This window comes from Falsiroseomonas sp., from assembly GCF_051860665.1.
Lineage (GTDB): Bacteria > Pseudomonadota > Alphaproteobacteria > Acetobacterales > Acetobacteraceae > Falsiroseomonas.
Genome location: NZ_JBHYDM010000028.1, coordinates 1 through 54,157, shown reverse-complemented (window position 1 = coordinate 54,157; position 54,157 = coordinate 1). Strand labels below are relative to the sequence as shown.

At 71.0% G+C, this 54,157-nt stretch carries 52 protein-coding genes, 1 tRNA gene and 2 pseudogenes (1 of these 55 cut by a window edge); 17 read left to right on the top strand and 38 right to left on the bottom strand.

The genetic code is table 11. The features are described from left to right. A protein-coding gene (locus ACTIF1_RS21310; protein WP_439598476.1) for a superoxide dismutase crosses the window boundary here: on the bottom strand, positions 1–654 show its 5' portion. The gene continues 90 nt to the left of window position 1, outside the view; 654 of the gene's 744 nt are visible here — the first part of the coding sequence; it begins with the start codon at positions 652–654; its stop codon lies beyond the left edge, outside the window. A 99-nt stretch (positions 655–753) separates the two neighbouring features. After that, positions 754–1,818, bottom strand: coding sequence for an extracellular solute-binding protein (locus ACTIF1_RS21305; RefSeq protein ID WP_439598475.1), 1,065 nt, complete (start codon positions 1,816–1,818; stop codon positions 754–756). Positions 1,819–1,997: 179 nt separating this feature from the next. On the opposite strand from ACTIF1_RS21305, the gene ACTIF1_RS21300 reads away from it, so the two are divergent. Then, complete coding sequence (locus ACTIF1_RS21300; RefSeq protein ID WP_439598474.1) at positions 1,998–2,333, top strand: hypothetical protein; 336 nt, start codon at positions 1,998–2,000, stop codon at positions 2,331–2,333. Positions 2,334–2,348: 15 nt separating this feature from the next. Then, positions 2,349–2,783 carry a hypothetical protein gene (locus ACTIF1_RS21295; protein ID WP_439598473.1) on the top strand — a complete coding sequence of 145 codons (435 nt, stop codon included), beginning with the start codon at positions 2,349–2,351 and terminating at the stop codon, positions 2,781–2,783. A gap of 27 nt (positions 2,784–2,810) precedes the next feature. On the opposite strand, the gene ACTIF1_RS21290 is transcribed toward ACTIF1_RS21295, so the two are convergent. The 11 genes from ACTIF1_RS21290 to ACTIF1_RS21240 all read right to left on the bottom strand — a co-directional run bounded on the left by ACTIF1_RS21290 (position 2,811) and on the right by ACTIF1_RS21240 (position 14,018). Continuing rightward, the gene (locus ACTIF1_RS21290; RefSeq protein WP_439598472.1) at positions 2,811–4,775 is read right to left on the bottom strand and encodes a methyl-accepting chemotaxis protein; all 1,965 of its coding nucleotides are present in this window, start codon (positions 4,773–4,775) and stop codon (positions 2,811–2,813) included. Positions 4,776–4,845: 70 nt separating this feature from the next. Beyond that, on the bottom strand, positions 4,846–5,319 hold the full coding sequence (locus tag ACTIF1_RS21285; protein ID WP_439598486.1) for a GNAT family N-acetyltransferase: 474 nt from the start codon (positions 5,317–5,319) through the stop codon (positions 4,846–4,848). 58 nt (positions 5,320–5,377) lie between these two features. Beyond that, complete coding sequence (gene ettA / locus ACTIF1_RS21280; protein WP_439598471.1) at positions 5,378–7,057, bottom strand: energy-dependent translational throttle protein EttA; 1,680 nt, start codon at positions 7,055–7,057, stop codon at positions 5,378–5,380. A 114-nt stretch (positions 7,058–7,171) separates the two neighbouring features. Then, positions 7,172–7,876 (bottom strand): calcium-binding protein, encoded by a 705-nt coding sequence (locus tag ACTIF1_RS21275; RefSeq protein WP_439598470.1) that lies wholly within the window; start codon positions 7,874–7,876, stop codon positions 7,172–7,174. Positions 7,877–8,225: 349 nt separating this feature from the next. Next, positions 8,226–8,298, bottom strand: a tRNA-Ile gene (locus tag ACTIF1_RS21270). Between the two features lie 33 nt (positions 8,299–8,331). Then, positions 8,332–9,000: an RraA family protein gene (locus ACTIF1_RS21265; protein WP_439598469.1), complete on the bottom strand. Its 669-nt coding sequence runs from the start codon at positions 8,998–9,000 to the stop codon at positions 8,332–8,334. Between the two features lie 3 nt (positions 9,001–9,003). Next, entirely contained in the window at positions 9,004–9,792 is a 789-nt protein-coding gene (locus tag ACTIF1_RS21260; RefSeq protein WP_439598468.1) for an ABC transporter permease, read from the bottom strand. Next, the gene (locus tag ACTIF1_RS21255) at positions 9,789–10,622 is read right to left on the bottom strand and encodes an ABC transporter permease (protein WP_439598467.1); all 834 of its coding nucleotides are present in this window, start codon (positions 10,620–10,622) and stop codon (positions 9,789–9,791) included. The genes ACTIF1_RS21260 and ACTIF1_RS21255 overlap by 4 nt, the downstream gene beginning before the upstream one ends. Then, positions 10,619–11,671 carry an ABC transporter ATP-binding protein gene (locus ACTIF1_RS21250; protein WP_439598466.1) on the bottom strand — a complete coding sequence of 351 codons (1,053 nt, stop codon included), beginning with the start codon at positions 11,669–11,671 and terminating at the stop codon, positions 10,619–10,621. The genes ACTIF1_RS21255 and ACTIF1_RS21250 overlap by 4 nt, the downstream gene beginning before the upstream one ends. A 10-nt stretch (positions 11,672–11,681) precedes the next feature. Further along, entirely contained in the window at positions 11,682–12,725 is a 1,044-nt protein-coding gene (locus ACTIF1_RS21245; RefSeq protein ID WP_439598465.1) for an ABC transporter substrate-binding protein, read from the bottom strand. 99 nt (positions 12,726–12,824) lie between these two features. Next, positions 12,825–14,018, bottom strand: coding sequence for an E22 family MetX-like putative esterase (locus ACTIF1_RS21240; RefSeq protein WP_439598464.1), 1,194 nt, complete (start codon positions 14,016–14,018; stop codon positions 12,825–12,827). A gap of 154 nt (positions 14,019–14,172) precedes the next feature. Here ACTIF1_RS21240 and ppa point away from each other — a divergent pair, with 154 nt between their 5' ends. The 3 genes from ppa (at position 14,173) to ACTIF1_RS21225 (ending at position 17,483) form a co-directional block, all read left to right on the top strand. Continuing rightward, complete coding sequence (gene ppa / locus ACTIF1_RS21235) at positions 14,173–14,718, top strand: inorganic diphosphatase (RefSeq protein ID WP_439598463.1); 546 nt, start codon at positions 14,173–14,175, stop codon at positions 14,716–14,718. Positions 14,719–14,917: 199 nt separating this feature from the next. Beyond that, a complete protein-coding gene (locus ACTIF1_RS21230) occupies positions 14,918–17,050 on the top strand; it encodes a sodium-translocating pyrophosphatase (protein WP_439598462.1) in 2,133 nt (710 codons plus the stop codon). Positions 17,051–17,138: 88 nt separating this feature from the next. After that, on the top strand, positions 17,139–17,483 hold the full coding sequence (locus tag ACTIF1_RS21225) for an endonuclease domain-containing protein (protein WP_439598461.1): 345 nt from the start codon (positions 17,139–17,141) through the stop codon (positions 17,481–17,483). A 120-nt stretch (positions 17,484–17,603) separates the two neighbouring features. Here the strand turns inward: ACTIF1_RS21225 and ACTIF1_RS21220 are convergent, their stop codons facing one another. Beyond that, positions 17,604–18,488 carry an enoyl-CoA hydratase/isomerase family protein gene (locus ACTIF1_RS21220; RefSeq protein ID WP_439598460.1) on the bottom strand — a complete coding sequence of 295 codons (885 nt, stop codon included), beginning with the start codon at positions 18,486–18,488 and terminating at the stop codon, positions 17,604–17,606. Here ACTIF1_RS21220 and ACTIF1_RS21215 point away from each other — a divergent pair. Then, on the top strand, positions 18,487–19,002 hold the full coding sequence (locus ACTIF1_RS21215) for a pyridoxamine 5'-phosphate oxidase family protein (protein ID WP_439598459.1): 516 nt from the start codon (positions 18,487–18,489) through the stop codon (positions 19,000–19,002). The two genes, ACTIF1_RS21220 and ACTIF1_RS21215, sit on opposite strands and share 2 nt — an antisense overlap. Here ACTIF1_RS21215 and ACTIF1_RS21210 read toward each other — a convergent pair. From ACTIF1_RS21210 to ACTIF1_RS21175, 8 genes are all read right to left on the bottom strand, one after another. After that, positions 18,986–19,897 (bottom strand): NAD(P)-dependent oxidoreductase, encoded by a 912-nt coding sequence (locus ACTIF1_RS21210; RefSeq protein WP_439598458.1) that lies wholly within the window; start codon positions 19,895–19,897, stop codon positions 18,986–18,988. The two genes, ACTIF1_RS21215 and ACTIF1_RS21210, sit on opposite strands and share 17 nt — an antisense overlap. A 9-nt stretch (positions 19,898–19,906) precedes the next feature. Then, on the bottom strand, positions 19,907–20,866 hold the full coding sequence (locus ACTIF1_RS21205; RefSeq protein ID WP_439598457.1) for a Bug family tripartite tricarboxylate transporter substrate binding protein: 960 nt from the start codon (positions 20,864–20,866) through the stop codon (positions 19,907–19,909). A 93-nt stretch (positions 20,867–20,959) separates the two neighbouring features. After that, positions 20,960–21,718, bottom strand: a complete 759-nt coding sequence (locus ACTIF1_RS21200) for a potassium channel family protein (protein ID WP_439598456.1) — start codon at positions 21,716–21,718, stop codon at positions 20,960–20,962. A gap of 3 nt (positions 21,719–21,721) precedes the next feature. Continuing rightward, entirely contained in the window at positions 21,722–22,600 is an 879-nt protein-coding gene (locus ACTIF1_RS21195; protein ID WP_439598455.1) for a 3-hydroxybutyryl-CoA dehydrogenase, read from the bottom strand. Positions 22,601–22,769: 169 nt separating this feature from the next. Beyond that, positions 22,770–23,696 carry an electron transfer flavoprotein subunit alpha/FixB family protein gene (locus ACTIF1_RS21190; protein WP_439598454.1) on the bottom strand — a complete coding sequence of 309 codons (927 nt, stop codon included), beginning with the start codon at positions 23,694–23,696 and terminating at the stop codon, positions 22,770–22,772. A gap of 2 nt (positions 23,697–23,698) precedes the next feature. Further along, the gene (locus ACTIF1_RS21185; protein WP_439598453.1) at positions 23,699–24,448 is read right to left on the bottom strand and encodes an electron transfer flavoprotein subunit beta/FixA family protein; all 750 of its coding nucleotides are present in this window, start codon (positions 24,446–24,448) and stop codon (positions 23,699–23,701) included. A 143-nt stretch (positions 24,449–24,591) separates the two neighbouring features. Continuing rightward, positions 24,592–24,786, bottom strand: a complete 195-nt coding sequence (locus tag ACTIF1_RS21180; protein ID WP_439598452.1) for a twin transmembrane helix small protein — start codon at positions 24,784–24,786, stop codon at positions 24,592–24,594. A 66-nt stretch (positions 24,787–24,852) separates the two neighbouring features. Next, positions 24,853–26,052: an MFS transporter gene (locus ACTIF1_RS21175; protein ID WP_439598451.1), complete on the bottom strand. Its 1,200-nt coding sequence runs from the start codon at positions 26,050–26,052 to the stop codon at positions 24,853–24,855. Positions 26,053–26,146: 94 nt separating this feature from the next. Here ACTIF1_RS21175 and ACTIF1_RS21170 point away from each other — a divergent pair, with 94 nt between their 5' ends. From ACTIF1_RS21170 to ACTIF1_RS21160, 3 genes are all read left to right on the top strand, one after another. Beyond that, positions 26,147–28,495: a mechanosensitive ion channel domain-containing protein gene (locus ACTIF1_RS21170; protein ID WP_439598450.1), complete on the top strand. Its 2,349-nt coding sequence runs from the start codon at positions 26,147–26,149 to the stop codon at positions 28,493–28,495. Positions 28,496–28,635: 140 nt separating this feature from the next. After that, positions 28,636–28,938 (top strand): hypothetical protein, encoded by a 303-nt coding sequence (locus ACTIF1_RS21165; RefSeq protein WP_439598449.1) that lies wholly within the window; start codon positions 28,636–28,638, stop codon positions 28,936–28,938. A 42-nt stretch (positions 28,939–28,980) separates the two neighbouring features. Continuing rightward, positions 28,981–29,232: a hypothetical protein gene (locus tag ACTIF1_RS21160; RefSeq protein ID WP_439598448.1), complete on the top strand. Its 252-nt coding sequence runs from the start codon at positions 28,981–28,983 to the stop codon at positions 29,230–29,232. Between the two features lies 1 nt (position 29,233). Here ACTIF1_RS21160 and ACTIF1_RS21155 read toward each other — a convergent pair whose 3' ends face one another. Then, a complete protein-coding gene (locus ACTIF1_RS21155; protein ID WP_439598447.1) occupies positions 29,234–31,459 on the bottom strand; it encodes a primosomal protein N' in 2,226 nt (741 codons plus the stop codon). 98 nt (positions 31,460–31,557) lie between these two features. Between ACTIF1_RS21155 and fsa the strand changes: the two genes are divergently transcribed. Genes fsa through ACTIF1_RS21140 form a run of 3 tightly spaced genes read left to right on the top strand, consistent with a single transcriptional unit; the run spans position 31,558 to position 33,856 of the window. Beyond that, positions 31,558–32,214, top strand: coding sequence for a fructose-6-phosphate aldolase (gene fsa, locus ACTIF1_RS21150; RefSeq protein WP_439598446.1), 657 nt, complete (start codon positions 31,558–31,560; stop codon positions 32,212–32,214). Continuing rightward, the gene (locus ACTIF1_RS21145) at positions 32,211–32,921 is read left to right on the top strand and encodes a DUF484 family protein (protein ID WP_439598445.1); all 711 of its coding nucleotides are present in this window, start codon (positions 32,211–32,213) and stop codon (positions 32,919–32,921) included. The genes fsa and ACTIF1_RS21145 overlap by 4 nt, the downstream gene beginning before the upstream one ends. Before the next feature lie 2 nt (positions 32,922–32,923). Next, a complete protein-coding gene (locus tag ACTIF1_RS21140; RefSeq protein WP_439598444.1) occupies positions 32,924–33,856 on the top strand; it encodes a tyrosine recombinase XerC in 933 nt (310 codons plus the stop codon). Positions 33,857–33,908: 52 nt separating this feature from the next. On the opposite strand, the gene ACTIF1_RS21135 is transcribed toward ACTIF1_RS21140, so the two are convergent. The 4 genes from ACTIF1_RS21135 to lpdA all read right to left on the bottom strand — a co-directional run bounded on the left by ACTIF1_RS21135 (position 33,909) and on the right by lpdA (position 37,555). Then, positions 33,909–34,445 (bottom strand): DUF4142 domain-containing protein, encoded by a 537-nt coding sequence (locus tag ACTIF1_RS21135; RefSeq protein WP_439598443.1) that lies wholly within the window; start codon positions 34,443–34,445, stop codon positions 33,909–33,911. A gap of 95 nt (positions 34,446–34,540) precedes the next feature. Next, positions 34,541–34,831 (bottom strand): hypothetical protein, encoded by a 291-nt coding sequence (locus tag ACTIF1_RS21130; RefSeq protein WP_439598442.1) that lies wholly within the window; start codon positions 34,829–34,831, stop codon positions 34,541–34,543. A gap of 48 nt (positions 34,832–34,879) precedes the next feature. After that, positions 34,880–35,959 (bottom strand): DNA adenine methylase, encoded by a 1,080-nt coding sequence (locus tag ACTIF1_RS21125; protein WP_439598441.1) that lies wholly within the window; start codon positions 35,957–35,959, stop codon positions 34,880–34,882. Between the two features lie 171 nt (positions 35,960–36,130). Then, positions 36,131–37,555 carry a dihydrolipoyl dehydrogenase gene (lpdA, locus tag ACTIF1_RS21120; protein ID WP_439598440.1) on the bottom strand — a complete coding sequence of 475 codons (1,425 nt, stop codon included), beginning with the start codon at positions 37,553–37,555 and terminating at the stop codon, positions 36,131–36,133. A 90-nt stretch (positions 37,556–37,645) separates the two neighbouring features. On the opposite strand from lpdA, the gene ACTIF1_RS21115 reads away from it, so the two are divergent. Next, a complete protein-coding gene (locus ACTIF1_RS21115) occupies positions 37,646–38,524 on the top strand; it encodes an AraC family transcriptional regulator (RefSeq protein ID WP_439598439.1) in 879 nt (292 codons plus the stop codon). Further along, positions 38,521–39,636: a serine hydrolase domain-containing protein gene (locus ACTIF1_RS21110; RefSeq protein ID WP_439598438.1), complete on the top strand. Its 1,116-nt coding sequence runs from the start codon at positions 38,521–38,523 to the stop codon at positions 39,634–39,636. Before ACTIF1_RS21115 ends, ACTIF1_RS21110 begins: the two co-directional genes overlap by 4 nt. A 7-nt stretch (positions 39,637–39,643) precedes the next feature. Here the strand turns inward: ACTIF1_RS21110 and ACTIF1_RS21105 are convergent, their stop codons facing one another. Beyond that, positions 39,644–40,276: a hypothetical protein gene (locus tag ACTIF1_RS21105; protein ID WP_439598437.1), complete on the bottom strand. Its 633-nt coding sequence runs from the start codon at positions 40,274–40,276 to the stop codon at positions 39,644–39,646. Positions 40,277–40,419: 143 nt separating this feature from the next. Between ACTIF1_RS21105 and ACTIF1_RS21100 the strand changes: the two genes are divergently transcribed. Then, positions 40,420–41,100: a response regulator transcription factor gene (locus ACTIF1_RS21100; protein ID WP_439598436.1), complete on the top strand. Its 681-nt coding sequence runs from the start codon at positions 40,420–40,422 to the stop codon at positions 41,098–41,100. Beyond that, on the top strand, positions 41,097–42,431 hold the full coding sequence (locus ACTIF1_RS21095; RefSeq protein ID WP_439598435.1) for an ATP-binding protein: 1,335 nt from the start codon (positions 41,097–41,099) through the stop codon (positions 42,429–42,431). Before ACTIF1_RS21100 ends, ACTIF1_RS21095 begins: the two co-directional genes overlap by 4 nt. A gap of 3 nt (positions 42,432–42,434) precedes the next feature. Here the strand turns inward: ACTIF1_RS21095 and ACTIF1_RS21090 are convergent, their stop codons facing one another. After that, complete coding sequence (locus tag ACTIF1_RS21090) at positions 42,435–42,896, bottom strand: DUF3237 domain-containing protein (protein WP_439598434.1); 462 nt, start codon at positions 42,894–42,896, stop codon at positions 42,435–42,437. A 59-nt stretch (positions 42,897–42,955) separates the two neighbouring features. Here ACTIF1_RS21090 and ACTIF1_RS21085 point away from each other — a divergent pair, with 59 nt between their 5' ends. Beyond that, on the top strand, positions 42,956–43,936 hold the full coding sequence (locus ACTIF1_RS21085) for a Bug family tripartite tricarboxylate transporter substrate binding protein (RefSeq protein WP_439598433.1): 981 nt from the start codon (positions 42,956–42,958) through the stop codon (positions 43,934–43,936). Between the two features lie 60 nt (positions 43,937–43,996). Here the strand turns inward: ACTIF1_RS21085 and ACTIF1_RS21080 are convergent, their stop codons facing one another. From ACTIF1_RS21080 to ACTIF1_RS21040, 9 genes and pseudogenes are all read right to left on the bottom strand, one after another. Further along, a complete protein-coding gene (locus ACTIF1_RS21080) occupies positions 43,997–44,314 on the bottom strand; it encodes a hypothetical protein (protein ID WP_439598432.1) in 318 nt (105 codons plus the stop codon). 156 nt (positions 44,315–44,470) lie between these two features. Then, positions 44,471–45,694, bottom strand: coding sequence for a 2-oxoglutarate dehydrogenase complex dihydrolipoyllysine-residue succinyltransferase (gene odhB / locus ACTIF1_RS21075; protein ID WP_439598431.1), 1,224 nt, complete (start codon positions 45,692–45,694; stop codon positions 44,471–44,473). 28 nt (positions 45,695–45,722) lie between these two features. Continuing rightward, positions 45,723–48,623 carry a 2-oxoglutarate dehydrogenase E1 component gene (locus ACTIF1_RS21070; protein ID WP_439598430.1) on the bottom strand — a complete coding sequence of 967 codons (2,901 nt, stop codon included), beginning with the start codon at positions 48,621–48,623 and terminating at the stop codon, positions 45,723–45,725. Between the two features lie 120 nt (positions 48,624–48,743). Next, complete coding sequence (sucD, locus tag ACTIF1_RS21065) at positions 48,744–49,640, bottom strand: succinate--CoA ligase subunit alpha (RefSeq protein WP_439598429.1); 897 nt, start codon at positions 49,638–49,640, stop codon at positions 48,744–48,746. A gap of 5 nt (positions 49,641–49,645) precedes the next feature. Next, positions 49,646–50,842 (bottom strand): annotated as a pseudogene (gene sucC / locus ACTIF1_RS21060) (ADP-forming succinate--CoA ligase subunit beta); the annotation flags it as partial. A gap of 61 nt (positions 50,843–50,903) precedes the next feature. After that, entirely contained in the window at positions 50,904–51,857 is a 954-nt protein-coding gene (gene mdh, locus ACTIF1_RS21055) for a malate dehydrogenase (RefSeq protein WP_216833906.1), read from the bottom strand. Between the two features lie 156 nt (positions 51,858–52,013). Then, positions 52,014–52,748 (bottom strand): hypothetical protein, encoded by a 735-nt coding sequence (locus ACTIF1_RS21050; protein WP_439598428.1) that lies wholly within the window; start codon positions 52,746–52,748, stop codon positions 52,014–52,016. Then, entirely contained in the window at positions 52,748–53,734 is a 987-nt protein-coding gene (locus tag ACTIF1_RS21045; RefSeq protein ID WP_439598427.1) for a Bug family tripartite tricarboxylate transporter substrate binding protein, read from the bottom strand. The genes ACTIF1_RS21050 and ACTIF1_RS21045 overlap by 1 nt, the downstream gene beginning before the upstream one ends. Positions 53,735–53,871: 137 nt before the next feature. After that, positions 53,872–54,157: pseudogene (locus ACTIF1_RS21040) on the bottom strand (hypothetical protein); the annotation flags it as partial.

The following is a 54,157-nucleotide window of genomic DNA, read 5'->3' as shown; positions in this document are numbered from 1 at the left end:
GGCGCGGCGGTTCTGGTAGCGCAGGTAATAGGCGTGCTCCCAGACATCATTGCCCATCAGCACGCGCTGGCCGTCCATCAGCGGGCTGTCCTGGCCGCCCTTGGTGACCAGGGCGAGGCGCCCCTCGCGGTTGACGGTGACGAAGGCCCAGCCGCTGCCGAAGACGCCATTCGCCGCCGTGTTGAAGCGGCTGCGGAAGGTGGCGAAGTCGGTGAAGTCGCGGGCGATGGCCTCGGCCAGCTCGCCCTGCGGCTCGCCGCCCGACCCGCCCATGATCTCCCAGAACATGGTGTGGTTGGCATGGCCACCGCCATTGTTGCGCACGGCGGTGCGCACCGCCTCCGGCACCTCGCCCAGCCTGCCCAGCAGCTGGTCCAGCGGCAGGGCGGAAAGCTGGCCATGGTCGCGCAGCGCATTGTTCAGCCCGGCCACCTGGCCGCCATGGTGGAAGCGGTAGTGCAGCTCCATGGTCCGCGCATCGATCGCCGCCTCATTGGCGCCGAAGGCATAGGGCATCGGCGCCTGGGTATAGGGGCCGGCGGGCGCCGGCGCCTGGGCCAGGGCCGCGCGGGGCAGCGCCAGGGCCGGCAGCGCCATGGCGGCGGAAAGCGGGGCGAGGCCCCGGAGCAGGCTGCGGCGGCGGAGCAGGGTCATGGCGTGTCCTTCCGGAGGTTCAGGCTGCGGGGCAGCTGGGGGCCAACTGGGGGGCGGTGCGGGCACCGCCAAGGGCGCAAGCGAAGGATGGCAGGAAGTTCAGCCGCGCAGCCAGGCCGCGAAGCGGCGGTTCAGCGCATCGAGGTGGCGCAGCCAGAAGGCCTCGTCGATCCGCAGTGCCGCGGCGGCATGGGCCGGCGAGGTGGACAGCTGGGCCAGCAGCGGGGCCGGCAGCTCCGCCAGCGCGCCCAGGGCCGTGACGCCGCAGGGCATCACCCGCGGCAGCCGCGCCTGCACCGCCGGCTGGCCGGCGAAGCGCAGGAAATCCAGCGCCCGCTGCCGGTTCGGGCTGCCGCGCAGGATCACCCAGCTGTCCATCATCGCCAGGTTCTGCGCCCAGGCGATGCCGAAATCCCGCCCGTCGGTCGCATTGGCCAGGGCGATGCGGCCGTTATGGGCGCAGCTCAGCACCACCTCCCCGCTCGCCAGCCAGAGCGCCGGCTGCGACCCGCGGTCCCACCAGGCGAGCTGGGCGCGGATGCTGTCGAGCTTGCGGAAGGCGCGGTCCTGCCCGGCCTGGGTGGCGAGCAGCGCATAGACCTCCGAAGGCGCCACGCCATCGCCGAGCAGCGCGATCTCCAGCGTGGTCCGCGGGCGGCGGCGCAGCGCGCGGCGGCCGGGGAAGCGATCGGTGTCGAAGAAATCGGCCCAGCCCGCCGGCGCGCCGCGCAGCGTCGCGCGGTCCCAGGCCAGCACCATGGAATAGGCGATGGCACCGACGCCGCAATCCTGCACCGCCGCCGGCAGATAGGCCTCCCGCCCCCCGATGGCCTCCCAGTCCATCGGCTCGAACAGCTCCTCCCGGCAGCCGATCAGCAGCTGGTGGCCCTCCACCTGCACCAGGTCCCAGTTGTTGGTGCCGGAGCGGATGCGCTCGCGCAGCACATCCATGCCGCCGTCCCAGGTCTCCTCCAGCAGCCGCGCGTCGCGCGCCGTCATCCAGGGGCGGAAGAAGATGTCGCGCTGCACGTCCTGATAGGCGCCACCCCAGGAGACCACCGTCAGGTCGCGCGGGCCCTGGGCATGGCCGGGCAGGGTCATCGCCCAGGGAAGCGCCCATGGCAGCGCCGCCAATCCCCGCAGCCAAGGCCTGCGCCCGCGCATCGCTTGCTCCTTCACCCACTTCGGCGCAGGTTAGACCCGGGGCCGGTCGCTTCGGAAGGCGCCAGGCGATCCGGGACCGGCGCTGTTTCGCATCGCCGCAAAGACAGGCGGCGGCGGTTGGAACCGGACCGGGTTGCGCGGCGTTCCCCCGGCACCACGATCCCGAAAGGAATGCGACCATGTCTCAGCTGGGCAACGACATCCGAAACGTCCGCGACGAGGCCACCGCCGCCGGCGGCCGCCTGGCCGACGATGCGCGCGCCGAGCTCGCCCGCCTGCGCAGCCAGGTCGAGCGCCTGATGGAAGAGCGCGTGACCCCGGCCCTCGGCCAGGCCGCCGAGACGGTGGAGGACTATTCCCGCCGCGCCCGCCACAGCATCGAGGACAATGCCAATGCGGTGGCCGAGACGGTGCGCGCGCAGCCGCTGCTCTACGTCACGGCCGCGGCCTTCGGCGGCTATCTGATCGGCCGGCTGATGGGCACCCGCACCTACGTCTATCCGGACCGCAAGTAAGCGGCGGCCGGCAGCATGCGCCTGCTGAGCCTGGCTCGCGCCGCCTGGCAGGCGGAGGGGCTGTACCTGCGCCGCAGCGGCCGGGCCTATGCCATCCAGGCAGGGTTCGGCGCCGTTGCGGCGATCTTCGGGATCATGCTGCTGGTGATGCTGCATATCGCCGGCTTCGCCGCGCTGCTGCCGGACCAGGGCCCGGTCTGGGCGGCGCTGATCATCGCCTTCGCCGACCTGGTGCTGCTGGCGATCTTCGTCATGCTGGCCCGCAAGCCGCGCCGCGATCCGGTGGCGGAGGAGGCGCTGGCGCTGCGCAAGGCCGCCATGCGGCAGATGGGCGATACCGCGACGCAGGCACTGATCCTGGCCCCGCTGCTGCGGAGCCAGACCCTGAAGAAGGGCGCCATCGGCGCCGCCATCACCGCCGCCGTGGTGGGCTTCTTCAACCGGCGCTGAGGCCGAAGGCGGGTTCCACCCCCGCCTTCACGCCGCGCGCAGTTGCGTGACAAACCTCTCCATCTCCCGCCGCAGACCGCTGGATTGCGCGGCGACCTGGCCGGAAGCCTCCCGCACCATCTCGGCCGCATCGCCAGCGCCCTCCGCCCGCTGCTCCACCGCGCTGATCGCCCCCGCGACCGCCTCCGTGCTTGCCGCCGCCTGCGCGACATTGCGCGCGATCTCGGCGGTGGCGGAGCCCTGCTGCTCCACCGCCGCGGCGATGGAGGCCGCGATCTCATCGAGCTGCGCGATGGTCTGGCCGATGCGCGCCACGGCCTCCGCATTGCCGGCGGCCGCCTGGCGCATCTCCTCGATCTTCTGGCTGATCTCCTGCGTCGCCGTCGCGGTCTGGGCGGCGAGCTGCTTCACCTCGCTCGCCACCACGGCGAAGCCCTTGCCGGCCTCGCCCGCCCGCGCCGCCTCGATGGTCGCGTTCAGCGCCAGCAGGTTGGTCTGGCCGGCGATATCGGTGATCAGCCGCACCACGTCGCCGATGCGCGACGCGGCCTCGTTCAGCGCCTCCACCTGCCGGGCCGTGCCCGTCGCCTCCTCCCGCGCCCGGCGGGTCACCTGGGTGGTCTGGCTCATCTGCCGCGCGATCTCGGCGATCGAGCTGCTGAGCTCCTCCGTCGCCGCGGCGGCCGAGGCGGCATTGCGGCTGGCGCTGCCGCCGGCTTCCTGGGCGACGCCGCTTTCGCGCCGCGTCTCCGTCACCGCCTCCGCCATGCTGTCGGCCGCGCCGGTCAGCCCGCCGGCCGCCTTGGCGAGCGCCCCGGCGATCCCGCCGAGGCTGGCCTCGAATCCCTGCACCAGCGTGTCGCGCATCTTCTGGCGCTCGACCCGCGCCGCCTCCCGCGCCTCGGCCAGCTCGGCCTCCTGACGGCGCTGGCGCTGGCTGTTGCTGCGCAGCACCTCCAGCGCGCGGGCCATGACGCCGATCTCATCGCCCCGCGCGGTGCCGGGCACCGGCTGTTCCGCCTCGCCGCCCGCCAGGGCCTCGGTGCGCGCGATGAGGCCGCGGATCGGCCGGGCGATGCCACGCGCCAGCAGCAGGCTGGCGACCGCGGAGGCCAGCAGGGCCAGGCCGATGGCCCCCAGCAGCATCCACTGGTCGGCCTCGGCCCGCGCCACCTGCGCCGTCTGGTCCAGCAGCAGTTCCGCCGTGGCCACCGGCTGTCCGGCGAAATCCACCAGCGGCACGGCCATCACCATGTAGCTGCGCGCACCGTCGCGCAGCATCTCGGGCGGCGTCGCGCGCGCGAGTCCGGCCCGCAGCATCGCCGCCGACCCCAGCCCTTCCGGCCGGGTGCCGGAGATGCGCACCATCCGGTCGCCCTGCATGGCGTGGATCACGATCTGCGCGTTCACCGTCTCCGCGATCCGGCCCAGCAGGTCCGGGCCGATATTGGCCTGGACGGACACGGCGCCCAGCGTCCGCCCCTCCCGCAGCACCGGCACGATGGCGGCCGCCGTCAGGCCGGTGGCGCCGGAGGCGAGGCCCGCCACCGCGCGCCCTTCCCGCGTCGCCATCACGATGTCCGGGCGCCGCGCAGCGATATTCTCGGGCTGCGGCGTATGCGACAGGGACCGGTAGTGCAGCAGGGCCGGCGGGGTCATGACGGCGATATTGGTCAGCAGCCGTTCCGCCGTCAGCGCCGCATGGATCGGGGCGAGGACCGTGGCCATGCCGGCCTGTTCGGAGCGCGCCACCGCCTCCACCAGCCGCGGATCGGCCGTGATGCTGCGGCCGAGCGTCTCCAGCCGCGTCAGCTCCATCTCGAAGATTTCCTGCGTGGTGCGGCCGATGCGCTGGGCGGACAGCTCCGTCACCACCTCCTGCGTGGCACGCTGCTGCATCAGGCTGATGGTCAGGACCAGCGCCGCGACGGCGCCGGCCACCGCCATGAAGGCCAGGACGAGGCGGGCCTGGATGGATCGGAGACGGTGCATGGGGCGGGGTTTCTCGCGAGATTCCTGGCGGATTATCTCCCGGCGAGGTTCCCAGCCCCTTAACCGAATCTCAGCCCGCCGGTGCCAGCGCCTCGAAGACCAGCATGTGCCGGCCACGATGCTGGAAGGCGTCGCATTCCGCCATGCCGATATCGGCCAGCACCTGGCGGGAGGCGACATTCCCCTCCCAGGCCACGGCGATGATGCGCGCAAGGCCGCGCCGGAAGCCGAAGGCCAGCGCCGCCCGCGCCGCCTCGCGCGCAAAACCCTTGCCGCGGCAGGCGGGCCAGAGGGCATAGCGCAGCGCCACGCCGCGGCCATCCGGCCGTTCCATCAGCCCGGTGATGCCGAGGAACTCCCCGGTCTCGCGGAGAAAGACGGCCCAGGTGCCGTAGCCGCGGACCAGCCAGAACTCCATGTCGTCGTCCAGCTCCTCCCGCGCCCTTTCGGGCGTGCGGGTGCCGTGGAGCATGAGGCCGAAGGCGGCCTCGTCGCCCTTGAGGGCGATGAGGTCGGGCAGGTTCTCCGGCGCGACCGGGCGCAGCGAAAGGCGCGGCGTGGTGATGCCGTTGCCTTCCGCCAGGCGGGGGACGACCAGCTCTCTACCGAGCCAACGGCCGGTACTTGATGCGGTGCGGCTGGTCCGCCGCGGCGCCGAGTCGACGTCGCTTGTCCGCTTCGTAGGCCTCGAAGTTCCCCTCGAACCACTCCACGTGGCTGTCGCCCTCGAAGGCGAGGATGTGGGTGGCCAGCCGGTCGAGGAACCAGCGGTCGTGGCTGATCACCACGGCGCAGCCGGCGAACTCCTCCAGCGCATCTTCCAGCGCGCGCAGCGTGTCGATGTCGAGGTCGTTGGTCGGCTCGTCCAGCAGCAGGACGTTGTGTTCCCGCTTCAGCATCTTGGCCAGGTGCACCCGGTTCCGCTCACCGCCCGAAAGCACCCCCACCCGCTTCTGCTGGTCGGCGCCCTTGAAGTTGAAGGCGGCGACATAGGCGCGGGAGGGGATGGTGCGCTTGCCGATGGTGATCTGGTCCATCCCGTCGGAGATCTCCTGCCAGACGGTCTTGTCATCCGCCAGGCTGTCGCGGGACTGGTCCACATAGCCGAGCTTCACCGTGTCGCCGACGACGAGGCTGCCGCCATCGGGCGTCTCGATGCCCGTGATCATCTTGAACAGCGTGGACTTGCCGGCGCCGTTCGGGCCGATGATGCCGACGATGCCGCCGGGCGGCAGCTTGAAGTTCAGGTTGTCGATCAGCAGGCGGTTGCCATAGCCCTTGCGCAGCTGGTCGGCGACGATGACCGTATTGCCGAGCCGCGGCGCGGGGGGGATGACGATCTCGGCCTCGCCGCCGGCGCGGTCGTTCTGCTTGGCCAGCATCTCCTCATAGGCCGCGATGCGGGCCTTGGACTTGGCCTGGCGCGCCGCCGGGCTGCGGCCCATCCATTCCTGTTCCTTGGCGAGCTGCCGCTGCCGGGCGCTCTCCTCGCGCTCCTCCTGCTGCAGGCGCTTGCGCTTCTGGTCGAGATAGGCGGAGTAGTTGCCCTGGTAGGGGAAGCCCCGGCCGCGATCGACCTCGAGGATCCAGTTGGTGACATTGTCGAGGAAGTAGCGGTCGTGCGTGACGATCAGCACGGCGCCCTTGTAGTCCTTCAGCGTCTGCTCCAGCCAGGCGACCGATTCCGCGTCCAGGTGGTTGGTCGGCTCGTCCAGCAGCAGCAGGTCCGGCTTCTCCAGCAGCAGCTTGCAGAGCGCCACGCGCCGCCGCTCACCACCCGAGAGATGCGCCACGGGGCTGTCGAAGGGCGGGCAGCGCAGGGCATCGAGCGCGATCTCGATGCGCCGGTCGAGCTCCCAGCCCTCCGCGGCCTCGATCTTCTCCTGCAGCTCGGCCTGCTCGGCGAGCAGATCGTTCATCTGCTCCTCCGTCATCTCCTCGGCGAATTTTTCCGAAATTTCGTTGAAGCGGCGCAGCTGTGCCGTCAGCTCCGCGAAGGCCTCCATCACGTTCTCGCCGACCGTCTTGGTCTCATCGAGATGCGGCTCCTGCGGCAGGTAGCCGACGCGCGCCCCCTCCGCGGCCCAGGCCTCGCCGCCGAACTCCTTGTCCTGGCCGGCCATGATCTTCATCAGCGTGGATTTGCCGGCGCCGTTCGGGCCGAGCACGCCGATCTTCACATCGGGCAGGAAGGACAGGGTGATGCCCTTGAAGACCTCTCGCCCGCCCGGATAGGACTTGGTGAGGTCTTTCATGACGTAGACGTACTGCCAGGCGGGCATGAGCAGAGGATCCCAGCGCAGAGGATGAAGCGGCGGGTTCTACCGCGCCCCGCCCCCCCATGCCAACCGCCGCGCGCGGAAAGGGCGTGGCACCGGGCCGCGTCCGCCCGGCCCTCAGCTCGTCTCGGCATGCATCGCGTTATCCCAGGGCGGCGGCGGGCCGATCATCAGGCGCTCCATGTTCATCACGCGCAGCGTCTCGTTGCCGATCACGATCTCCCCCGCAAAGCCGCGCAGGTCGATATAGCCACCCGTCACGGTCGGCGTGGCGCTGCCCGGATAGGGCCGCAACGCGTCCAGCAGGGCGCCCAGGATGGTGGCGTCGGCGCCGCCCGACGGATAGGCCAGGCCGAACAAGCGATCCAGCTCCGCCGGAGTCAGCTCCAGGCACAGCGTGTCCTCGTCGGCGCCGCCATCGATCAGGTCGTCGCCGTCGCCCGGCCGCCACAGCACAAGGTCGTAGCCATGTCCGCCGGAGATGACATCCGCCCCGGTGCCGCCCACCAGCTTGTCGTCGTCCCGCTCGCCATTCAGTTCGTCGCTGCCCGCATTGCCGAAGAGCAGGTCCTGGCCGGAGCCGCCATAGATCACGTCATGGCCCGCGCCGCCCCGCGCATCGTCGTTGCCGTCGCCGGTCAGGATCACGTCATCGCCGCCCTGGCCGTCGACGCGGTCCCGCGCATTGTACGATTCGATCAGGTCGGCGCCTGCCCCGCCGGTCAGGCTGTCATTATTGGACGTGCCCTGGATCTGCTGGCCGGCGGTTCCGCCCACCACACGGGAGAGATCCTGGTCCGTGATAATATGTTTCTCCGTCATGGCTGCCTCCTTCGCGTGCCGGTCCGGCGAGGGAAGGCTTTTGCCAGGACGCAAAACATTTTTGAATGGCACCGATCCGATGGGGGCCAGTGGCGCAGCCTATGGCTGCCGCGCGCCGCTCCGCGGGCGTGAAAGCAGTACGCATCCGCGCTGCGCGCGGTGGCTCATGCCTCCGGCGGTTGTAGCGGCGCCGCAACCCCCGCTCGCGGGGCAGTGCCCCGCGCCGCTACGCGGGCGGCAAGCAGAAATATGGATCCGCGCTGCGCGCGGTGCCTCATGCCTCCGGCGGATTTCCGCCTCGCGCGGCAGCGCCGCGCGATTGGCCGCTTTGCGGCCAATTCGGCGGAAATGGGCCCGGAGGGACTCGAACCCCCAACCAAGCCGTTATGAGCGGCCCGCTCTAACCATTGAGCTACAGGCCCAGAGCCCCCGCCTGCATGGCAAGCGCCGCGGCTTCATGCAAGCCCGGCGAGCACCTTGGCCGTCGCGCCGCTGACATCGCCGAGCTTCACGCCGCCGGCCACCCGGCCCTGCGTCGCGAGACCCCGTTCCTGCCGGGCGATGGCGGCGCGGGCTTCCTCCTCCGCCTCGCCGGGCGGCAGGATCAGCACGCCGGATTCATCGGCCAGCACGGCGTCGCCCGGCATCACCACCACGCCACCGATCGAGACCGGCACGTTCATCCGCCCGCCCAGGTCGTAGATGCGCGTGGTGATGGGCGCGAGGCCGCGGCACCACAGCGGGAAATCGCTGGCCTCAACCTCCTCCACATCCGTGCAGGCGCCGTCCACGATGCCCGCCTTGGCGCCGGCCGCCTTGGCGGCCACGGTCACGCCGCCGCCCCAGCAGGCGTGGCGGTCGTCACCCAGCCGATCGACCACCAGGATATCGCCCGGACGCAGCAGGCCGAGGGCATGGTGCAGGATGGTGGAATCCGGCCCCGGGCATTGCACCGTCACCGCCGTGCCCGCCACGCGCCGGCGCAGCAGCCCCTGGATCCTGCGGTCCACGAAACCCCAGTGGCGCCAATGGCCGACGGTCGCGGTCTCGGTCTGCTCCAGCAGCGCCACCACCTCGGCGCTGATCTGTCCGGGCATCGGCTCGACGACGTAGCGAGCGGGCATTCCTCAATTCCTTCCAACGGCGCGGGTGAAGCCGACCAGGCGTTCCACCAGCAGGACAACGGCAAGGGCGACGCCGATCAGCGTCATGGCGAGGGCGGCGACCAGCGGGTCGGTGCGGTTCTCGGCATAGCGGAACATCTCGACCGGCAGGGTGGACAGGCGGGGGCCGACGAGGAACAGGCTGATCACCGTCTCGTCGAAGGACACCAGGAAGCACAGCGCCCCGGCCGCGATGGCGCCGGGGGCGGCCAGTGGCAGGGTCACCCGCAGCGCGGCCCGGAAGCGGGTGGCGCCGAGGGTCCAGGCGGCTTCCTCGAGGTCCTTCGGCACGCCGCCGAAGGCGGTGGTCATGATGCGCACGGCGAAGGGCACGGCGACCATGGCATGGGCCAGCATCAGCCCCGGCCAGGTCGCCGCCAGCCGCACCGGCTGCAGCGCCAGCAACAGGGCGAGGCCCAGCACCAGCGTCGGCAGCAGCAGCGGTGCCGCCAGGAAGCCGGCGAGCAGGCCGCGCCCCGGAAATTCCAGCCGTGCGATCGCATAGGCCGCCGGCAGCCCTGCGGCCAAGGCAATGGCGGCAACCCCCAGCGCCAGCAGCGCCGAATTGCGCAGCGCCGCCATCAACTGCCCATTGTCGATCAACGCCGCATACCAGCGCAGCGAAAACCCCGGCGGCGGGAAGTTGAGAAAATCCCCCGCCGAGAAGGAGATCACGAGCACCAGCATCGCCGGCGCCAGCAGCAGCGCATAGCCGCAGAGGGCGGCCAGACGCAGGAACCAGCCCGGCTTCATCGCGGCGCCTCCCGCCCCGCCGTCACGCCGCGCAGGATCATGGCCAGCACCAGCGCGCCCAGCAGCAGCATCGCCAGCGCCGCCGCGGCCGGCCAGTCCACCGTCTCCAGCGCCATGTCGAAGATCTCGGTCGCCACGACGAAGACGCGGCCGCCGCCCATCAGCCGCGGCGTGACGAAGGCGGAGACGCCGAGCACGAAGGCCAGCAGGAAGGCCGCCAGCAGCGCGGGCGCGGCGAGTGGCAGCGTCACCCGCAAAAAGGTGCGGCTGCGGGTCGCGCCGAGCGTCGCCGCCGCTTCCTCCAGTCGCGAATCCAGTCGCGACAGCCCGGCGATCAGCACCAGGCAGCAATAGGGCATCAGGCTTTCCGTCAAGCCGATCCGCACGCCGGTCAGATTGTTGATCAGGCGCACGGGGTCGCTGGTGATGCCGAGGCCGGTCAGCAGCGCGTTGATCATCCCCTGGTCGCCCAGGATCGCCATCCAGCCGACCACGCGCGCGGTGGAGGAGACCAGCAGCGGCGCCACCGCCATCAGCGCCAGCAGCCCGCGCCAACGCGGATCGGCGCTGCGGATCAGCAGCGTCACCGGCAAAGCGAGCGCCACCGCCGCCGCGGCGCAGCCGGCGGAGAGCGTCACGGTGTTCCAGGCCAGTTCCCAGGTGAAGTCGTCGGTGACGATCTTCTCGTAGGTCTCCAGGCTCCAGGCCGTCTCCATCGCGCCCATATCGGTGGTGCGGTTGAAGCTGATGCGGGCCAGCAGCAGCACCGGCCAGACGAAGCCGAGCCCCAGGATCAGCGCCGCCGGCAGGCAGAGCAGCAGGCCGATCACGCCGGGAAGACCCGCAGATCGGAAGGATCGACGGCCAGCCGCAGCGCATCCCCCGTCCGGGCCGCGGCGCCCGGCGTGCCGCCCGAAACCTCCACCAGCAGGCGGCCGGCGGGGCTTTCGCAGTCCAGGGTGATGATATCGCCGGTATAGACGCGGCGGATCACCCGCGCCTCCAGCAGATTGGCCGCCGGCACATCCGGTGCCACCGGCCGCAGGTGGTGCGGGCGGATGAAGATCTCGGCCAGGCCGGGCGGCGGCGTCTCCGCCGCGCGCAGCGTCATGGCGCCGGCGCGCAGCAGCCCGTCGCCGATCACCTCGGCCGGAAGAATCGTGGCGCGGCCAACGAAGGTGGCGACGAAGCGGGTGGCGGGGCGCGCGAAAATCTCCTCCGGCGTGGCCAGCTGCTCGATCCGGCCGCGGTTCATCACGGCCACCAGGTCGGCCATGGCCAGGGCCTCCGTCTGGTCGTGCGTGACGAAGACGGTGGTGGTGCCGAGGCGCTGCTGCACGGCGCGGATCTCGTCCCGCACCTCCTCCCGCAGCTTGGCGTCGAGGGCGGAGAGCGGCTCGTCCAGCAGCAGCAGGTCCGGCTGCGGCGCCAGCGCCCGGGCCAGCGCCACGCGCTGCTGCTGCCCGCCGGAAAGCTGCCGCGGCTTGCGGCCGGCCAGGTCCGCCAACCCAACAAGGGCCAGCGCATCCGCCACGCGCTTCGCCCGCTCGGCGCGGGCCACGCCGCGCATCTCCAGGCCGAAGGACACGTTCGCGGCGGCCGTCAGATGCGGGAACAGCGCATAGGACTGGAAGACCACGCCCATATTGCGCCGGTGCGGCGGCAGCGGCGTCACGTCCCGGCCCGCGACCAGGATGCGCCCGCCATCCGGTGCCTCCAGCCCCGCGATCATGCGCAGCGTCGTGGTCTTGCCGCAGCCGGAGGGGCCGAGGAGCGCCAGCAGCGCCCCCTGCGGCAGGTCGAGCGAGATTCCGTCCACCGCGGGAGTCGCGGCGCCGGGGAAGCGCCGTTCCAGGCGCTCCAGCCGAAGATGGCTCACGAGGCCGGGCTCAGCGGCTGCCGGCGGCGATCACTTCGCGGCGCCAGCGCTGGTTCCATCCATCGCGCAGGCGCACCATCTCGGACCAGTCCATCGGGATCACCCGGCTGCGGGATTCGGGGGCCAGGGCGGTGCGGCCGAGGGCAGCGGCGGAGACCTGGGCTCGGGTATTGGTCGGGCCGTAGAACATGCGTTCCGTGAAGGCGGCCTGTGCCTCGGGCGACAGGGCATGCGCCATGAAGGCCAGCGCCTGGGCGCGGTTCTTGGAATTCGCGACCAGGTTGATGGTGTTGATCTGGAACACCGTGCCTTCCTGCGGCAGCGTCACGCCGATGCGGCCCTGGGACTGGTCGCTGTAGAGCTGCGCGCGGGCGTTCCAGCCGGTGGCGAAGCGCACCTGGTCGTTCAGGATCAGCGTATAGCCATCCGGATTCGGGTCGAAGGTCTGCACACTTGGTGCCAGCTCCCGCAATCTCGGCATGGCGGCATTCAGGTTGCGCCAATTGCCGCCATTGGCATGGGCCAGGATGGCCGTCAGCGCCAGGCCCTGGATATTGGGCGGCGCGGAGAGGGCGACGCGGCCGCGATGCTCGGGGGCCCACATGGCGGCCAGGCTGGTCGGCGCCGGCGTCACCGCGCGGCTGTCATAGATCATCACCAGGTGGTCGTAGGTCACGGCCGGGCCGCATTCGCCGCCCGCCTGCCGCCCCTGCTCGTCCACATCGGCGATCACCGGCAGGGTGGCGGCATCGATCTTCTCCACCAGCCCCTCGGCACAGGCGATGGCGGCGGTGGTGACATCCATGATCACCACGTCGATCTGCGGATCGGCCCGCTGGGCGCGCAGCGCGCCGAGCATCTGGGCGGAGGTGCCGCCATCGAAATACTGCACGGCGGTGCCGCGCGCGGCGGTGAAGGGCGCCACCACCGTCTGGGTGTAGTTGTCCCGGAAGATGCCGGCATAGGCCTGCAGCGTGATCCGCCCGCCATCCTGCGCGAAGGCGGGGACGGCGAGGCCAAGTGTGGCGATGGCGGCGAGCAGGCTGCGGCGCATGAGGGAGCTCCCGATCTTGAACCTCTACAATGCCAAGCCGCGGCCAAGCTTGCCAAGCACCCCTTTACCCAAAACGGGCGACGCGGAGCATGAACTTGCCTAATTCGCGGCCAGGAAGGCGCGAATCCGCTCCGCCAGCGGCGCCATGCCCACCACGCCATTGAGGTGGCCGAGCGGTCCCGCCACCTCCGCCAGCTCCGCCGGCCGCCCCACCCGCTGCAGGGTGGCCAGCAATTCGCGGTTCGCCTCCATCAGGAAGACCCGGTCGGTGGGGGAGGCCACGACCAGCCAGCGCGCCTGGCTGCGGGCCAGCGCCGCCTCCGTGCTCGGATATTCGTTGAGGAACAGCTGGTTGGCGCGGGTCAGATAGAGGAAATGGTTGGCGTCCGACAGGCGGGCGCGGGCCATCGCCGCCTCGTCGATCGCGCGCTCGGCCTCGAAGCGGTCGGCCAGCCGGCGGGCGGGATCCTGGCCTTCGGGGATGGCGCGGCCGAAGCGGGCGAGCGCCGGCCGGTCCTGCGCATGGACGGTGACGATCTTCAGCGCGGCGGCGAGCCCCGCCAGCGGCGGCTCCCGCCCCTGCGCGTAGTAGTCGCCGCCGCGCCAGTTCGGGTCGAGGCGGATCGGCGCCTCCCAGATATCCAGCCAGTTCAGCATCCAGGGGTCGATCTCCCCGGCGCCGATCACCGGCATGACGCGGTCGATCATCTCCGGATAGGCGGCGGCCCATTCGATGGCCTGCAGCGCCCCCATCGAGGGGCCGGTGACCAGCGCCAGGCGCCGCACGCCGAGGCTGTCCAGCAGCTTCTTCTGCACCTCGATGAAGTCCCGCATCGAGACCACCGGGAAATCCGTGCCCCAGTGACGGCCGGTGGCGGGGTTCATGGAGACGGGGCCGGTGGTGACGGTGCGGCCGTCCCGCACATTCAGGTTCACCAGCGTGTCGGAGGAGACGATGAAATAGCGGTCCGTGTCGATCGCCCGCCCCGGGCCGATGATGGCATCCCAATAGCCGGGCGGCTGGTCCGCGGCATAGCGGCCGAAGGCGTGGCTATTGCCGGAGAAGAAATGTGCCACCAGCACGGCATTGTCGCCGGCGGCATTCAGCGTGCCGGCGGTCTGGTAGCCGATGCGCAGCGTGGGCAGGGTGGCGCCGTTGCGGAGCGTGTGGCCGGCCAGCTCGAAGCTGCGCTTCTCCACGACCTGGGTGGCGGAGGCGGGCGCCTGCGCCTCGGCCGAGGCGGTCCAGAGCGCGGCGGCCATCAGCCCGGCCAGCAACCAACGAAGACGCATTTTTGCCAATCCTCCCCTGGGATTCGCCGCAGGGTGGGCCTTGCGCCCGGCTCCGCGCAAGGTGCTTTCGGGGGCCTGGCCGCCCCCCGGTCGCCTCCCGCCGCGCGGCGCGCTAGACTGCGGCAGCAAACCGCAAGCCAAGGTCCTCCCCGACATGAACCTCGCCAAGATTCCGACCGGCAAGGCCCCGCCGCACGACATCAACGTGGTCGTGGAAATCCCCCAGGGCAGCCAGGTGAAGTACGAGCTGGACAAGGACAGCGGCGCGGTGGTGGTGGACCGCTTCCTGTTCACGCCCATGGCCTATCCGGCCGCCTATGGCTTCATCCCCGGGACCCTGGCCGATGACGGCGACCCGGCCGATGTGCTGGTGCTGACCCCCGCCCCCGTGGTGCCCGGCTGCGTCATCCGCGCGCGCCCCATCGGCGTGCTGCACATGGAGGATGAGGCGGGGTCCGACGAGAAGCTGGTCTGCGTGCCGCATGACAAGGTGCACCCGATGTTCGCCGGCATCACCAGCGCCGAGGAACTGCCCGAGATCACCCGCCGGTCCATCGAGCACTTCTTCGCCACCTACAAGGACCTGGAATCCGACAAGTGGGTGAAGGTGCGCGGCTGGGGCTCGGCCAGCGAGGCGGCGGATATCATCATGTCCTCCAAGGCCGCCTATGACGCCGAGGCGAAGAAGCCGGCCGAGTAACGACCGGCCGGCCCGGCGCCGGCTTCCGATCATTTTTCTTGGTCCTGCTTGACGGGCGGCGTGGACAGCGCATCCGCCGCCCGGCAAGCTTCCTCCGGCCCGCGGCGCGGGCCGGCGTGCTGGTGCGGCTCCCCCCGCACCTGGCCCCGGCCCGCCAACGGACCGGGGGGACCAAGAAAAGGGGGAGTCCGTCGCTTTGATGACGCTCGCATTATTGCTGATCATCGTCCTTGGCACGCTGTCCATCGCCTATGGCGTGATCACCGCGAAGGAGGTGCTGGCGCGGGATGCCGGCACCGACCGGATGCAGGAAATCGCCAAGGCCATCCAGGAAGGCGCCAATGCCTATCTGAAGCGCCAATACATCACCATCGCCGTGGTCGGCCTGGTGCTGTTCTTCGTCATCCTGGCCGCCTTCGGCTTCGGTGGGCATGCCTTCGCGGTGGCCATCGGCTTCCTGATCGGCGCGGTGCTGTCGGGGGCCGCCGGCTTCATCGGCATGAACGTCTCGGTCCGCGCCAATGTCCGCACCGCCCAGGCCGCGACGCAGTCACTCGCCGCCGGGCTGGACCTGGCCTTCAAATCGGGCGCCATCACCGGCATGCTGGTGGCCGGCCTCGCGCTGCTGGGCGTCGCCACCTATTTCCTGATCCTGGTGCCGATCGGCGGCCTCGCGCCCAATAGCCGGCTGGTGATCGATGCGCTGGTGGCGCTCGGCTTCGGCGCCTCCCTCATCTCCATCTTCGCACGCCTGGGCGGCGGCATCTTCACCAAGGGCGCCGATGTGGGCGGCGACATGGTCGGCAAGGTGGAAGCGGGCATCCCCGAGGATGACCCCCGCAACCCCGCCACCATCGCGGACAATGTGGGCGACAATGTCGGCGACTGCGCCGGCATGGCGGCGGACCTCTTCGAGACCTATGCGGTGACCATGGTGGCGACCATGGTGCTGGCCGCCATCTCCTTCACCGCGGAAGCGCGGGTCGCGGGCATGCTCTTCCCGCTGGCCATCGGCGCCGTCTGCGTCGTGACCTCCATCGCCGGCACCTACTTCGTCAAACTGCCGGCCAGCAACAACATCATGCACGCCATGTATCGCGGCTTCATCGTGACGGGCGCGCTGTCGCTCGCCGTGCTGCTGCCGCTCTCCTACCTCACCTTCGGCACCGGCACGGTGACGGCGGGCGGGCACAGTTTTGGCGCCTTCGCGCTGTTTCTGTGTGGCGCGGTGGGCCTCGTGGTGACCGCGGCCATCGTGGTGGTGACGGAATACTACACGGGCACGCAGTTCCGGCCGGTGCGCTCCATCGCGGAGGCCTCGCAGACCGGGCACGGCACGAACGTGATCCGCGGCCTGGCGGTTTCGATGGAAAGCACGGCGCTGCCGGCGCTGATCATCATCGCCGGCGTCCTTTCATCCTATGGCCTGGCGGGCCTCTATGGCATCGCCATCGCGACCACGACGATGCTGGCGCTGGCCGGCATGGTGGTGGCGCTGGATGCCTTCGGGCCGGTGACGGACAATGCCGGCGGCATCGCGGAAATGGCGGGCCTGCCGAGCGAGGTCCGCGTCGCCACCGATGCGCTGGACGCCGTGGGCAATACCACCAAGGCGGTGACCAAGGGCTATGCCATCGGCTCGGCGGGCCTCGGCGCGCTGGTGCTGTTCGCGGCCTATACCCAGGACCTGAACCACTTCATCGCCAATCCGGCCGAGTATCCCTATTTCGCCGGCCTCGGCGTGATGACCTTCAGCCTGTCCGATCCCTATGTCGTCGTCGGCCTGCTCTTCGGCGGGCTGCTGCCCTATCTCTTCGGCGGCATGTCGATGACGGCGGTGGGGCGCGCAGCGACCGCGGTGGTGGAGGAAGTGCGCCGCCAGTTCCGCGAACACCCGGGCATCATGACCGGCGCCGAGAAGCCCGATTACGGGCGGGCGGTGGACATGCTGACCAAGGCGGCGATCAAGGAGATGATTATTCCTTCATTGCTGCCGGTGCTGTCGCCGATCGTGGTGTTCTTCGTGATCCTGATGATCGGCGGCAAGGCGGCGGCCTTCTCGGCGCTCGGCGCCATGCTGCTCGGCGTCATCGTCACGGGCTTCTTCGTCGCGGTCAGCATGACCACCGGCGGCGGCGCCTGGGACAATGCGAAGAAATACATCGAGGAAGGCCACTTTGGCGGCAAGGGATCCGAGGCGCACAAGGCCGCGGTGACCGGCGACACGGTGGGCGATCCCTACAAGGACACCTCCGGCCCGGCGGTGAACCCGATGATCAAGATCACCAACATCGTGGCGCTGCTGCTGCTGGCGATCCTGGCGCATAGCTGAGCCAGACCTCTCCCTCCCCCGCGCTCGCGGGGGGTTGCGGCACTGCCGCAACGCCGGGGGCTGGTCGGGGTGGGGGGTCCCATACACCATGCGAGACCCCAAACTCCGCGACATCGCCCGCCGCCTGCGCCGCGACGCGACGGTCGAGGAACGACGTCTCTGGCGCTCCCTGCGGCAGAACGCGCTGGGTGCCGCCTTCCGCCGCCAACACCCCATCCCTCCGCATGTCGCGGACTTCGCCTGCCTGGAGGCCAGGCTTGTGGTCGAGGTGGATGGCGGGCAGCACGGCGGGGCGCGCGACACGGCGCGGGATGCGACGATGACAGCGGCGGGGTGGCGCGTGCTGCGCTACTGGAACAATGAAGTGCGGGAGAACCTGGACGGGGTGTTGGCGGATATTGCGCGGGTGCTGGGGGAGAGGCTGGGAAGGTAGGTTGCGCCTTGCGCCTTGCCCCCACCCTGACCCTCCCCCGCTTCGCAGGGGAGGGAGAGTGCTGCTCCCTCCCCCGCACTTGCGGGGGAGGGTCGGGGTGGGGGCCTCTGACGCCTCGCCCTACCGCCCCCTGAACACCGGCTTTCGCTTCTCCACAAAGGCCCGCGTCGCCTCCCGGAAATCCTCGGTGTACGGAAAGCTCCGGCTCGCCTCGTACTGGGCCTCAGTGATCGGCAGGGCCCCGCGCAGCTCCTGCAGCGCGCGCTTGTGGAAGCGGTTGGCCAGCGGCGCGCCCTCGGCGATCCGATGCGCCATGGCCAGCGCCTCCGCCTGCACCGCCTCATCCGGCACTAGGCGGGACAGCAGGCCCTTCTCATAGGCTTCCTGGCCGGTGAAGACGCGGCCTTCCACCAGCATCTCCATGGCCACCGCATAGCCCACCGACTGCAGGATCGGGTCCAGCTCGTCATAGGCATAGAAGATGTTCAGCTTGCGCGCCGGAATGCCGATCCGCGTCGCCGGGCCGCCGACCCGGAAGTCCGACAGCGTGGCCAGCCCCGCGCCGCCGCCCATGGTCCAGCCGCGGCAGGCCGCGACCACCGGGTGGCGGCAGCGGCGCAGGGACTGGAAGCTGCGGCCGATCTCCGCGGCATAGACCGCCTCCCGCTCCGGCGTGCCGCGCTCCGTCTCGAAGGCGGCGATATCGGCGCCGGCGCAGAAGGCTTCCTCCCCGGCGCCGCGCAACACGACGCAGCGCAGGTCGTCATCGGCGGAGCAGGCCTCCACCGCCTCCGCCAGGGCGATCCACATGGGCAGGTCCATCGCATTGCGCTTGGCCGGCCGGTCGATGGTGAGGATGGCGATGACGCCATCGCGCTCGAGCTTGATGAGGGGGTGCGACATGGCGCCGACCGTAACGCCGCGCGGCGCCGCCGGCCAGATGGCGTCACGCAACCGCAGGCCCGCCGCGCCGTTCTGCCCCCGACCCAGCAGGAGACTTGCCATGAACCAGACACGCACCGACCAGGAAGCCCGCGACAAGGTGTGGGAGCTGATCCGCGACATCGAGGTGGCGACCCTCGTCACCCTCGACGCCCAGGGCCATATGCGCGGCCGGCCCATGCGCGCGGTGGAGCTGCGGGAATTCGACGGCACGCTGTGGTTCTTCACCAGCGGCGGCTCGCCCAAGGCCGAGGAGATCCGCCAGGATGAGCGCGTGCTCCTCGCCTATGCCGAGCCCTCGGACCAGAACTATGTCTCCATCTCCGGCACCGCGCAGATCATCCGCGACGTGGCGAAGCAGAAGGAGATGTGGTCGGAGCCGCTGCGCACCTGGTTCCCGAACGGCCCTGAAGACCCCAACGCCGCGCTGCTGAAGGTGGTGGTGGAAGGCGCCGAATACTGGGACGCCCCCTCCTCCACCCTGCTGCACGCCTTCGGCTATGTGAAGGCGCGGATCACGGGTGAGCCGCCGAAGGCCGGCGAGAACGACAAGGTGTCCTTCAAGCGCCCGGCGTAACCCCGGACAGCTCGGCCACCAGCGCCCCCACCGAGGCGCTGTCCAGCCCGCCACGGCCGGAGGTGCAGAGCGCCTCCAGCATCTGCGCCGTCAGCGCCGTGGCGGGGGCGAAGACCGCATGGTCGCGCATGGCGGTGGCGGACAGGCGCAGATCCTTGCGCATTAGCTCCGCCCGGAAGCCGGGCGCGAAATTGCCCGCCAGCATGCGCGCGGCGTGGTTCTCCATGACGAAGCTGGCCGCGCTGCCGCCGCGCAGCGCCTGGCGCATCTTTTCGCCATCCAGCCCGGCCTTGGCGCCGAGCGCCAAGGCTTCGGCGACCGCCAGCATGGTGGTCGCCACGATCAGCTGGTTGGCCGACTTGCACACCTGGCCGGCGCCGGCCGGGCCGAGATGCGTCAGCGTCCTGCCCATGGCCCGGAAGCAGGGCTCGGCGCGGGCGAAGGCGGCTTCGTCGCCGCCCACCATGCAGGTCAGCGTGCCGTCCAGAGCCCCCTTCGGCCCGCCGGAGACCGGGCTGTCCAGCAGGATGGCGCCGGTCTCCGCCGCCAGCCTTGCCGCGAAGCCGGCCGCCGCGCTGGCGGAAATGGTCGAGAAATCCACCACCACCGTGCCCGGCGCCACGCCCTGCGCCACGCCGTCCGGGCCGAAGAGCACCGCCTCGACATCCGGCGTGTCGGGCAGGCACAGCGCGACGAAGGCGGCACCGCGCGTGGCCTCCGCCGGGGTTTCGGCCCAGCGTGCCCCGCCGGCCTCCAGCGCCGCCGCCTTGCCGCGGCTGCGGTTGGTGACCGTCAGGGTGAAGCCCGCCTTGGCCAGGTTGGCGGCCATGGCGGCGCCCATCACGCCCAGTCCGATGAAGGCGGCCGGGGCGGGCGGCTGGATCGTCTCGGTCATGCTGTCTCCTCAGGCTCGACGGATCGCGGCGCGGATGGCATCCAGCAGCGTGTCCATGTCGCGCTGGAAATCGGCGCCATTGGCGTAGCCATCCGCCTCCCCGGTGCTCTCCTGGAAGCGCTGCCAGCCGGGTGCCGCCATGGCCTGGCGGAAGCGGTCGTGCAGATAGCTCACCATCTCCGGCGTCATGCCCGCCGGCCCGACCCAGCCCTTCATATTGTCCGCCACCAGATCCACGCCGAGCTCCCGCAGCGTCGGCACCTGCGGGAAGGCCGGCATCCGCTGCGCGGAGGCACAGGCCAGCGGCAGGATGTCGCCGGAGGCCGCGAGGCCGCGCAGCTCGTCCGAGGCCTGCACCACCAGGTCCACCTGCCCCGCCAGAAGCGCCTGCTGCTGCGGCCCGCCGCCGGTATAGGGCACGTGCAGCAGCTCCGTCCCCGTCGCGCGGCCGAGCATGATGAAGATGGAATGCGACAGCGTGCCGACGCCCGCCGAGCCATGCGTCAGCGCCTCCGGCCGCGCCTTCGCCGCCTCGATCGCCTGCTGCATGGTGGTGAAGCGGCCGCCGCGGCCGCGGGCGCAGATGAAATGCGCGTTGCGCGTCAGGCGGATGACGGAGGTGAAGGACCGCTTCGGGTCATAGGGCAGGTCCCGATGCGCGGGCAGCGAGGTGCTCTCGGACCCGCCCGCCATCAGCAGGGTATGCCCATCCGGCGCCGCCCGGCTGACGAATTCGGCGGCGATGGCCCCGCCGGCGCCGGGCCGGTTCACCACCACCAGCGGCTGCGGGAAAAGCGGCGCCGCGGCTTCCGCGATGGTGCGCGCGATGATGTCGGAGCCGCCGCCGGGGGCGAAGCCGACGATCAGCTGGATCGGCCGGGTCGGCTGCCAGCCGGGCTGGGCGCGGGCCGCGCCGATGAAGGGCAAGGCGAGGGGGGCGGCCAGCAGGCCGCGGCGGCGGATGGTCAAGGCGTGTCTCCCGGTTCGGCCGTCTGCGCGGCTGGTGCGGGGAAGATGGCCATAGTGCCGACAGTCGGCAACCTCGCGGACCGGGCGCGGGGTTCAGTCGCCGTCGTCGGGGATGTTCAGCTGGATGCCGCAGGCCTTGCAGTGCACCGCATCCGTGTCGTGCCGGCCGAGGCCGCAGCTCGGGCAGCGGAAGTTCACCTTGATGGGCCGGAACAGCGCCTGGGCCAGCCGCAGGAACAGGGTGACGCCGGCCAGCATGATCAGCACGGTCAGCAGCCTTCCGCCCGTGCCCTCCAGCGTGATGTCGCCGAAGCCCGTGGTGGTCAGCGCGGCCACGGTGAAATAGAGGGCATCGGCCCAGTTCGCGATGTCCTGATTGTGGTTGTGCTGCGTCGCATGGACGATGCCGGTCATCACGGAGATGAAGACCAGCAGGTCGGCCGCCGCGATCGGTGCCTCCGGGTTGCGGCGGAACACCGGCAGGTCGCGGCGCAGCTTGGCCACCAGCCGGGCGGAGCGCAGCAGCCGCAGCGTGCGCAGGCTGCGCAGGAAACCCCAGCCGGGGGCGAAGGGCGCCAGCAGGAAGGCGGAGACGGCGAGCAGGTCGGCGATGCCGGCGGGATGCGTGATCTCGCGCCAAGGTCGCTCGCTGGCCCGCAGGCGCAGCACCAGTTCGCCGCCGAGCACCAGGCCGAAGGCGAAATCCACCAGCCGCAGCGCCGGGCCCTGGGGCAGGAAGGATTCGACGATCACCCAGGCCAGCGCGGCGAGATCGAGCGCCAGCAGCCCATAGCCGGCGCGGATGCCGACCCGGCCGGCGATCCTGTCGAAGGCGCCGACCTCGCCGGGCATGGGCTAGCGCGTCGGCTTCGGCGGCGTCGTGCCGTAGTCGTAGAAGCCGCGGCCCGACTTGCGGCCCAGCCAGCCGGCCTCGACATACTTTTGCAGCAAGGGGCTCGGGCGGTACTTCGGGTCGCCCATGCCTTCCTGCAGCACGCGCAGCACGGCGAGGCAGGTGTCGAGGCCGATATAGTCCGCCAGCTCCAGCGGCCCCATCGGATGGTTGCAGCCCAGCTTCATGCCGGCGTCGATGGAGGCGACATCGCCCACCCCCTCATGCAGGGCGAAGCAGGCCTCGTTGATCATCGGCAGCAGGATACGGTTGACGATGAAGGCCGGGTAGTCGGCGGCATAAGCCACCGTCTTGCCCATTTTTTCCGCCAATGCCGCCACCGCGGTGACCGTGGCATCGTCGGTCGCCAATCCCCGAATGACCTCGACCAGCTTCATCAGCGGCACGGGGTTGAAGAAATGCATGCCGACGAAGCGGCCCGGCCGGTCGGTGGCCGCCGCGAGGCGGGTGATGGGGATGGAGGAGGTGTTCGAGGCCACCAGCGCATCCGCCCGCAGATGCGGCGTCAGGGTGGCGAAAATCTTGTTCTTGATGTCCTCGCGCTCGGTCGCGGCCTCGATCACCAGGTCACAATCGGCGAAGGCGGCGTAGTCCGTGCTCGTGCTGATGCGGGCCAGCGCCGCGTCGCGGTCGGCCTGCGTCAGCGTGCCCTTCGAAACCTGGCGGTCCATGTTCTTGGCCAGCGTCGCCATGCCCTTGTCGAGCGCGGCCTGCGCCACGTCGAGCAGCACGACGGTCAGGCCGGACTGGGCGGCGACATGGGCGATGCCATTGCCCATCTGGCCGGCGCCGATGACGCCAAGTTTCTGGATCTGGCTCATCCTGGTCTCCGCATGGGCGCCCTCTCCCCCCAACGGGGGGAGAGGGTTGGGGTGAGGGGGGCCGCTGAGGACGGAGAGAGCCCGTCGGGCCGTTCTCGTGGAATGGCGCGGGTGGCAGAGCCCCCCTCACCCAACCCTCTCCCCCCGAACTGGGGGGAGAGGGCTTTGATTACTTCTTGTCGAGCGCGGCCTCGAGCTCCGGGATCACCTTGAAGACATCGCCAACGAGGCCGTAGTCGGCCACCGCGAAGATCGGCGCCTCCTCGTCCTTGTTGATGGCGACGATCACCTTGCTGTCCTTCATGCCGGCCAGGTGCTGGATGGCGCCCGAGATGCCGAAGGCCATGTAGAGTTCCGGCGCCACGATCTTGCCGGTCTGGCCGACCTGCATGTCGTTATGCGCATAGCCCGCATCGACCGCGGCGCGGGAGGCGCCAATCGCGGCGCCGAGCCGGTCCGCGACGCCATCCAGGATCTTGAAGTTCTCCAGCGAGCCCAGCGCACGTCCGCCGGAGACGACGACGCGCGCCGCCGTCAGCTCCGGCCGCTCCAGCTTCACCAGCTCGGAGCCGACGAAGCGGGAGATGCCGGGATCGTTCGCGGCCGGCGCGTCCTCGATCGGCGCATTGCCGCCCTCGGCAGGCGCCGGGTCGAAGCTGGCGGCCCGCACCGTCAGCACCTTGGTCGCATCCGCGCTCTTCACCGTGGCCAGCGCATTGCCGGCATAGATGAAGCGGCTGAAGGTGTCGGCGGATTCGACGCCGGCGATGTCGGAGATGATCTGCACGTCGAGCAGGGCGGCGACGCGCGGCATCACATTCTTGCCCGCGGTGCTGCCGGGGGCGACGAGGTGCGAATAGCCGGGGGCGAGCGCGACCAGCAGCGCCGCCAGCGGCTCCGCCAGGCCGTTCTCGGCGACCACGCCGCCGGCGACCAGAACCTTGGACACACCGGGCAGCGCGGCGGCGGCGGCGGCATCGTCGCGATGCATCACCAGCACATGGATCTCGCCGCCGATCTGCGTGGCGGCAGCGAGCGCGCTGCGGGTCGGCTGGGTCAGCGGATTGCCGCGATCGGCCAGAAGCAGGATGGACATGGTCAGATCACCTTCGCTTCGTTGCGCAGCTTGTCCACCAGCTCGGCCACGCTGGCCACCTTCACGCCGGCGCTGCGCTTCGGCGGCTCCACCACCTTCAACACGGTCAGGCGCGGCGCGGTGTCCACGCCGAGGTCGCCCGGCTTCACCGTCTCGATCGGCTTTTTCCGGGCCTTCATGATATTGGGCAGCGAGGCGTAGCGCGGCTCGTTCAGGCGCAGGTCGGCGGTGACGATGGCCGGCAGGGTGAGCGCCAGGGTCTCCAGGCCGCCATCGATCTCGCGGGTCACGTTGGCCGTGCCGTCCACAATCTCGACCTTGCTGGCATAGGTGCCCTGGGCCCAGCCCAGCAGCGCCGCCAGCATCTGGCCGGTGGCGTTCATGTCGTCGTCGATCGCCTGCTTGCCCATCAGGATGAGCTGCGGGCCCTCCTTCTCGACCAGCGCCTTGAGGATCTTGGCGACCGCCAGCGGCTCCACCGTGCCCTCGGCCTCCACCAGGATGCCGCGATCGGCGCCCATGGCCAGCGCGGTGCGGATCTGCTCCTGCGCCGCTGTCGGGCCGACGGAGACGGCGACGATCTCGGTGGCGGCGCCCTTTTCCTTCAGGCGCACCGCTTCCTCGACCGCGATCTCGTCGAAGGGGTTCATGGACATCTTGACGTTCGCCGTCTCGACGCCGGTGCCATCCGCCTTCACGCGGACCTTGACGTTGTAGTCGACCACCCGCTTGACGGGGACGAGGATTTTCATGGAGTGCCGTGTCCCTGGGTCCGGCGCTGGAAGGCGGCGCCGGGCGCATCGCGCAATTGCGAAAAATGGGGCGAAAACGGCGCCGACCATAGGGCGGGCGCTTCGCGCGGGCAAGGCGGGGCCGGCCTGGCGCCGGCCGGGCGTTACCCGCGCAGCATCAGAAGCAAAAGGAACAGCACCAGGGTCAGCCCCTGCAGCCCGACACGCCATCGCATCAGCTTGTTGGAGCGACCGCCGCCGGCCGTCTCATTCCGCGCCAGGCCCACCATGCCGGCGAGCATCACGCCGAGGGTGGCGAACATGGAAAGGCCCACCAGGACCGTCAGGAAGGTCGTCATGGGGGCAAGATGGCACGTCCCGCGGCCGGGGCAAGCCACCCGCCGGGCAGGCTGCCGCCAGTGGCGCTATCGCCTTGCCCCGGCGATCGCCACGGCCCCCACCGTGACCGCCACCACGCACATGCCGAAGCCGGCGGCATAGCTGCCGGTCAGGCCGATCAGGCCGGAAAAGGCCGGGGGTGCCACCAGCATGGTCATGCCGAAGGCGAAGGACAGCGCCGCGGTGGCGCCGCCGACCTGGCCGGGAGGCGCCAGCCGCGCCGCTTCCGCCAGCATCACGCCATTCCAGCCCACCGCCGTGGCGCCCATCACCATCCCGGCGCCGGCCACCAGCAGCATGGGCCAGCCGGGACCCGCGAGCGCCAGGGCCAGCCCGGCCAGCGCCGCCCCCACCCCGCAGGCCACCAGCACGCGGGTGGCGCCCAGCCGGTCCGCCAGCAGCGCCCAGAAGACCCGCCCCACCACGCCGGAGGCCTGGGCCAGGGCCAGGAACAGCCCGGCCTCGGCCAGGCTGGTGCCGAGGCTCGCCACCTGGAAGGCGACGAAGAAGGTGGAGAAGCAGAACTGCGCGATGCCATAGCCGCAGGCCATCACCGTCAGCCGCGCCAGGTCCTTGTCGGTCCGCAGCAGGCCGAGATGGGCGGCCGATTCGCGCAGCACCGCCAGCAGCCCGGTGCTGGCCCCCGGCCGGTCCCGCTCGATATCCAGCCCCGCCCGCAGCGGCTGGATGGCCAGCGCCACGGCGAAGGCGATGCAGGCGATGCACAGGATGCTGGCGCGCCAGCCGAACAGCAGCGCCAGCGCCGGCGCCAGGGCGGCGACCACCATGGCGCCCAGCGGCACGCCGGCCTGCTTCAGGCTGAAGACCAGGGCGCGCCTCCGCGCCGGCGTATGCGCCGCGATCAAATGGCTGCCACCCGGCGTCACCGGCCCATGCCCCATGCCGGCGATCAGCGCGGAGGCTGCGAGCGCCACCGGATGGCCGAGCGCCGCCAGGGCAATGCCGCAGCCCAGCACGCCCATGGCCACCTGCAGCATGCGCACGCCCCCCCAGCGGCGGATCAGTGGCCCCGTCAGCGGCCCGGTCACCAGGGCGCCTGCATAGACCAGCGCGGTATGCAGCCCGGCCAGGCTGGCGGGCACGCCGGTTTCGGCCGCCATGGCGGGGGCCAGCACGGGCACGGTCAGGAAGGCGCCCATCCCGGCCAGGTGCACGGCCATCAGGGCCAGCATGATGAGGGGCAGGGCGGGTGGGGCGGGGGTCACGCCCGCATCCTCGGCCCTGATGCGCTGCGCCGCAACATGCCGAGACCGTCTTCAGGGTTGACCCGGGGGAGGCGGAAGGGGGATCACCCCGCCCATGCGCGTCCTCCTCCACATCCTGCCCGTCCTGGCGCTGCTTCTGGGCGGCGCCGCCCTTGGCCAGACCGCCAGCCCCGCCCCCGCCTCGGCGCCCGCGCCGGCGGAGATGGAGCGGCTGCTGGCGACGCTGCGCAACGACGCCGCCCGGGCCGAGCTACTGCGCAACCTGGAGGCGCTGGTCGCCGCCCAGCGCAGCGCCCCCGCCGCCGCCACCGGCACCCCGGCCCCCGCAGCGCCGCCCGCCGCGCCGGCCACCACACCGTCCGCCACGCCTTCCGCCACGCCTTCCGCTGGGGCCGCCGCTCCCGCGGCGGCGGAGCCCGCGATCCTGGCGCCGAATACGCTGGGCGCGCAGCTGCTGACCGGCGCCTCCCAGCGCCTGCAGAGCTTCTCCGAAAGCCTGGTGGCGGCGGCGGAGGCGGCGACGGACCTGCCCTCCCTCGCCCGCTGGGCCTCCGACTTCGCGCGGGACCCGGTGACGCAGACCCGCGTCATCGATGCCGCCTGGAAGCTGCTGCTGCTGTTCGGCGCGGGCCTCTTCGCCGAATGGCTGACCCGGCGTGGCCTGCACCGCTGGTCCGACCGGCTGGACGCCATGGCGCCGGACAATGGCGGGGCCTGGACCTGGATGCGCCGCGTGCCGCTGGTGGTGGCGCGCTTCCTGCTGGACCTGGTGCCCCTGGCCGCCTTCGCCGTCATCTCCTACGGCATGATCAGCGCCGTGCGGCCGCTGCCGACGACGGAGCTGGTGCTGCTGCTGGCGAACAACGCCTATCTGGCGCTGCGCGCCATCATGGCGCTGTCGCGCATGGCCTTCTCCCCGGCCTCCAGCCATCTGCGCCTGGTGCCCTGCCAGGATGAGACGGCGGCCTATGTCACCGTCTGGGTGCGGCGCATCGTGGCGGTGGCCATCGCCGGCTTCGCGGTGGCCGAGGCCGGGCTGCAATTCGGCCTGCCCTGGGCTGCCTATGACGGAATCCTGCGGCTTTCGGCGCTGATCGTCTCCCTGCTGCTGATCATCGTCATCCTGCAGAACCGCACCGCCATGGCGGATCTTCTGCGCGCGCCGGAGCTGAAGCCGGGCGACCAGCCGGACCGCATGCGGCGCCTGCTGCGCAGCCTGCGCGACCGGCTGGCGGAAATCTGGCACCTGCTGGCGATCCTCTGGCTGATCGCGCTCTGGGGCGTCTGGGCGCTGGAGGTGCGGGACGGCTTCGAGCGGCTGCTGCGCGTCTCGCTCATCACGCTCGCCATCTTCGGCGTGGCCAAGCTGGTGGATGAGCTGGCGCGGCGGGCCATCACGCGCGGCTTCAGCATCGGCCCGGACCTCGCCCGCCGCTATCCGGGGCTGGAAGCGCGGGCCAATCGCTACGTGCCGGTGCTGAAGGGCATCGTCAGCGCGCTGATCCTGATCGTCACCCTGCTGTTCCTGCTGGAGGCCTGGGGCGTGGCCGCCTTCGCCTGGTTCGGCCGCGGCCAGCTGGGCGCGCGGCTGCTCGCCTCCCTCGTCTCGGTGGGGCTGACCGTGGCGGTGGCGATCACGGTCTGGGAAGTGGCGAATGCCGCCATCCAGCGCTACCTGGTGCGCCTGTCGCGCGATGCGCAGGCCGCGCGTTCGGCCCGCGTGCGCACCCTGCTGCCGATGCTGCGCACCCTGCTGTCCGGCACCATCCTGGTCTTCGTGGCGCTCAACGTGCTGACCGAGATCGGCGTCAACGTGGCGCCCCTGATCGCCGGCGCCGGTGTCATCGGCCTGGCGATCGGCTTCGGGTCGCAGACCCTGGTGCGCGACGTGATCACCGGCATCTTCCTGCTGTTCGAGGATGCGGTGGCGGTGGGCGACGTGGTCTCCGTCGGCGGGCTTTCGGGGGTGGTGGAGCAACTGTCCATCCGCTCCATCAAGCTGCGGGCGCAGGATGGGTCGATCCACATCATCCCCTTCAGCGCGGTCACCACGGTGACGAACATGACGCGCGACTTCTCCTTCGCCGTGCTCGATGTCAGCGTCGCCTATGGCGAGGACACCGACCGGGTGGTGGAGGTGATGCGGGAGGTGGCGGCCGATATCCGCGCCGATCCGAAGTTCAACCCGATCATCCGCGACGAGCTGGAGGTGCTGGGCGTCGAGCGGCTGGCCGATTCCGGCGTGCTGATCCGCGCCCGCATCAAGGGCGAGCCGATGGCGCGCTGGAGCATCGGCCGCGAGTTCAACCGCCGCATCAAGCAGCGCTTCGACCAGCTGGGCATCGAGATCCCCTATCCGCACCAGAAGCTGGTGATCGACCGCCAGCAGGCCCGGCACCCCGCGGAGGACTTCCCCGAGGGCCAGGAAGGCGCTAAGGCTTAGGGCGTGACGACCTTCCGGATCCTCACGGGCCGAATTACCGGCCCGGCCGCCTGACCCGATCCCCCCAAGGGGGGGATGGGCGCATGCGCGGCCGGGTGCCTTCACGGTTCTTCGCCAGCCCGATCCGGAGCCTTCTTCACATGTCCTTCTACGATCCCGAGCCGTTGTGTGCGGCACGTTTCACCGTCACGGCCGATGCCGAGCCCGGCCTGCTGCCGCGCATCCTGGAGCCCTTCGCCAAGCGCGACCTGATCCCCGATGTGGTGCGGGCCTCGCGGGAGGGGGAGCTGATCCGCGCGGAGGTGGCGCTGCAGGCCATGCCGCTCTGCATGGTGCATCTGGTGGCGGGCAATCTCGGCCAGATCGTCGGCGTGCGGCGGGTGGAGGCGATGGAAGGCCGCGTGGTGCGGCCGCCGACGCTCGAACTGGCAACGGCTGCGTGATCGGCTCCACCGATTGAACCGGCGGGGTGGCAGGGCGATATCATGGCCATCATGCAATATCTCCTCGCCCTGCTCGTCCCGCCGCTGGCCATCCTCTTCGCCGGCAAACCCTTCCAGGCCGTGTTCAACGGGCTGCTGTGGATCGGCGGCCTGCTGTTCATCCTGCTGCCCTTCGTCGCCGGCCAGGCGGCCTGGGGCATCGCGGTGATCTGGGCGCTGGCCGTGGTGCATGGCCGCCGCAGCGAGGCGCGCGACCGCCAGCTGGTGGAGGAGGCGCTGCGCCGGCGGGGGTGAGCTACATGAACCCCACCGGGTCCACATCCACCTGGACCCGCACGGAATTCGGCAGCACCACCCGTTCCAGCCACTCCCGGATCAGCGGCTGCACCTGCACGTCCTTCCGCGCCTTCAGCAGCAGCCGCCGCCGGTGACGGCCGCGCAGTAGCGCCAGCGGCGCCGGCGCCGGCCCCAGAACCTCCACCCCATCGCCGCGCGGCGCCGCCAGGCCCAGGTCGCGGGCGGCGCGGTCCGCCTCCCGCTCATCCTCCGAGCTCACCACCAGCGCCGCCAGCCGTCCGAAAGGCGGCCAGTGACCCGGCCGGCGCCCCTCGGCCTCGGCGCTCATAAATGCCTCAAAATCGCCCGAGACCAGCGCCTGCATCACCGGGTGGTCCGGATTGAAAGTCTGCATCAGCACGCGCCCCGGCGCCTCCGCCCGGCCGGCGCGGCCCGCCACCTGGTGCAGCAGTTGCAAGGTGCGTTCCGCCGCCCGCAGGTCGCCGCCGGCCAGGCCCAGGTCGGCATCCACCACGCCGACCAGCGTCAGCCCCGGAAAATGCCAGCCTTTCGCGACAATCTGCGTGCCGATGATGAGGTCCACCTGCCGGTCCGAGATCGCCGCCGCCGCCGCCGCCGCCGCCGCCGGGCCGGGGATGGTGTCGCTGGCCATGACGATGCGGCGCGCATCGGGGAACAGCGCGGTCGCTTCCTCCACCACCCGCTCCACCCCCGGCCCCACCGGGGTCAGCGTGCCGGGCGCGCTGCATTCGGGGCAGACGGGCGGGATCGGCTCGGCATGGCCGCAATGGTGGCACTGCAGGCGCTTCTGGGCGCGGTGCTCCACCAGCCAGGCGGTGCAGTTGGGGCAGCGCATGCGGTGGCCGCAGGCGCGGCACAGCGTCAGCGGCGCATAGCCGCGGCGGTTGAGGAAGAGCATTGCCTGCTCCCCCCGCGCCAGCGTCTTCTCGATGGCCTCGACCAGGACGGGCGAGAGGAAGCGGCCGCGCTCGGGCGGGGCGGCGCGCAGATCCAGCGCCTCCACCGCCGCCATGCCGGCGGCACCGTGGCGCTCGGGCAGGTCGAGGTGGCGGTAGCGGCCGGTCTCCACATTGGTCAGCGTCTCCAGCGAGGGCGTGGCGGAGACCAGCACGATGCTCGCCTGGGCGAGGCGCGCGCGCACCACGGCCATGTCGCGGGCGTGGTAGACCACCCCCTCCTCCTGCTTGAAGGCGGTCTCGTGCTCCTCATCCACCACGATCAGGCCGAGATCGGGGAAGGGCAGGAACAGCGCGGAGCGTGCGCCAACCAGCACCCCCACGCCCCCCTCCGCCACCGCCCGCCAGGTTTTTGCCCGCGTCTTGGCGCCCAGTTCGGAGTGCCAAAGCGCGGGGTCGACGCCGAACCGCTTGCGAAAGCGCTCCAGCCATTGCGCCGAGAGGGCAATCTCCGGCAGCAGCACCAGCGCCTGGCGGCCCTGGCGCAGGCACTCCGCCACCGCATCCAGATAGACCTCGGTCTTGCCGGAGCCGGTGACGCCGGTCAGCAGCGTCACGCCGAATTCGCGCGAGTCCACCTGCGCCCGCAGCGCGGCCGCCGCCGCGGCCTGCTCCGCGCCCAGAACCGGGCCGGGGTGGTCGGGGTCGGGCGGGGCGAAGGCGGGGCGCTCCGGCAGCAGGGCCGGCACCAGCATCCCGGCATCGGCCAGGCCGCGCACCACGCCGGGCGAGACGCCGGCGGCGGCGGCGATCTCGGCACCCGTCCGCACCTCCCCCGGCCGCAGCACCGCCAGCACCCGGGCCCGGCCGGGCGTCACGCGGGCCGGCAGTTCGGCATTGGAAAGCTGCCAGCCGGCGCGGGCGGGCGGCGGCTCCAGCCCGGCGGGCGCGCTCATCGCCATGCGCAGCACGGCACCGGGCGGGCTCAGCGTATAGGCGGCGACCCAGGTGACGAAGCGGCGCAGCGTCTCCGTCATCGGCGGCGCCTCCATCACGCCCAGCACGTCGCGCAGCTTCTTCTCCGGCAGGTCGGGGTCCGCCGCCCCGTCCCAGGCCACCCCCACCAGCTGCCGCCCGCCCAGCGGCACCACCACGAAATCGCCCGGCGCGACCGCCAGCCCCTCCGGAATCCGGTAGTCATAGGCGCCCGCCGCCAGGGGAAGCGGCAGCAGCACACGGATTCGTGGCCGCAAAGCCACGCCTCGGGGTTGGTTCGACTCCGACGACTTCCACCCGGGCGGGCGCATGCTATATGCTCCGAGACGAACGAAACCGAAACAAACTGTCGCGGAATGTGATTGCGAAGCCTGTTTCGCATGCACCGGCGGCAAGGGAACCGAGCCTGATGAAATTCTTCGTGGATACCGCCGATGTGGCCGAGATCCGGGCGCTGGCGGAATCCGGCCTGGTCGATGGCGTCACCACCAACCCGAGCCTGATCGCCAAGTCCGGACGCAAGATGTCGGAGGTGATCGCCGAGATCTGCGCCATCACCGATGGCCCGGTCAGCGCCGAGGTCACGGCCACCGATTTCGCCGGCATGCTGGCGGAGGGCAAGTACCTGCGCGACATCGCCAAGAACATCGCCGTGAAGGTGCCGCTGACGGAAGCCGGGCTGCGCACCTGCCGGGCCCTGTCGCAGGAAGGCACGCCGGTCAATGTCACGCTCTGCTTCTCCGCCGCCCAGGCCCTGCTCGCGGCAAAGGCCGGCGCCGCCTATATCTCGCCCTTCGTCGGCCGGCTGGACGATATCGCCCATGACGGCATGACGCTGATCGGCGACATCGTCCAGATCTACCGCAACTACCCGGCCATCAAGACCGAGGTGCTGGTCGCCTCCGTCCGCCACCCCATCCACTTGGTGCAATCCGCCAAGCTCGGCGCCCATGTGGCCACCCTGCCGCCGGCGGTGATCCGCCAGCTGCTGAAGCACCCGCTGACCGATAGCGGGCTGTCCGCCTTCCTCGCCGATTGGGCCAAGACGGGGCAAAGCATCCTGTGAGCCAGCACGCCGCGACCATCCTCGACTGTGGACTTGCTCCGACGGCCGAGGAGGTCGCGGCGTATCTGCGCGACCACCCGGATTTCCTGCTCCATCGGCCGGAGCTCTACCGCACCCTGCTGCCGCCGCGCCGCCTGCATGGCGACAACCTGACCGACCACATGGCGGCGATGATCCTGGCGGAGCGCGCCCGCACCCGGGCGCTGGAGGCCGAGGTGCAGGCCGCGATCGAGGATGGCCGCGCCGGCGCCACGCTGGTGATGCGCGTGCGCCTCGCCGTGCTGGCCCTGATGCGCGCCCGCGACGTGGTGGAGACGGTGGGCCAGGAACTGCCCGCCCTGATGCGGGTGGAAAGCTGCACGCTGCTGATGGAACCCGGCGCCGCCCCGCCCAGCCGGGCCGCCGACCGCAATTTCGGCGGTTTCCGGCGCGCCGGCATCCTTCCCCTGCCCGCCGGCGCCGTCTCCCGCCTCGTCGGCCGCGGGCGGGATGCGCGGGTGCGGACGGAGGTCACCGAGGCCCTGATGCTGCATGCGGAGGCCGCCGGCCTGGTGACCCGCGATGCCCTGGTGCGGGTGCCGCTGGCCTGCGGCACGCCCTGCCTGCTGGCGCTCGGCGCGCGCGATGCCGCGGCGCTGCCGACCCGGCAGACCACGACCACGCTGGCCTTCCTCGGCCGCACCGTGGCCGCGGCGCTGTCCCGCTGAACATGACGGGGGCCGAGGCCCTGGCTGGCTGGCTTGCCATGCTGGCCAGCGAGCGCCGGGCCAGCCCGCATACCGTGGAGGCCTACCAGGCCGACCTCTCCCTCTTCCTCGGCTTCCTGACCCGCCACCTGGGGGAGGAGCCGGATGTGACGGCGCTCGGCGCGCTGCGCCCGACCGATATCCGCGCCTTCCTCGCCCATCGGGCGAGGGAGGGGGATGGGAACACCACCCGCGCCCGGCGGCTGGCCGCGCTCCGCGGTTTCCTGCGGTACCTGGCGCGACGCCACGGCCAGCCGGTCACCGCCATCTCCGGCCTGCGCGGGCCGCGCGCCGCCAGGCCGGTGCCGCGGGCGCTCTCGGCGGCGGAAGCGCGGGAGGTCGCCTCCGGCATCGGCGCGGTGCATGACCCGGACCGGGCGCAGCAGCCGCGGATGCAGGCGGCGCGCGACGTGGCGCTGTTCACCCTGCTCTATGGCTGCGGATTGCGCATCGCGGAGGCGCTGGCGCTGGATGTGCGGGATGCGCCCCGCCCCGGCCAGCAGGGCGCGCTGCGCGTCACCGGCAAGGGCAGCAAGCAGCGGCTGGTGCCGGTGCTGCCGGCGGTGCGCCAGGCGATGGGCGACTGGCTGGCCGAGCATCCGGACCCGCAGCCGGAGGCACCGCTTTTCGTCGGCGCCCGCGGCGCGCGGCTGGATCCGGGGGTGGCGCAGCGGTCGGTGCGCAACTGGCGGCGCCTGGCAGGGCTGCCGGAGCATGCGACGCCGCATGCCCTGCGCCATTCCTTCGCCACCCATCTATTGGGCGGCGGGGCAGATCTGCGGGCGATCCAGGAACTGCTGGGCCATGCCAGCCTGTCCACCACGCAGCGCTATACGCGGGTGGACGCGGCCGCCCTGCTGGAGACCTGGCGCGCCGCCCATCCCCGAGCGGACTGAAGGGGCGGACTGAAGGCGGCCGATCGAGGGGGCCGAGGCCCCCTCGCCCGGATCACTCCGCGCGCGGCGCCTGCAGCGCCTGGGCCCGCTGCAGATGCAGGCGGATCGCCGGCAGGTGCTTGGCGGCAAAAGCCTTCAGCGCGGGAACCTCGCCGTTCTGCGCATAGGATTCGAACAACGTCGCGGCTTCCTGATGCGCCTCGACCTGCATCTGCACATACCAGCGGTTCAGCTCGTCGCCCTCATAGCCGCGCAGCGTCGCCAGCTTGGCCTGCATCCGGTCGTCGCCGGTGGCCGGCGTGCGGGTCGAGGCTTCCGGCAGGGCGCGCAGCTCGGCGGACATGGCGGTATGCGCCGTGATCATGTCCTGCGCGTACTGGCGGATCTGCGGATGGCTGCTCTTCTCCAGCAGGTACTGGCTGGACTGGATCTCGAAGTTGTCGTTGATCGTGGCGCGCTCGACGAAGACATTGGCGCCGACGCCGGTGCCGCTCAGCAGGTCCAGCACCGTGGTCGGGCGGTCCTGCGCCATCAGCGCGGTCGCGGGCAGCAGCATGGCGCCGGCAAGGAAAAGGCTGCGTCGGTTCATCGCGAATTCTCCTGGGTTGTTCGTTCGTGCCCAGGAAACGTGGCAGGCGCGGCCGGGTTGCGCCGGGGACGGTGACAGACTGCCGCCGCAGTCTCTCAGCGCCGCAGCAGGCGGCGGAAGCTGCTGCGCAGGCGCTGCGTCCAGCGCTCCCCGCGCAGGATCATCCGCGTCTCCATCACCTCCACCTTGGCCACCGCCTCCGGCCAGCGGGACCCCGCCCAGGCCAGGCCGCGATGCGCCCAGAAATACTGGTGCCGCAGGATGAACAGGCCGAGGGCGAAGAAGACCACGCCGGGCAGGATCGGCAGCAACCCGCCGAGCGGGCTGATCGCGATCAGCGACCAGCCAGCGCATTTGCGCCGGAGGGAGGGACGGTATTCCATCATGCCCGGCAGATGGTCCTGCCGCGGCGGCCGTGCAACGCCGCCCGGCCCTCAAACGGCTTCGGGCAGCCGGACGGGCACGGCGCGATAATCCTGGTCCCTCGGCAGGTCCAGCCGCCGGTCGCTGGCGACATAGAGCCGCTCCATGGTCCCGGCCGGGCCGGGCGTGCCCACCTTCTCGCCGCGGGCATTATGGATGCCGAGCCGGGTGCCGGCATAGCGGCGATGCGGCACCTCCAGCACATGCAGGAAGCCCCGCCCGGCCAGCATCCGTTCCAGCTCCGCCCTGGCGAGAAAGCCCTCGGCGCCGAAGGAGACCACCAGGGTGCGGGCGCGCAGGCTGCCGACCAGGCGGGCGAAGGCGGGGCCGATGCCGGCGCGGCTGTTGAAGGCGCTGCGATGGCTGCGGCAGTCCAGCCGCTTCCGGGCCCGGCCATAGACCTCCGGCCGGTCCCAGCGCACCAGCGTCTCCCACAGATGGTAGTTCGAGAGATAGGCATGCTGGTCATAGGGCGGGTCGAGATAGGCGACGTCGCAATCGATGGACCCCGCCAGCGCCAGCGCATCCTCCCCCAGCGCCAGGCAGGGGCCGGAGGCAGGCCGCGGCAGCAGTTCCGGCAGGCGCAGCGCCAGCGGCTTCAGCGCCCGCGGCGCCAGCTCCCGCATGAAGGCCATCTGGTGGCCGGCGCAGCTATCCACCCGGTCCGCCGCCTGGACCAGGGCGGTCAGCAGCACGGCGCGCAGCTCTGGCTCCGGGTCCAGCCGCTCCACCGCCTCCCGCATCGCCTCCAGCCGGGCGGCATTCACGGGGTGCAGGTAGCGGGCGGTCTCGGCATAGGTGGCGGTGAACCAGCCGGGGGCGGGCGGCAGGTGCGACAGCTCCGCCAGCAGCTTCTCGGCCCGCGCCGCCCAGTCCTCCGCATCCGCCTGCACCAGGCCGCAGGCCAGCGTGCGGGCGAATTCCAGCTCGTCATTCGCCAGCACCCGCCAGCCGGCCGCCTTCAGCGCATGGGCGACGCGGGCGGAGCCGGAAAACAGATCCGCCACCACGGCCCGATCCCCAGCCGCGGCGCCCACCCCCCGCAGGATCTGCGGCAACAAGCCGCGCTTCGACCCCAAGTATTTGATCATGCTGCCGCGGTTGGGCGAGCAGGAAAGCCCTCCCCCCCGGTCATGGGGGGTTGGACGCATGCGTCCAACGATGGGTGCGGGTGACCAGCATGAAGATGAACGCGCGCGATGCCCGCAGCCCCCCTCACCCCACCCTCTCCCCCCGTCAGGGGAAGAGGGCTTAACTGGGCCTCAGATATGCAAGGCCCGCCCAGCCACGGCCAGGGCGGCTTCCTTCACCGCCTCGTTCAGCGAGGGATGGGCATGGCTGGTGCGCGCCACATCCTCGGCGCTCGCGCCGAATTCCATGGCCACCGCGATCTCGGCGATCAGCGTGCCGGCATCGGCGCCCAGGATATGCGCGCCCAGGATCCGGTCCGTGGTCTTGTCCGCCAGGATCTTCACGAAGCCGTCCACATCGCCCATGGCGCGGGCCCGGCCATTCGCCGTGAAGGGGAACTTGCCGACGCTATAGGCGGCGCCGCGTTCCTTCAGCTGCTCCTCGGTCTCGCCGATGCTGGCCACTTCCGGCCAAGTGTAGACCACGCCCGGAATGGCATTGTAGTTCACATGGCCATGCTGGCCGGCCAGGATCTCGGCGGCCGCCACGCCCTCCTCCTCCGCCTTGTGCGCCAGCATGGCGCCGGCGATGGCGTCGCCGATGGCGTAGATGCCCGGGACATTGGTGGCGAAATGCGCGTCGGTGACGACGCGGCCGCGCGCATCCGTCGCGACGCCGATCTCGGCCAGGCCGAGGCCCGCGGTATAGGCGCGGCGGCCGATCGCCAGCAGCACGACATCGGCCTTCACCGTCTCCGCCGCCCCGCCGGCCGCGGGCTCGATGGTCAGGGTCACGCCGTCCTTGTCCTTCTTCGCGGCGGTGACCTTGGACTTCAGCTTGAACTTGATGCCCTGCTTGGCCAGCACACGCTCGAACTGCTTGCCCAGCTCGGCATCCATGGTCGGTACCAGGCGGTCGAGGAATTCCACCACCGTCACCTCGGCGCCGAGGCGGCGCCAGACGCTGCCGAGCTCCAGCCCGATGACGCCGCCGCCGATCACCGCCAGGTGACCCGGCACCTTCTCCAGCTCCAGCGCGCCGGTGGAGGTGACGATCTGCTTCTCATCCACCTCGACGCCGGCCAGCGGCATGCTCTCGCTGCCCGTGGCGATGACGATGTTCTTCGCCGCATAGATGGTCTCGCCCACCTTCACCTGGCCGGGGGCGGGGATGGAGGCCTCACCCTTCAGCCAGGTGACCTTGTTCTTCTTGAACAGGAATTCCACGCCCTTGACGTTGGCGGAGACGACCTCGCCCTTGCGCGCCTGCATGCGCGCCAGGTCGATCTTCACGCCTTCGACGATCACGCCATGGTCGGCCAGCTTGTGCTTGGTCTCCTCGAAATGCTCGGAGGAATGCAGCAGCGCCTTGGAGGGGATGCAGCCGACATTCAGGCAGGTGCCGCCCAGCGTCGCCCGCTTCTCGACGCAGGCGACCTTCATGCCGAGCTGCGCCGCGCGGATCGCGCAGACATAGCCGCCGGGGCCGGCGCCGATGACGATGAGGTCGAAGCTCTCGGACATGTAGAAGGATCCTGCGAATGCTGGCCGGACCATAGCCCGCGCCGCGCGGGGTGCAAGTTCGGCGAAGCCCGCAAGCGCGATCAAGCGGCGCCGGGGCAGGATGGTCGCACAGAGGAAACCCGCATGGCCGCAAAGCTTCTCACCCGGCAGGATTACGGACGCCGCATCGCCCGCGCCATCGCGCTGATCGCCGCCGACCCGGCGCGGCCGCCGAGCCTGGAGGCGATGGCCGAGGCCGCCGCCTTCAGCCCCTTCCACTTCCACCGCATCTACCGCGAGATCACCGGCGAGACCCCGGCCGAGACTTTGGCGCGGGAGCGGCTTTCGCGCGCCGCCGCAATGCTGGTGCGGGAGGGCATGGCCGTGGCGGCGGTGGCGAAGCGCTGCGGCTATGGCTCCGCCGCCGCCTTCACCCGCGCCTTCCGCGCTGGCTATGGTGTCGCGCCAGGGGCCTATCGTGATTCCGGCGGCATCGGGCAGCGCCTGCCCCAACCCCGGCTGGAGAACAGCGACATGTTCGAGATCGCCATCCGCGACGAGCCGCCGCTGCGCCTGGCCAGCGTGGCGCATCGCGGCGCCTATCAGGGCATCGGCACGGCCTTCGACCGGCTGAAGGCCTGGGCCCGGGCGCGCGGGCTTGAAACGCCCGGGACCCGCTGGATCGCGCTGTACCACGACGACCCCAGCAGCGTGGCGGAGCGTGACCTGCGTGCCGAGGCCGGCATCACGGTGCCGGAGGGGGTCGAGGCCTCGGAAGGCGTCACACTCCACACCCTGCCACCTACGCGGATGGCCGTGCTGGTCTTCCGCGGTCCCTATGCGGAGCTGGAGCGGGCCTATCGCTGGCTGTACCGGGACTGGCTGCCGGGCAGCGGCGAGGAGCCGGCGGACCAGCCGGCGCGAGAGGAATATCTGAACGACTGCCGCAGCCTGCCGCCCGCCGAATGGCAGACCGCCGTGATGCTGCCGCTGCGGCCGTCCCCTGGAGGAGCGGCGCCATGATGCGCCGCGGCCTGATCGCCGCCGCGCTGGCGACACCGGCCCTGGCCGCGCAGCCCTGGCCCCAAGCGGCGCCGGGCGAGGCAGGCTTCGCGCCGGACCTGGCCGAGCGGCTGGACTACGGCATCCGCTCCGGCCTGCTGCGCGGGCTGCATGGCGTGCTGCTGGCGCGCGAGGGCCGCATCCTGCTGGAGCGCTACGACGAGGGCCCGGACGAGGCATGGGGCCGGCCGCTCGGACAGGTCGCGATGGGGCCGGAGGTGCTGCACGACCTGCGTTCCGTCACGAAAAGCGTGGTCGGCCTGCTCTATGGCATCGCGCTGGGGCGCGGCCAGGTGCCGCCGCCAGAGGCGCCGCTTTACGCCCAGTTCCCCGCATACCCCGACCTGGCCGCCGATCCGGCCCGCGCCGGGCTGCGGGTGGAGCACGCGCTGTCCATGACCCTGGGGCTGCGCTGGGACGAAAGCGGGTCCTACCTCGAGGCTGCCAATAGCGAGATCGCGATGGAGGCGGCGCCGGACCGGCTGCGCTACGTGCTGGAACAGCCGGTGGTGGCGCCGCCGGGCGCGCGCTGGATCTACAGCGGCGGCGCCACCACGCTGCTCGGCGGGCTGATCACGCGCGGCAGCGGCCGGTCCCTGCCCGATTATGCGCGGGAGGTGCTGTTCGAACCCCTCGGCATCACCCGCTTCACCTGGCAGGGCCGCGCACCGGGCGAGGAATCGGCCGCCTCCGGCCTGCGGCTCACGCTGCGCGACCTGGCACGGATCGGGGAGCTGGTGCGGCTGGGCGGGGTGGCCGAGGGCCGCCAGGTCGTACCGGCCGCGTGGATCGCGGCGATGACCCGCCCGGCCATCCCGACCGGCGACGGGCTGCGCTACGGCTGGCACTGGTATCTGGGGCGGGAGGCCCTGGGCGGCGAACCGCGCCCCTGGTTCGGCGCCTTCGGCAATGGCGGGCAGCGGCTCTGGGTGCTGCCGGCGGCCGGGCTGACGCTGGCCATCTTCGCCGGACGCTACAACGCGCCGGATGCCTGGGCGGCTCCGACGCGGGTGTGGCGGGAGATCGTGCTGGCCCAGCTGCGGGACGGCGGGGTGCCGCCGCCCGCGCGCTGAGCGCGCCTCAGCTGGCCTGGCCCAGCGTCCGCAGCAGCTGGATCACCTCCCGCTGCGCGGCGCCGCGGTTGTTCATGGCGATCTGGGCGCGGGCGGCGGCGATGTCGCGCACCGGGACCACCTCGCCCCGCTCGCCCTCGGCGCGGGCATTCAGCAGCAGGGTCTCGGCCTGTTCCAGCTTGTTGCGCGCCAGCTCCATGCGGTTGGCGGCCAGCGCCTGGTCGGCCTGGGTCAGCAGCCCATGCAGCTGGGCGGGCACCGGTTCCGCCGGCGTGCTGGCCGGCGCGGCCATCGGGGCCGGGGTCACGGCGGCGGCGCGGGACGCGGCGTGCCGGGCGGGATGGGTATAGACGATGTCCGGCTGGCCGTTCGGCTCCTCCCCCACCACGGTGGGGATGCCGGCGCTGAGATTGCCATGCGCCCGGCCCTCATAGGTGAAGCGGTCGTGGTCGCCATCGCGGCCGGCATCCACGGCGACGCCGTTGGAGACCGCCGGGCTATGCGGCATGGCGGCCACCGCGGCCTCGGTCGTCGGGTCGTGGTCGGCCCGCGCCGGGGCCATGGCGCCGGCGGCGGCCATCCAGCCGGCCACCAGGGCCAGGGCGGCGGCGGAGGTGCGGAAGGTGGTGCGGTTGCTCATCTGGGTGGTTCCTTCTGGGCTTGGGGGCCGGCCTCTCCGGCATCCCCGACGCCCGGAAACCTGGGCCCGCGACCATGGAGGGTCCTGCTGCGCGACCGTGAAACATCTGTCAGAGTCGCCGCCCCCATGGAGACCCCGCCCGCATGCGCATCCTGGTGATCGAGGATGACCGCGCCACCGCCGACTACATCGCCAAGGGGCTGCGCGAGGCCGGCCATGTGGTGGAGCTGGCGCTGAACGGGAAGGACGGGCTGTTCCTGGCCCTCAGCGAGTCCTTCGACGCCATCGTCACCGACCGCATGCTGCCCGGCCCCGATGGCCTGACGATTCTGCGGGCGCTGCGTGCGGCGAAGAACGCGACGCCCGTGCTGATGCTGACCGCGCTGGCGGAGGTGGAGGCCCGCGTCGAGGGGCTGGACGCCGGCGCCGACGACTACCTGGCCAAACCCTTCGTGTTCAGCGAGCTGCGCGCGCGGTTGGATGCGCTGGCCCGGCGCCAGGGTCCGGCCAGCACGGAGCCCACCACGCTGCGCGTCGCGGATCTGGAGATGGACCTGCTGCAGCGCCGGGTGCGCCGCGGTGGCCGCCCTGTGGAGCTGCTGCCGACGGAATGGCGGCTGCTGGAATACATGATGCGCCACGAGGGCCGCGTGCTGACGCGGACCATGCTGCTGGAGCATGTCTGGGACTTCGCCTTCGACCCCACCACCAATGTGGTGGACGTGCATGTCAGCCGCCTGCGCCGCAAGATCGAGGCCGGCGCCGATACCCCGCTGCTGCACACCATCCGCGCCGCGGGCTATCTGCTCGGGAAGCGCGATTGAAGCCGCGCAGCCTGGCGCTGCGCATCGCCGGCGCGGTCGCCGGCCTGGTGCTGCTGGCCTCCCTCCTCGGCTTCGGCCTGGCCTATCTCGGCGCGGTGCGGATGCTGGAGGGGCAGCTCGACGCGGAACTCGTGGAACAGGGCGAGACGCTGGCCGAGGAGGCGCGGCTCTTCGGCGCGGCGGGGCTGCGCGCGGCGGTGGAGGCGCAGTCGCTGCGCGCCGGGCCGGACGGTTTCGCGCTGCGCCTTCTCCAGCCCGACGCCGAGCCGATCTTTGCCGGCCGCCCCTTCGTGGCGCCGGAGGGGCTGCGCGGCCTGGCGGAGCTGCCGCAGGCGGGGGGTGGCGCGCTGCGGGGTCTGGGGCTGGAACTGGCCGGCGGCAGCACGCTGGTGGTGGCGGCCGACCTCGCCAATCTGCAGGCGGCGGCGCGCGGCCTGGCCGGCTGGCTGCTGCTCGGCGGCACGCTGACGGCGGCAGCGGTGATCCTGGCCGGGCTGCTGCTGGCGCGCGGCGTGGAGCGGCGGCTCGCCCGGCTCTCCACTGCGGCGCAGGCGGTGATGCAGGGCGACCTGGCGCAGCGTCTGCCGCTGACCGGCGGCGGCGACGAGCTGGACCGGCTGGCGGCGACCATGAACGCCATGCTGGCGCGGATCGAGGCGCTGATGGCGGCGCTGCGCCAGGTGAGCAGCGACGTGGCGCACGACCTGCGCAGCCCGCTCTCCCGCCTTCGGATGCGGCTGGAAGGGCGGCTGGCGGCACCGCGCGACGGGGTGGAGGATGCGGCGGCGCTGGAAGACGCGCTGGCGGAGCTGGATACGGTGCTGGCCACCTTCGCCGCCCTGCTGCGCATCGCCCAGGCCGAGGGCGGCGGCCCCCGCGCCGCTTTTCGCCCGCTCGACCTTTCCACCCTCGTCGCCGGCCTCGCCGAGACCTATGGCGCCGTCGTGGAGGAAGCGGGGGGCCGGCTGGAGGCGGATGTGGCGCCTTCGCAGAACCTGTCCGGCGATGCGGCGCTGCTGCGGCAGATGCTGGCCAATCTGATCGAGAATGCGCTGACCCATGGCCGCCCCGGCGGCACCATCCGCCTTACGCTGCGGCCCGGCTGGCTGGAGGTGGCGGATGACGGGCCGGGCGTGCCGGCGGCCGAGCGCGGCCGCGTGCTGGACCGCTTCTATCGCCTGGACCGCAGCCGCCGGACCCCCGGCACGGGCCTTGGCCTGGCGCTGGTCGCCGCGGTGGCGCGGCTGCATGGGGGCGAGGTGGTGCTGGCCGATGCGCGGCCGGGCGCGGTGCCGCCGGGCCTCGCCGTGCGGGTCACCCTGCCCCGCTGACCTTCACACGGCAAAAATGCGGATCAGCACCGTGTCGGGGCGCCTTTCACCAAGGCCGACGAAGAGGCTGCGGGTGAGCCAGGCATGCGCCGGCGACGGCGTCTCGAAGACCGGGGCGGTGCGGAAATAGACGCGCTCCGGCGGCACCGGACGGCCGCGCAGCAGGCGGGCCATATCCTCCGGCGAGGCATGGCGCAGGCCGCGATTGGTGACCTGCACCAGCGCGCCATCCGTCAGGCGCAGCGTGTAGCGCGCCTCGATCTCCGCCACCCGGTCGGGGCGGATCAGTTGGAAATCGGCGCCGCCGGCCAGCACCTCCCCCTCCAGCCGCGGGCCGGTCACGGTGCCGCCGAGGATCGGCACGATACGCCGCTCCCCCAGCGGCCCGGCGCCGAGCGAAAGCGGCGGGCCCACCGCCACCTCCACCAGCCCGACGAATTCGGAAGCCAGCGCCACGCTTTCCATTGCCCGTCCACCCTCGCTCTTGCTTATTATACAGCATAACAATCAAGGGAGTCCCGTCCATGCGCTCATCGCACCCCGTCCGCCGTGCCCTGCTGGCCGGCGCCGCGCTGCTGCCCTTCGCCCCCCGGATGGCGCGCGCCGCCCTGCCGGACCGGCCGATCCGCCTGGTGCTGGGCTTCCCGCCCGGCAGCGGGCCGGATGTGGTGGGGCGCCTGCTGGCCGAGGCCCTGCGCGAGACCTGGCCCGCGGGCGTGGTGGTGGACAACAAGCCGGGTGCCGCCGGCGCCATCGCGGCGCAGGAGGTGGCGCGGGCGGCGCCGGATGGCACGACGCTGCTCTTCGGCGAGGTCGGCCAGCTCGCCATGGCGCCCAGCACCTATGCCCGCCTGCCCTATGACCCGGCCCGCGACTTCGCGGCGGTGGCGGAGGTCGCGGCGATCGACTTCGCCTTCGTCGTACCGGCCAGCCTGCCGGTGGCGGACCTCGACAGCTACGTCACCTGGGGCAAGACGCGGCCGCAGGTCTTCATGGGCACTTTCGGCGCCGGCACGCCCGGCCATTTCGGCGCGGCGATGCTGGCCGCCGAGGCCGGGCTGCGGGCGGAGGCGGTGCATTTCCGCGCCACCGGCGATGCGATGACCGCGATCCTCGGCGGCGATGTGCAGGGCATGTTCGGCACCATCGCCCTGGTGGCGCCGCAGGTGCAGGCCGGGCGGCTGAAGGCCCTGGCCGTCACCGGCCCGGCACGGGCGCCGCTGCTGCCGCAGGTGCCGACCATGGCGGAGCTGGGCCGGCCGGCGCTCGGCTTCCATGCCTGGTTCGGCCTGGTGGCCCCGGCGGCGACGCCGGCGGCCGTGCTGGCCTCGCTGGAGGAAGGGGTGCTGCGGGTGCTGGCCGCGCCGCCGCTGCGCGCCCGCCTGGCGGAAACCGGCTTCCGGCCCGCCGGCAATGGCCGGGTGGATTTCGCGCGGATGATGCAGGCCGAAACCACGCGATGGGCGGAGGTGGTGCGCGCCACCGGCTTCCGCGCGATCGAGTAGAGGCGTTGTCCTGGCGCATTTTCCGAGTCGCCTTGCGAAGCCGCAAGGCTTGAAAATGCTTCAGGCCAGCAGCGCCCCCGCCAGCAGGCCGAGGCCGAAGACGCCGGCGGCCATGGAGGTCAGGCCCCACCAGCGTTCAGGCGTAAAACCGCCGGCGAAGGCGAAGGCGGCACCGAGCAGATAGGCGCCGGCGCCGAGCGCCACGTCGATCCGGGCCATGACCACCAGGGGGCCGATGGTCGCGAGCAGCCCCGCCAGGGTGCCGAGACCGCGCCAGATCCGGTCCGTGCGGGGGTCTGGGCGCAAGGCGGGCTCGCCGCGGGCGCGGTATTCGAGGGCGGCGCAGAGGGCGAGGAAGCCGAAGGCGAGGATCAGCATGGGGGAGCCTCGGCGAGTTCAGGCGGGCCGCCGCCCCCACCCAACCCTCCCCCGTGAGCACGGGGGAGGGCTTTCTTCTCCCTCCCCTGCGGAGCAGGGGGGTTGCGGCACTGCCGCAACGCCGAAGGCTGGTCGGGGGTGGGGGCTAGGCGGCCGTCACAGGTCCAGCATCAGCCGGCGCGGATCCTCGATGCTTTCCTTCACGCGCACCAGGAAGCTCACCGCCTCCTTCCCGTCGACGATGCGGTGGTCGTAGCTCAGCGCGATGTACATCATCGGCCGGATCTCGACCTTGCCGCCGACGGCCATCGGGCGTTCCTGGATCTTGTGCATGCCCAGGATGCCGGACTGCGGCGGGTTCAGGATCGGCGTCGACATCAGGCTGCCGTAGATGCCGCCATTGGTGATGGTGAAGCTGCCGCCGGTCAGCTCGTCCAGCTTCAGCGCGCCGTCACGCGCCTTCTTGCCATAGGCGCCGATGGTCTTCTCGATCTCCGCGAAGCCCATCTGGTCCGCATTGCGCACCACCGGCACCACGAGGCCCGAGGGGCCGCCGACGGCGATGCCCATGTGGACGGCGTGCTTGTAGACGATCTCGTCGCCGTCGATCTCGGCGTTCACCGCCGGGAATTCCTTCAGCGCCGCGACGCAGGCCTTCACGAAGAAGGACATGAAGCCGAGCTTCACGCCGTGCTTCTTCTCGAAGACATCCTTGTATTCGGCCCGCAGCGCCATGGCCGCGCCCATGTCCACCTCGTTGAAGGTGGTCAGCATGGCCGCCGTGTTCTGGGCTTCCTTCAGGCGGCGCGCGATGGTCTGGCGCAGGCGGGTCATCTTCACCCGCTCCTCGCCGGATTCCAGGGCGCGGGGCGCCTTGGGGGCGGCGGCCGGCGCGGGCGCGGCGGCGGGCTTGGCCAGGAAGGCCAGCACATCGCCCTTGGTCACCCGCCCATCCTTGCCGGAGCCGGCGCCGACCTGCTCCGCCGTGATGCCGGCATCGGCCATGGCCTTGTTGGCGGCCGGGCCGTGGGAGGCACCTTCCGCCGGGCGCGCCACCGGGCCGGGGGCCGGGGTCGGCGCCTCGGCCTTGGGCTGCGCCGGGGCGGCGGGGGCCGGTGCCGGCTTGCTCGGCGTGGCGGCGGCGGCACCGGCCGCGATCACGCCCAGCACGGCGCCCGGGCCGACCTCGGCGCCTTCCTGGGCGGCGATGCTTTCGATCACGCCGGCGACGGCGGCATTGACCTCGACCGTGACCTTGTCGGTCTCCAGCTCCACCAACGGCTCATCCAGCGCCACGGCTTCCCCGGCCTTCTTGAGCCACCGCGCGATGGTCGCGGAGGAGACGCTTTCCCCGAGGGGGGGCACCACGATATCGGTCATCTGTCCTGCCTTCTGCCTGGGGGGACGCTCACGAAAGGCCGAGCGCCTCGCGCACCAGGGTTTCCTGCTGCTGCTGGTGAACCTTGGCGAGGCCGGTGGCCGGGCTCGCCGCCTCGATGCGGCCGACATAGCTCGGGCGCTTCGCCTTGATCTCGATGCTGTTCAGCACGCCCTCGATCTTGCGGTCGATATAGGTCCAGGCGCCCATGTTCTCGGGCTCCTCCTGGCACCAGACCACATCCGCGTTGCGATAGGGCGAAAGCAGCTTGGCGAGCGTCGTCTTGGCGAAGGGATAGAGCTGCTCGACGCGGAGAATCGCCACGTCCTTCACGCCCTTCTCCCGCCGCTCCGCCAGCAGGTCGTAATAGACCTTGCCGGTGCAGAGCACGACGCGCTTGATCTGGTCCGGCGCCACCAGGGTGTCGATCTCGGGGATGATGTACTGGAAGCTGCTGCCCGGCCCGAAATCGGCGAGCGGGGAGACCGCCAGCTTGTGCCGCAGCAGCGACTTCGGTGTCATCAGCACCAGCGGCTTGCGGTAGTTCGCCTTCAGCTGGCGGCGCAGCGCGTGGAAGTAGTTGGCCGGCGTGGTCAGGTTGCCGACCCGCATGTTGCGCTCGGCGCAGAGCTGCAGGTAGCGCTCCAGCCGCGCGGAGGAATGCTCCGGCCCCTGGCCCTCATAGCCATGCGGCAGCAGCATCACCAGGCCGGACATGCGCAGCCACTTGGTCTCGGCACTCGCGATGAACTGGTCGATGATGACCTGCGCGCCATTCGCGAAGTCGCCGAACTGCGCTTCCCACAGCACCAGGGTGCGCGGGTCCGCCAGGGTATAGCCGTATTCGAAGCCGAGCACGCCCATCTCGGAGAGCAGGCTGTTGAAGGCCTCGAACTTCGGCTGGCCGGCGCGGATATTGTTCAGCGGGACGTATTCGGCCTGGGTCTTCTGGTCCACCAGGTGGACATGGCGCTGGCTGAAGGTGCCGCGCTGCACATCCTCGCCGGACAGGCGCACGCGATGGCCTTCCAGCAGCAGGGTGCCGAAGGCCAGCGCCTCGCCGGTCGCCCAGTCGATGCCCTCGCCGGTCTCGATGGCGGTTTTCTTCGCCTCCAGCTGGCGCAGGATCTTCGGGTTCGCGCCGAAATCGGAGGGGACGCGGGCCAGCGCCGCGCCCACCTCGCGCAGCTCGTCCAGGCCGACCGCGGTCTCGTGCAGCCGCTCGACATCCTCGCCCACCGTCACGGCCTTCAGGCCGGACCAATGGCCTTCCAGCCAATCCGCCTTGTTCGGCTTGAAGCTGGCCGCCGCCTGGAAGGCTTCCTCCAGCTGGGCGTTGAAGGCATCCAGCACCGCCTTGGATTCCTCGGCCGGCACGCTGCCCTCGCGGGCCAGCTTCTCGGCATAGAGGGTGCGGGTGGTCTTCATCTCGCGGATGCGGCCGTACATGATCGGCTGCGTGAAGGCCGGCTCGTCCGTCTCGTTATGGCCGTGGCGGCGATAGCAGACGATGTCGAGCACGAAGTCCGCGCCGAACTGCATGCGGAACTCGGCCGCCATGCGGGCGCAGAAGACCACCGCCTCCGCATCGTCGCCGTTCACATGCAGGATCGGCACCTGGATGCTCTTCGCCACGTCGGTGCAGTACAGGCCCGAATAGGCATGCGCCGGGACGGTGGTGAAGCCGATCTGGTTGTTGGTGACGATATGGATGGTGCCGCCGGTGCGGTAGCCGATGAGCTGGCTCATCGCCAGCGTCTCATAGACCAGGCCCTGGCCGGCGAAGGCGGCGTCGCCATGCAGCAGGATGCCCATGACCGACTTTCTCGACTTGGTGTCGCCGGCCATGTCCTGCCGCGCGCGCACCTTGCCGACCACAACGGGATCGACCGCTTCGAGGTGGGAGGGGTTCGGCTGCAGGGAGAGGTGCACCATGCGCCCGGCCACCTCGATATCGGTCGAGGTGCCCAGGTGGTACTTCACGTCGCCGGAGCCCTGCACATCCTCGGGCGTCGCGGCATTGCCCTTGAACTCGGAGAAGACCGCCGAGAAGGGCTTCTTCACCACATTCACCAGCACGTTCAGCCGGCCGCGATGGGCCATGCCGATCGAGATCTCGTTCACGCCCTGGCCGGCGGCGACCTCGATGACGGACTGGATGGCGGGGATGGTGCTCTCACCGCCCTCCAGGCCGAAGCGCTTGGTGGTGGCGTATTTCTTGGCGCAGAAGGCCTCGAAACCCTCGGCCTCGGTCAGCTGCTGCAGGATCTGGCGCTTGGCGCCGGTATCGAAGGCCTTGACCCAGGGCGCACCCTCGATCCGCCGCTGGATCCAAGATTTCTGCTCGGGATCCTGGATGTGCATGAACTCGGTGCCGATCGAGCCGCAATAGCTGGCGCGGCAGATCGCCAGGATCTCCCGCAGCGTCGCGTATTCGCGGCCGAGCACCATGTCGAGGAAGATCGGCCGGTCCATGTCGGATTCGGCAAAACCGTAGGTCTTGGGGTCCAGCTCCGGATGCGGCTTCGGCACCTGAAGGCCGAGCGGATCGAGCTGCGCTTCCAGATGGCCGCGCACGCGGTAGCTGCGGATCAGCATCAGGGCGCGGATGGAATCCAGCACCGCGCGCTGGGCGGCCGCCTTGTCCACGGTATTCGCCGCGGCGGCCGGGGCGGCCTTGTCGCCCTTGCCCTTGGGGGCGGCGGGCGGGGCCTCGGGATCCGGGCCGAAGGCGCCGCGGATGCGGGGCGCCCAGCTGGCGCCCGTGGCATCCGTCAGCACCGCGCGGGCCTCGTCGTTCAGCGCCCCGAAGAGCTCGGCGAAGGAGGGATCGACGCTGTCCGGCTTCTCCGCCCAGCGGGCATAGAGGTCGGCGAGGTAGGCGGCATTCGCGCCCGACATCGCACTCGCGAGGACATCCACTCCGGCCATTTCCGTCTCCGTTGCGCACGCCGCGGTTCTGGCGGCGCGCCGCAGCTATAGATAGGTCACCGGGGTCGCCCACGTCAGGCCCCCAGCCAGGAGCCTGACGCGACCCTGGTGACCGTTACGTTACTTCCTGAGCGCCTTCACCATGGTGGACCCCAGGGCGGAGGGGCTGTCGGCGACATGGATGCCGGCCTTGGCCATCGCTTCCATCTTCGCCGCCGCCGTGTCGTTGCCGCCCGAGATCACCGCGCCGGCATGGCCCATGCGGCGGCCCGGAGGGGCCGTGGCGCCGGCGATGAAGCCGACCACCGGCTTGTTCGGCTTGCCCGGTCCGAAATTGTGCTCGGCGAGATACTCGGCGCCGATCACCTCGGACTGGCCGCCGATCTCGCCGATCATGATGATGGACTGGGTCTCGTCATCGGCCAGGAACAGCTTCAGGACATCGATGAAGTCCATGCCCTTCACCGGGTCGCCGCCGATGCCGACGCAGGTGGACTGGCCGAGGCCGGCCGCCGTGGTCTGCGCGACGGCCTCATAGGTCAGGGTGCCGGAGCGGCTGACGATGCCGACCGAACCGCGGCGGTGGATATGGCCCGGCATGATGCCGATCTTGCAGGCATCCGGCGTGATCACGCCCGGGCAGTTCGGCCCGACCAGGATGGACTTGGAGCCGGCGAGCGCGCGCTTCACCTTCACCATGTCGAGCACCGGAATGCCCTCCGTGATGCAGATGATCAGCGGCATCTCGGCGTCGATGGCTTCCAGGATGGCATCGGCCGCGAAGGGGGCGGGCACGTAGATCACGGTCGCATTCGCGCCCGTCGCGTCCCGGCATTCCACCACGGTGTTGAACACCGGCAGGTTCAGCTCCGGGTGCATGGTGCCGCCCTTGCCCGGCGTGGTGCCGCCGACATAGGTGCTGCCATAGGCAATGCCCTGGGAGGCATGGAAGGTGCCCTGGGCCCCCGTGAAACCCTGGGTCATGACGCGGGTCTTGGCGTCGATCAGAACGGCCATTTTCGTCAGTTCCCCTTCACCGCGGCGACAACCTTCTGGGCCGCATCGGCCAGGTTGTCGGCGGGGATGATAGCCAGGCCGGATTCAGCCAAAATCTTCTTGCCGAGGTCGACGTTCGTACCTTCGAGCCGCACCACCAGCGGGACGCTGAGGGAGAGGTTCTTGGAGGCTTCCACGATGCCGGTCGCGATCATGTCGCACTTGGCGATGCCGCCGAAGATATTGACCAGGATCGCCTTGACGTTGGCGTCGGAGGTGATGATCCGGAACGCCTCCGTCACGCGTGCCGCATTCGCAGTGCCGCCGACGTCGAGGAAGTTGGCGGGGGAGGAACCGTAGAGCTTGATGATGTCCATGGTCGCCATGGCCAGGCCCGCGCCATTCACCATGCAGCCGATCTCGCCGTCGAGCGCCACGTAGTTCAGGTCGTTCTTGACCGCGTCGAGTTCCTTCGGGTCCATCTCGCTGTCATCGCGCAGGGCCTCGAGGTCCTTGTGGCGGAACAGCGCGCTCTCGTCGAAGGACACCTTGGCGTCCAGCGCCACGATGTCGCCCTTGCCGGTGACGACCAGCGGGTTGATCTCGACGATGGCGCAGTCGAGCTCCAGGAACGCGCCGTAGAGCGCCAGCACGAACTTCGTGAAGGCGGCGACCTGCTTGCCTTCCAGGCCCAGGCCGAAGGCCAGCTTGCGGGCATGGAAGCCGGAAATCCCCGAGGCCGGGTCGATGGCAACTTTCAAAATCTTCTCGGGGTGGTTGTGCGCCACCTCCTCGATCTCCATGCCCCCTTCGGTCGAGGCCATGATGGTCACGCGGCTGGTCTCGCGGTCGACCAGCAGGCCGAGATACAGCTCCCGCTTGATGTCGCAGCCGTCTTCCACGAAGACGCGGGAGACCAGCTTGCCCTGCTCGCCGGTCTGCTTGGTGACCAGGACCTTGCCGATCATCGCCTCGGCCGCCTCGCGCACCGCCTCGATCGACTTGACGACGCGGACGCCGCCCTTGCCGTTCGGGTCATTGGCGAAGCGGCCGGCGCCGCGGCCGCCGGCATGGATCTGCGACTTCACGACATAGACGGGGCCGGGCAGCTTCTTCGCCGCTTCCACAGCCTCATCCGCCGTCCAGGCCACATGGCCCTCGAGCACCGCCACGCCGTAGCGGCGCAGCAATTCCTTGGCCTGGTATTCGTGGATGTTCATCCGATGTCTCCGGCAAGCAGGGCGCCAAGAAAGCCGGGGGCCTGCATGCCCCCGGCGGGCGGTATCAGACGCCGAGCGCCTTGAAGTCCGCGATCAGCTTCTTCACCGCGTCGCAGGACTTGTCGAAGGCGGCCTTCTCCTCGGCCGTGAACTGCACTTCCATGATCTTCTCGACGCCGCCGGCGCCGATCACCACGGGCACGCCCACATAGAAGTCGTTCTGGCCGTATTCGCCGTTCAGCAGCACGGCGCAGGGCAGCACGCGCTTCTTGTCCAGCAGGTAGCTCTCCGCCATGGCGATGGCCGAGGCCGCCGGCGCATAGAAGGCCGAGCCCTTCTCCAGCAGTTTTACGATTTCACCACCGCCGTTCGCCGTGCGGGCGACGATGGCGTCGATCTTCTCCTGCGTGGTCCAGCCCATCTTGATCAGGTCGGGCACGGGGACGCCGGCGACAGTCGAATAGCGCGTCAGCGGCACCATGGTATCGCCATGGCCGCCGAGGACGAAGGCGGTCACGTCCTCAACGCTGACACCGAACTCCTGGGCCAGGAACAGCCGAAAACGGCTGGAATCCAGCACGCCGGCCATGCCCACCACCTTCTCCGCCGGCAGGCCGGAGCGCTGCTGCAGCACCCAGACCATGACATCGAGCGGGTTGGTGATGCAGATGACGAAGGCGTTCGGGGCATACTGCTTGATGCCCTCGGCCACCTGGCCGATGACGCCGGCATTCTTCGTCAGCAGGTCGTCGCGGCTCATGCCCGGCATGCGCGGGAAGCCTGCCGTGACGATGACGACATCGGCGCCCTCGATGGCGCTGTAGTCGCCCGTGCCGGACATGGCACTATCAAAACCGTCCACGGGGCCGGACTGCATGATGTCCAGCGCCTTGCCGGCGGCCACCCCCGGGAAGACGTCGAACATGACGACGTCGCCCAGCTCCTTCAGGCCGATCAGATGGGCGAGCGTGCCGCCGATGTTGCCGGCGCCAATGAGCGCGATCTTCTTGCGGGCCATGCAGCGGTCCTTGCCTGGGTGGAGTTCGCAGGGATTTTCGGGCCGCGCCCCGAAGGTCGCGCCCTGCGGGGCTTCCTACTCCCGCCCCGCAAGCCGGGCAAGGCGTTGGCTAACGCAGCCTAAGCTGGCAGGGGCCGACCCAGGTCCGCCGAAGGGTCAGGCGTACTGCCGCTGCGCCTCCCGCAGATGGCCCGAGGGCAGTGCCTCCAGCCCCGGATCGGCCGGCAGCTCCACCCCGAAATGCCGCTGCAGCACATCGGCGATGACCTCGTAGCAGGATCCGATGCGCACCACCTCCATGCTGCGGAAGTCGATCATGGTGGAGCTGCGGCGGTAGCGGTGGAATTTCTGCAGGCCGTAATCGACGATCACCTCCGCCACCGCCCGGATTTCCGGCTGCACATCGGTGGCGCGGAAGCGGGTGCCGGTGCCGGTCAGGTTGGCGGAGCTGCCGAACAGCGGCTGGCCCGCGGCGGTCGCCTGGCGGGTCACCTCGGCCAGGAAATTCCCGGCATTCAGCAGCATGGCCAGCGTGCCGCCATCCGTGCTGGCGGCCAGCGCCTCCTCCCCCAGCGCGCGCAGCAGCGGGTGCTGGTCCCGGAAGCCGGCCACCACGGCCATCGGCAGGTCGTAGTCCTGCACCAGGCAGCGCACCATGTCCCGGCCCCGGGCGTCCAGCAGGTGCAGCTCGTCATGCAGGTCGAGATTGCCCAGCATGGCATTGCGCTTGTGGGCGCCGCGGCCCTTGGCCTGGAAGAAGCGCATCAGCGCCGCCTGGCAGCCGCCGATGCCAGCATAGCCGACATCCATCGGGATCAGCGCCACCCCGCCCGCCCGCACCGCCTGCACCACCCGGGCGGCATCGCCGGGGATATCGAGTCGCGTCGCCATCAGTCGAGCCTCAGATTCATGGAAGGAAGGATCGCGGCCCAGCGGTCGTGCTCGGCGCGCAGCATGGCCAGCGCCTCATCCGGCCCGTTGGGGGTGATCTCGAAGCCGGTGCGGGTCAGCTGCTCGCGCAGCGCGGGGTCCGCCAGGCTTTCGCGATTGGCCGCCTCCAGCGCCGCCACGATCTCCCGCGGCGTATTGGCGGGGGCGAAGACCAGGAAGCGCAGCGCATTCACCGCGCCGGGCAGGCCTTCCTCCGCCGTGGTCGGCACATCCGGCGCGGCGGCGGATCGACGGGCGGAGAGCAATGCATAGGGCCGCAGCGTGCCGGCGGCGAAATGCTGGGTGACGGAGCCCAGGCTGAAGACGCCGAGATGGACATGCCCGGCCAGCACATCGTTCATCGCCGGCCCGCCGCCCCGGTATTCGGCCTGCACCAGCCTGATGCCCGCCTCCCGCGCCAGCAGCTCGAAGCCCATGTGGTGGGGCGAGCCGATGGAGGGATTGGCAAAGGTGTATTTCTCGGGATTGGCGCGGCAGAGCGCGACGAATTCCCGCAGCGTGCGCGCCGGCACATTGGGGTTCGCCGCCACCACCAGCGGCGTCTCCGCCAGATAGCCGATCGGGGCGAAGTCCCGGAACAGCTGATAGGGCATGCGGCTGTAGAGATAGGGAAAATAGGCGATGTTGTCGGCGTTCATCACCAGGGTGTAGCCATCCGGCGCGGCGCGGGCGGCGGCCTCCATGCCGATATTGGTGGCGGCGCCGCCGCGGTTTTCCACCACCAGCGGCTGGCCCAGCTTCTGGCGCATGCGCTCCACCCAGGGGCGGGCCAGGGTGTCCGTGCCGCCGCCGGGCGGATAGGGGATGATCAGCCGGATCGGGCGTGCGGGCCAGGCCTGGGCACGGGCCGGACGTGCGCCGAGGGTGGTGCCGCATAGGGGGGCCGCCAGCGCCCCCATCGCCGCCAGCAGATGGCGTCTTTGCATCTTGGTGTTCCTCCGCAGCGCAGTCTGGTGCGGGGAAGCGCGGCGGGGCAAGGCATTCGTCCGGACAATTCGCAACCGGACAAACAAAAAGGGCGCCGGAAGGCGCCCCCTGACCGATGCCCGCGGCTAGGGGCAGTTCAGAGCGGCATGCAGCGGACGATGTCGTCATGGCCGCGGGCCAGGATGGCGAAGGTGCCGACCGGGCAGTCCCGCTGCGCCATGGTCACGGCGGGCAGGCCGGACTGCCAGCCGGCAATGCTGCTGCGGCTGGAAATGGTGGCCGCCGCCGCGCCGCGCACCACGACGCCGCGGCGCTGCGTGCGCACATCGCCCCGCCGCACCAGCACCTGGCGGGCGGCAGCGGCATTGCGCGGCGCGCTGCGGGCGGCGCTGCGGCTGCTGGCGGCCGGGCGCGCTGCGGTG

What these genes read in the sequence shown, in the direction of transcription:
- ACTIF1_RS21300 (WP_439598474.1), top strand. Translation starts at nt 1,998, where the DNA reads ATGTCTCAGCTGGGCAACGACATCCGAAACGTCCGCGACGAGGCCACC.
- ACTIF1_RS21080 (WP_439598432.1), bottom strand. Translation starts at nt 44,314, where the DNA reads ATGCTGATCCTCGCCTTCGGCTTCCTCGCCCTCTGCGCCGCCCTCGAA.
- ACTIF1_RS21085 (WP_439598433.1), top strand. Translation starts at nt 42,956, where the DNA reads ATGCGCTCATCGCACCCCGTCCGCCGTGCCCTGCTGGCCGGCGCCGCG.
- ACTIF1_RS21185 (WP_439598453.1), bottom strand. Translation starts at nt 24,448, where the DNA reads ATGAAAATCCTCGTCCCCGTCAAGCGGGTGGTCGACTACAACGTCAAG.
- ACTIF1_RS21050 (WP_439598428.1), bottom strand. Translation starts at nt 52,748, where the DNA reads ATGGCGACGCGACTCGATATCCCCGGCGATGCCGCCCGGGTGGTGCAG.
- ACTIF1_RS21260 (WP_439598468.1), bottom strand. Translation starts at nt 9,792, where the DNA reads ATGAAGCCGGGCTGGTTCCTGCGTCTGGCCGCCCTCTGCGGCTATGCG.
- ACTIF1_RS21155 (WP_439598447.1), bottom strand. Translation starts at nt 31,459, where the DNA reads ATGCGCCCGCCCGGGTGGAAGTCGTCGGAGTCGAACCAACCCCGAGGC.
- ACTIF1_RS21245 (WP_439598465.1), bottom strand. Translation starts at nt 12,725, where the DNA reads ATGCGCCGCAGCCTGCTCGCCGCCATCGCCACACTTGGCCTCGCCGTC.
- ACTIF1_RS21190 (WP_439598454.1), bottom strand. Translation starts at nt 23,696, where the DNA reads ATGTCCATCCTGCTTCTGGCCGATCGCGGCAATCCGCTGACCCAGCCG.
- ACTIF1_RS21105 (WP_439598437.1), bottom strand. Translation starts at nt 40,276, where the DNA reads ATGAGCAACCGCACCACCTTCCGCACCTCCGCCGCCGCCCTGGCCCTG.
- ACTIF1_RS21290 (WP_439598472.1), bottom strand. Translation starts at nt 4,775, where the DNA reads ATGCACCGTCTCCGATCCATCCAGGCCCGCCTCGTCCTGGCCTTCATG.
- ettA (WP_439598471.1), bottom strand. Translation starts at nt 7,057, where the DNA reads ATGCCCGCCTGGCAGTACGTCTACGTCATGAAAGACCTCACCAAGTCC.
- ACTIF1_RS21130 (WP_439598442.1), bottom strand. Translation starts at nt 34,831, where the DNA reads ATGATGGAATACCGTCCCTCCCTCCGGCGCAAATGCGCTGGCTGGTCG.
- ACTIF1_RS21195 (WP_439598455.1), bottom strand. Translation starts at nt 22,600, where the DNA reads ATGAGCCAGATCCAGAAACTTGGCGTCATCGGCGCCGGCCAGATGGGC.
- ACTIF1_RS21125 (WP_439598441.1), bottom strand. Translation starts at nt 35,959, where the DNA reads ATGATCAAATACTTGGGGTCGAAGCGCGGCTTGTTGCCGCAGATCCTG.
- ACTIF1_RS21240 (WP_439598464.1), bottom strand. Translation starts at nt 14,018, where the DNA reads ATGCGTCTTCGTTGGTTGCTGGCCGGGCTGATGGCCGCCGCGCTCTGG.
- ACTIF1_RS21170 (WP_439598450.1), top strand. Translation starts at nt 26,147, where the DNA reads ATGCGCGTCCTCCTCCACATCCTGCCCGTCCTGGCGCTGCTTCTGGGC.
- ACTIF1_RS21070 (WP_439598430.1), bottom strand. Translation starts at nt 48,623, where the DNA reads ATGGCCGGAGTGGATGTCCTCGCGAGTGCGATGTCGGGCGCGAATGCC.
- sucD (WP_439598429.1), bottom strand. Translation starts at nt 49,640, where the DNA reads ATGGCCGTTCTGATCGACGCCAAGACCCGCGTCATGACCCAGGGTTTC.
- ACTIF1_RS21165 (WP_439598449.1), top strand. Translation starts at nt 28,636, where the DNA reads ATGTCCTTCTACGATCCCGAGCCGTTGTGTGCGGCACGTTTCACCGTC.
- ACTIF1_RS21100 (WP_439598436.1), top strand. Translation starts at nt 40,420, where the DNA reads ATGCGCATCCTGGTGATCGAGGATGACCGCGCCACCGCCGACTACATC.
- ACTIF1_RS21265 (WP_439598469.1), bottom strand. Translation starts at nt 9,000, where the DNA reads ATGCCCGCTCGCTACGTCGTCGAGCCGATGCCCGGACAGATCAGCGCC.
- ppa (WP_439598463.1), top strand. Translation starts at nt 14,173, where the DNA reads ATGAACCTCGCCAAGATTCCGACCGGCAAGGCCCCGCCGCACGACATC.
- ACTIF1_RS21215 (WP_439598459.1), top strand. Translation starts at nt 18,487, where the DNA reads ATGAACCAGACACGCACCGACCAGGAAGCCCGCGACAAGGTGTGGGAG.
- ACTIF1_RS21090 (WP_439598434.1), bottom strand. Translation starts at nt 42,896, where the DNA reads ATGGAAAGCGTGGCGCTGGCTTCCGAATTCGTCGGGCTGGTGGAGGTG.
- ACTIF1_RS21180 (WP_439598452.1), bottom strand. Translation starts at nt 24,786, where the DNA reads ATGACGACCTTCCTGACGGTCCTGGTGGGCCTTTCCATGTTCGCCACC.
- ACTIF1_RS21045 (WP_439598427.1), bottom strand. Translation starts at nt 53,734, where the DNA reads ATGCAAAGACGCCATCTGCTGGCGGCGATGGGGGCGCTGGCGGCCCCC.
- ACTIF1_RS21275 (WP_439598470.1), bottom strand. Translation starts at nt 7,876, where the DNA reads ATGACGGAGAAACATATTATCACGGACCAGGATCTCTCCCGTGTGGTG.
- ACTIF1_RS21225 (WP_439598461.1), top strand. Translation starts at nt 17,139, where the DNA reads ATGCGAGACCCCAAACTCCGCGACATCGCCCGCCGCCTGCGCCGCGAC.
- ACTIF1_RS21220 (WP_439598460.1), bottom strand. Translation starts at nt 18,488, where the DNA reads ATGGCAAGTCTCCTGCTGGGTCGGGGGCAGAACGGCGCGGCGGGCCTG.
- ACTIF1_RS21305 (WP_439598475.1), bottom strand. Translation starts at nt 1,818, where the DNA reads ATGCGCGGGCGCAGGCCTTGGCTGCGGGGATTGGCGGCGCTGCCATGG.
- fsa (WP_439598446.1), top strand. Translation starts at nt 31,558, where the DNA reads ATGAAATTCTTCGTGGATACCGCCGATGTGGCCGAGATCCGGGCGCTG.
- odhB (WP_439598431.1), bottom strand. Translation starts at nt 45,694, where the DNA reads ATGACCGATATCGTGGTGCCCCCCCTCGGGGAAAGCGTCTCCTCCGCG.
- ACTIF1_RS21230 (WP_439598462.1), top strand. Translation starts at nt 14,918, where the DNA reads ATGACGCTCGCATTATTGCTGATCATCGTCCTTGGCACGCTGTCCATC.
- lpdA (WP_439598440.1), bottom strand. Translation starts at nt 37,555, where the DNA reads ATGGTCCGGCCAGCATTCGCAGGATCCTTCTACATGTCCGAGAGCTTC.
- ACTIF1_RS21210 (WP_439598458.1), bottom strand. Translation starts at nt 19,897, where the DNA reads ATGACCGAGACGATCCAGCCGCCCGCCCCGGCCGCCTTCATCGGACTG.
- ACTIF1_RS21160 (WP_439598448.1), top strand. Translation starts at nt 28,981, where the DNA reads ATGGCCATCATGCAATATCTCCTCGCCCTGCTCGTCCCGCCGCTGGCC.
- ACTIF1_RS21140 (WP_439598444.1), top strand. Translation starts at nt 32,924, where the DNA reads ATGACGGGGGCCGAGGCCCTGGCTGGCTGGCTTGCCATGCTGGCCAGC.
- ACTIF1_RS21110 (WP_439598438.1), top strand. Translation starts at nt 38,521, where the DNA reads ATGATGCGCCGCGGCCTGATCGCCGCCGCGCTGGCGACACCGGCCCTG.
- ACTIF1_RS21295 (WP_439598473.1), top strand. Translation starts at nt 2,349, where the DNA reads ATGCGCCTGCTGAGCCTGGCTCGCGCCGCCTGGCAGGCGGAGGGGCTG.
- ACTIF1_RS21115 (WP_439598439.1), top strand. Translation starts at nt 37,646, where the DNA reads ATGGCCGCAAAGCTTCTCACCCGGCAGGATTACGGACGCCGCATCGCC.
- mdh (WP_216833906.1), bottom strand. Translation starts at nt 51,857, where the DNA reads ATGGCCCGCAAGAAGATCGCGCTCATTGGCGCCGGCAACATCGGCGGC.
- ACTIF1_RS21135 (WP_439598443.1), bottom strand. Translation starts at nt 34,445, where the DNA reads ATGAACCGACGCAGCCTTTTCCTTGCCGGCGCCATGCTGCTGCCCGCG.
- ACTIF1_RS21200 (WP_439598456.1), bottom strand. Translation starts at nt 21,718, where the DNA reads ATGCCCGGCGAGGTCGGCGCCTTCGACAGGATCGCCGGCCGGGTCGGC.